The sequence below is a fragment of the Streptococcus sp. 339 genome, from assembly GCF_013277285.1.
Lineage (GTDB): Bacteria > Bacillota > Bacilli > Lactobacillales > Streptococcaceae > Streptococcus > Streptococcus pseudopneumoniae.
Genome location: NZ_VMMR01000005.1, coordinates 14248 through 55558, shown reverse-complemented (window position 1 = coordinate 55558; position 41311 = coordinate 14248). Strand labels below are relative to the sequence as shown.

Below are 41311 nucleotides of genomic sequence, written 5' to 3'. Positions count from 1 at the left end.
GCCTGCGGCTAGCTTCCTAATTTGCTCTTTGATTTTCATTGAGTATATAAAGTGAGAATCTGTTGAGTTGTTGAAACTCAGCAGATTTTTATATGTGAAAGAAATTTCAAATTTTTTCTAAAAATATCTTGACAGATTAAGTTTTTAGGAGTAGAATGTTTACTAGTTAATTAAACAGTTAAGGAGTTGTTCATGAAGAAACAAAATTTATTTTTAGTCTTGTTAAGTGTCTTTCTTTTATTGCTAGGAGCCTGTAGTCAAAAGGAAAGCCAGACAGGAAAGGGGATGAAAATTGTGACCAGTTTTTATCCTATCTACGCTATGGTTAAGGAAGTATCTGGTGACTTGAATGATGTTCGGATGATTCAGTCAAGTAGTGGGATTCACTCCTTTGAACCTTCGGCAAATGACATCGCGGCCATCTATGATGCAGATGTCTTTGTTTACCATTCACATACGCTCGAATCTTGGGCAGGAAGTTTAGATCCCAATCTAAAAAAATCCAAAGTGAAGGTTTTAGAGGCTTCAGAGGGAATGACTTTAGACCGCGTCCCAGGGCTAGAAGATGTGGAAGCAGGGGATGGAGTTGATGAAAAAACGCTCTACGATCCTCATACTTGGCTAGATCCTGAAAAAGCTGGTGAAGAAGCTCAGATTATCGCTGATAAGCTTTCGGAGGCGGATAGTGAGCATAAAGAAACTTACCAAAAAAATGCGCAAGCCTTTATCAAAAAAGCTCAAGAATTGACTAAGAAATTCCAGCCTAAATTTGAAAAAGCGACTCAGAAAACATTTGTAACACAACATACAGCCTTTTCTTATTTAGCTAAGCGATTTGGACTCAATCAACTTGGTATTGCAGGTATCTCTCCGGAACAAGAACCAAGTCCAAGACAACTAACAGAAATTCAGGAATTTGTGAAAACCTATAAGGTTAAAACGATTTTTACAGAAAGTAACGCTTCTTCAAAAGTAGCTGAAACTCTTGTCAAATCAACAGGTGTAGGTCTTAAAACTCTGAATCCTTTAGAGGCAGACCCACAAAATGACAAGACCTATTTAGAAAATCTTGAAGAAAATATAAGTGTTCTAGCAGAAGAATTAAAGTGAGGAAAAAATGAAAATCAATAAAAAATATCTAGCAGGTTCAGTGGCAGTTCTTGCCCTAAGTGTTTGTTCCTATGAACTTGGTCGTTACCAAGCTGGTCAGGCTAAGAAAGAGTCTAATCGAGTTGCTTATATAGATGGTAATCAGGCTGGTCAAAAGGCAGAGAACTTAACACCAGATGAAGTCAGTAAGAGAGAGGGAATCAATGCTGAACAAATTGTTATCAAGATTACGGATCAAGGTTATGTGACTTCTCATGGAGACCATTATCATTACTATAATGGCAAGGTTCCTTATGATGCCATCATCAGTGAAGAGCTCCTCATGAAAGATTCGAATTATCAGTTGAAGGATTCAGACATTGTCAATGAAATCAAGGGTGGTTATGTCATTAAGGTAAACAGTAAATACTATGTTTACCTTAAAGATGCGACCCATGCGGATAATATTCGGACAAAAGAAGAGATTAAACGTCAGAAGCAGGAACATAGTAGTAATCACGGTGGCGGTTCAAACAATCAGGCGGTAGTTGCAGCCAGAGCCCAAGGACGTTATACAACGGATGATGGTTATATCTTTAATGCCTCTGATATCATTGAAGATACAGGCGATGCCTATATTGTTCCTCATGGCAATCACTTCCACTATATTCCTAAGAGTGATTTGTCTGCCAGTGAATTAGCTGCTGCCCAAGCCTTCTTATCTGGAAAAGGCGGTCAATTAAGTACGGTTGAATATCGTTCTAGCAGGGGAGAAACAAGATCTAGTGTGAGAACGAGTCCATCTGAAACTCCTCAAAATCTTACAACAACTCCTGAGAGTCAAAATGAGGATTTAGCTAGTCTCCTTCAAGAATTGTACGCTTTGCCACTTAGCCAACGTCATGTGGAGTCTGATGGATTAGTATTTGACCCAGCACAGATTACAAAACGTACTGCAAATGGTGTGGCAGTACCTCACGGAGATCATTTCCATTTCATTCCTTATTCGCAAATGTCTGCCTTGGAAGAAAAATTGGCTCGAAATCTACCAATTGGAGGTCAGCCAGTTCAAAAGCATTCTGATAATACGAAACCAAGCAGTCCTGCGAAACCAAGTTCAGCCATTAAAGCAAACTTTAATCTCAATACGCAGGCACCGAATAGAGCAACTGGAGGAGCCTATACAACGGATGATGGGTATGTCTTTAGTCCAACAGATGTGATTGAAGATACAGGTGACGCTTTTGTTGTACCGCATGGAAATCATTTTCACTATATTCCTAAGAGTGATTTGTCTGCAGGAGAATTGGCTGCAGCCCAAGCCTATTGGAATGGGAAGCAGGGGTCTCGTCCTTCTTCAAGTTCTAGTCATAATGCAAATCCAGCTCAACCAAGCTTGTCAGAGAACCACAATTTGACTGTCAGCCCAACTTATCATCAAAATCAAGGGGAAGACATTCCAAGCCTTTTACGTGAATTGTATGCTAAACCCTTATCAGAACGCCATGTAGAATCGGATGGACTAGTATTTGACCCGGCACAAATAACAAATCGTACAGCTAATGGTGTTGCTGTACCGCACGGAGACCATTATCACTTTATCCCTTATTCACAAATGTCACCTTTGGAAGAAAAATTGGCTCGTATGATAGCTATTAAGGGACAAAATGGTGCAGTCTTGCCGGGAATGAATTATTTGAAACCAGCACCAAAACCGCAAGCTCAACCATCAACTGAGAAAAAACAAACTGATTTTGCAGTAGAACAGGTTGTTAGAAAAGTTGGGGAAGGATATGTTGTGGAAATTGCTGGGGTCAGTCACTATGTTTTTGCTAAAGACTTGGCTAAGGATAAGATTGATGCTATTGAAAATCTCTTGTCTAAGAAAACTCAAGAGACACATGCTCTAGTTGCTAAAAAAGAAAATGTCGCTTCTCGTGACCAAGAATTTTATGATAAAGCCTACAATCTGTTAACCCAGGCTCATAAAGCCTTGTCTGAAAATAAAGGTCGCGTTTCTGATTTCCAAACTTTAGACAAATTAGCAGAGCGCTTGAATGATGAATCTTCTAATAAAGTAAAATTGGTAGATGATTTATTGGCATTCCTAGCACCAATTACCCATCCAGAGCGACTTGGCAAACCAAATGCTCAAATTGCCTATACAGACGATGAAATTAAATTAGCGAAATTAGCAGGTAAATATACAACAGAGGATGGCTATATCTTTGATGAGCATGATATTGAAAGTGATGAAGGAAATGCCTACGTCACTCCACACTTGAACCATAGCCACTGGATTAAAAAAGACAGCTTATCTGAAGCTGAAAGAGCAGCAGCTCAGGCTTATGCTAAAGAAAAAGGCTTACAAGCTCCAAATTCTACTGAAGCAACAGAAGCAAAACCAGAGGCAACAGGGACAGAAGCTATCTATAACCGCGTAAAAGCTGAGAAAAAGGTACCATTAGAAAAAATACCGAATCATTTACAGTATACTGTAGCTGTACAAAATGGTCACTTTATAATTCCTCACTTTGATCACTATCATAATCTTAAGTTTGCATGGTTTGATGAAGGACTTTACTCAGCTCCTGAAGGCTATACCTTAGAAGATTTATTTGCGACAGTGAAATACTACGTTGAACATCCTGACCAACGTCCTCATTCAGATAATGGTTGGGGTAATGCTAGCGACCATGTTCGTAAAAATAAGGCAGACCAAAACGGTAAACCTGATGAAGATAAGGAACATGATGAAGTAAGTGAGCCAACTCATTCTGAATCTGATGAAAAAGAGAATCACGCTGGTTTAAATCCTTCAGCAGATAATCTTTATAGACCAAGCACTGATGCGGAAGAGACAGAGGAAGAAGCTGAAGATACTACAGATGAGGATGAAGTTCCACAAGTAGAGCGTTCTGTTATTGACGTTAAGATAGCAGAGGCGGAGACCTTGCTAGAAAAAGTAACAGATTCTCGTACTCGCCAAAATGCTATGGAGACATTGTCTGGTCTAAACAGCAGTCTTCTTTTCGGAACGAAAGACAGTAACACTATTTCAGCAGAATTAGATAGGCTCTTGGCTTTGTTAAAAGAGAGTCAACCGACTCCTATACAGTAGTAAAAAGAATGAAGCATATTTTATGGAGAAGTAACCTTTCGTGTTGCTTCTCTTTTTTGGAAAAAAGTAACAGAAACTTGACAGAAGTATAATAGATTGAATCTAGAATAGTACACCTTGACTTCTAAAATATTGTTAGAAATTGATTTGACTGTCCTGATCAATTTGTCCTATTCTTATTTCATTTCTCTATAATTTTAAATAGTAAACTATTTACTGGTTAATTAAATGGTTAAATAAGCGGTTTAGAAAAATTGTTTAACCGAGAAAAAAGAAGTTAAGAAAAAGCTTCATCATTTATTGAAATGAGGGATTTATGAAATTCAGTAAAAAATATATAGCAGCTGGATCAGCTGTTATCGTATCCTTGAGTCTATGTGCCTATGCACTAAACCAGCATCGTTCGCAGGAAAATAAGGACAATAATCGTGTCTCTTATGTGGATGGCAGCCAGTCAAGTCAGAAAAGTGAAAACTTGACACCAGACCAGGTTAGCCAGAAAGAAGGAATTCAGGCTGAGCAAATTGTAATCAAAATTACAGATCAGGGCTATGTAACGTCACACGGTGACCACTATCATTACTATAATGGGAAAGTTCCTTATGATGCCCTCTTTAGTGAAGAACTCTTGATGAAGGATCCAAACTATCAACTTAAAGACGCTGATATTGTCAATGAAGTCAAGGGTGGTTGTATCATCAAGGTCGATGGAAAATATTATGTCTACCTGAAAGATGTAGCTCATGCTGATAATGTTCGAACCAAAGATGAAATCAATCGTCAAAAACAAGAACATGTCAAAGATAATGAGAAGGTTAACTCTAATGTTGCTGTAGCAAGGTCTCAGGGACGATATACGACAAATGATGGCTATGTCTTTAATCCAGCTGATATTATCGAAGATACGGGTAATGCTTATATCGTTCCTCATGGAGGTCACTATCACTACATTCCCAAAAGCGATTTATCTGCTAGTGAATTAGCAGCAGCTAAAGCACATCTGGCTGGAAAAAATATGAACCGAGTCAGTTAAGCTATTCTTCAACAGCTAGTGACAATAACACGCAATCTGTAGTAAAAGGATCAACTAGCAAGCCAGCAAATAAATCTGAAAATCTCCAGAGTCTTTTGAAGGAACTCTATGATTCACCTAGCGCCCAACGTTACAGTGAATCAGATGGCTTGGTCTTTGACCCTGCTAAGATTATCAGTCTTACACCAAATGGAGTTGCGATTCCGCATGGCGACCATTACCACTTTATTCCTTACAGCAAGCTTTCTGCCTTAGAAGAAAAGATTGCCAGAATGGTGTCTATCAGTGGAACTGGTTCTACAGTTTCTACAAATGAAGTAGTGTCTAGTCTAGGCAGTCTTTCAAGCAATCCTTCTTCTTTAACGACAAGTAAGGAGCTCTCTTCAGTATCTGATGGTTATATTTTTAATCCAAAAGATATCATTGAAGAAACGGCTATAGTTTATATTGTAAGACATGGTGATCATTTCCATTACATTCCAAAATCAAATCAAATTGGGCAACCGACTCTTCCAAACAATAGTCTAGCAACACCTTCTCCATCTCTTCCAATCAATCCAGGAACTTCACATGAGAAACATGAAGAAGATGGATACGGATTTGATGCTAATCGTATTATCGCTGAAGATGAATCAGGTTTTGTCATGAGTCATGGAGACCACAATCACTACATCAAGGTTCAAACTAAGGGCTATGAAGTAGCCTTGAAAAACAAAATTCCAGCCCTGAAATCCAACTATCAGCCTGGGGCCTTTGATGAGAAAACAGTTTTAGCAAAAGTAGATCAACTTCTTGCTGAAAGTCGAAACGTCTATAAAGACGATCCAATCAAACAAAGACAGATTGAGTTAGTTTTAGGTCAGTTTACTGAAAATATGAAGAAACTAGCAACTAACTAACTCTACAGCAGGTTATCTAAAAACACTTGACCTCTTTGATAAGCAATATATCCATATTGATGAAAGTGTCAAACCTGTTGAAACAAGTGCTTTAGATAAGAAATATCAGGCCTTGATTGATAAAATCAATACGCTAGATACAGATACTTATGGACTTCCTAAGAAAGACCTTCTCGTTCGACTCCAGGAAGCTAAGTTGGCTAAAGATGAGGCTGCTTTAGCAGCGGTTGAATCACAACTTCAAGCTCTTCAAGACTTTAATGACCGTACTGGTGATACAACAGTGGAATACATCAAGTACTTCTATGAGCATGTAAACGATGGTCGTTTAAGTGATGAGCTTCGTAATAAAGTAGCTAATTTGACTTTTACTTTATATCAATCTCAATCCTTCCGTAAGGCTGTGGACTTGAATAAACTGTTCCCAAGCATTTACCAAACAAAACAAGAAGTAGAAGAGGCTTTGAAAAATCAGCCAGCTACTGCAAAAGTAAATGAAACAGTTTTAGATAAAGAAAAAGTTGATAACCAATCTGCTAAGCAAGCGATTTATGAATTTTTGAAAGATCTTTATCCTGATCTTAAAAAAGAAGAATATGTCAATCATGTCAGCAAGGAAGAAGTAGAAAGTCTTTTGAACAAGGCAAATCAACTCTTGGAACAAATCCATGAAGAAGGAATCAGACAATCCTTGGCAGAAGAAGTAGAAAATCTAAAAGCTGCCACAAACAAGGCTGATGCAGACTTGGATGAAGTAAACAGTCAGGTAAAAGATGTTTTGACTCGTATCGCTAGCGCCCTTCAACAAGAAAAGGAAAATGCTGAGCAAGATTCTCAGACACTTGTACTCTATCAAAAACTCTACGATATTCTCATGTCGCTTCACTCTTATTTAGAAAGTAATAATGGTTCTGATGAGGACTTTGATAAAGTGGATGCATTACTAGATCAACTTTCTGCTAAGAGTAAAGACAAAGCAGCTTTACTTGAATTGACAAAAGCTATTCTAGTTTTGAATCACCAAATCCAGTCAAAAGCTAGCGCAAGTGAAGAAACAAGTCCAGCAAGAAATGCTGAAGCAAATGGTGATAACACCAGTGCTGAGAACCAACCAAACGCAACTACAGAATCTAACAGCGAAACTGCTAGCGACGAAAACAAAGCAAGCAACACAAGAGATTCTAAACCTGCTGAATTAACTTCAGAAAAGGGATCAACTGAATCTACAACAAGCACTGGTAATCAAGAAAAAGCAGTAGAATAAACAGAAAGGCGAAGTAGCTGAGCCACCTCGTCTTTTTAGCCTTTATAAGCTACGATGCCAATGATGGTATCAACTGCACGTTCCATAGTCTGAAGGCTAACGTATTCAAAACGTCCGTGCATATTTTCGCCACCTGCAAAGATATTCGGAGTTGGGATTCCCATAAAGGAAATCTTAGAGCCGTCTGTTCCACCCCGGATTGGTTCGATAATAGGCGTGATACCTAGATCTTCCATAACGGCTTTAGCAACGGTAATTGGAGTCATATCTTTTTCAATGACTTCTTTCATATTGTAGTACTGGTCTGTCAAGTTGAGAGTGACACGGTTGCTCCCAAGTTCTTGATTCATCTTATCAGCGATAGATTGCATGGATGCTTTACGCGCTTCAAAGGCATCTTTTTCAAAATCACGAATGATGTAGCTTGCACGCGCCTCCTCAACACTACCTGTCACATCCATTAGATGGTAAAAACCTTGGTAACCTTCAGTTAACTCAGGTCGGTCATTTTCTGGAAGTTGATTATGAAAATCAATTGCTAGCTGAAGGGCATTGACCATCTGCCCTTTGGCAGTACCAGGGTGGACATTACGGCCTTGGAAATGCAATTCAGCACCAGCGGCTGAGAAAGTCTCGTACTGAAGTTCACCTAGTGGACCACCATCAACAGTGTAGGCAAAATCCACATCAAAATCTTCTGCATCAAATTTATTAGCACCAACACCGATTTCCTCATCTGGACCAAAACCAACACGAATCTCACAGTGTTTGATTTCAGGATGAGCAGTCAGATATTCAATAGCTGTCATAATCTCAGCAATACCAGACTTGTCATCAGCACCTAGCAAGGTTGTTCCATCAGTTGTAATGAGCGTTTGGCCTGGATATTTCTCAAGACTCTTGAAGTCGGCTGGATCCAGTTTAAAACCAGAATTTCCAAGTTCAATCACACCACCATCGTAGTTTTCAATTACCTGTGGATTGACTCCTTCAGCATTAAAATCAGCAGTATCCATGTGGGAGATGAAGCCAATCTTACGTGTTAAAGATGGATCATTGGCTGGCAAGGTTCCAATAGCAAAACCATTCGGTAGATAGTAAACATTTTGCAGTCCAACACGTTTCATTTCAGGAATTAGGACATTTGTTGCGAAGTCAACCTGACTCTGTGTACTTGGAGTAGTAGTAGAGTGTTCATCAGAGCGCGTGTTGACCTTAACGTAGGTTAAGAAGCGGTCCAAGAGATTTGGATAAGTCATAAAAAACTCCTTTTGAATTTATTTTTTCCATTGTATCATAGAAAGAAGAGAAAAACAAAAGACAGAAGTTAGGGCAATCTGCTATGTTAGCGTTTACTTATCAGTGGATTCATGATAAAATAAACTTGATAAAAACATCACAAGGAAGCGATTATGAAAAAAGCAATTTTAATGATGACCTTCGGTTCGCCAGAAGAGATTACCTTTGAAGGTGTAGCTGATTTTTTCACAAATATTCGTCGTGGAGTGAGACCTCAAGACCACGAGATTCAGACTCTCTATGATAATTATGTACGAATTGGAGGCACGCCTCTGCAAAAAATTACCCGTCAAGAGGTTGCCTTGGTAGAAGCTAGGCTGGGGAATGAATACAGTGTCTACTTTGCTAATAAGTTTTCCAGTCCCTTTATTCCAGATGTGATCGGTCAAATGGAAGCAGACGGAATTGAACAGTGTATTTGTTTGATTTTGGAGCCTCATTATTCTTTCTACTCTGTCATGGGCTATGAAAAATTTTTAGAAAGCAAACAAATTCAATTTTTGGTCATTAAGGACTGGTATCAGGAAGAAGCACTTTTAAACTATTGGGCAGATGAAATTGCTAAAATTTTAAAAGAAGAAGTAAAGCAGGATAGCTTTAAAGTCATCTTTTCAGCCCATAGTGTGCCCATTTTTGCCTTGGATTTTGGAGATCCTTATATCGATCAAATTTTCGAAAATAGCAAGTTAGTTGCTGAAAAACTAGGTTTGAGTTCCGATCAATATACAAATACCTGGCAAAGTGAGAGTGATATTGGGATTCCATGGATTAAGCCAGATGTTTTGGAGTATCTCAGAGAACAGACAGAACATCCAGACCATTATATTTTTGTTCCAATCAGCTTTATCAGTGAGCACATTGAAGTCTTGTTTGATAATGATGTGGAATGTTATGACTTGTGTCAGGAATTTGGGGTAAACTACCATCGTCCACCAATGCCAAATACAGATTCTCGCTTGATTGATGCCTTGGTCAATACAGTTAGAGCCAATGAACATCAAGAGTTTAAGGAATTTCTCCCAGAAGAAGAGACCTTTGATGAGTTAGTTCCTTCAGACGAGACGAAAAACATTTTGGCTGAATCTCAAGATTTACAAATGCCGGAATTTGTGAAAAAACTGATTGAGAAAAAAGGGCGGGAGAATGTTAAGATGCCTTATCTTATCAAGAAGATGCTAGAAAAAGCAGGCAAGTTGCCCAAAGAGTAAAGAAAAAGGATTTAGCTTTGTGCTAGATCCTTTTAATCGATTATTTTTTCTCAAGAAGGGCTTTGATTTCTTGAAGGACTTCCAATTCGGTTGGTTTTTTTTCGTCAGTTTTTTCTTCCTTTATACCAGTCAGTTTCTGTGCTTTTTCAATACCCTTGATAATAAAGAAGAGGGCGGTACCCACAAAGATAAAATTGATAATAGCACTTAAAAAGTTACCATAGCCGACTCCATGCCAAGAAAGTTGAGCGATACGTTCGACTTTAGCAGCTTTCAAAGCGGGATTTAAAATAAGAGGAGTGATAATGTCGTTTACAAGTGAAGTAACGATAGCACCAAAAGCAGAGGCAATGACAACACCGACAGCAAGGTCAATAACATTTCCTCGAAGCAAGAACGATTTTAGATTTTTTAACATACTGTTTTCCTTTCAATGTTTCGTGTTTCATTGTATCCTAAATCATTATAGAAGGCAATTAAAAGGCTCATAAATGGAGCATTATTTTCTAAAAATATAGATCTTGCTCAAGATATAATTGATGATAATAATGAGTATTTGTGCAATTATTGTTTCAATTGCATTTACCTTATCAGGATTTTCGTTTACAAATTGCCCTATGATATGAGGGAATTGAGTTACAAAGAGAAAAGTTAAAAACAAGTCTAACAGAAAAGTAGAAAGGCGGGCAAGAAAAAATTTCACTAAACGGATAAGCCGATTCTTCCTTGCTTGCTTAAATACAAGCCTATCATTTGTGATAAAGGCAAATAGGATACCAAATATATTTGCCAAGGCCGTAGCAAGAAGTTCCTGATGAGTTAGTTGATAAATGACCAATCGCGAGAGAATCGAAACTAGAGTTGTTGCAAGGCCAAAAAAGAGATAGGCTAAGATTTCATTGTTAAAAAATTTTTGAATAGGTTTTTTCATGCTTTAAGTATAGCATAAAGCAGGCTATTGTGCTATACTAGTAAGGTTGAATAAAGCAACCCTTGGTGCTTAGCTTCTTTCACCAAGCATATTACACGCGGATAACCGCCAAAGGAGAAAAAATGAAAAAATTAACTATTCGTGATGTTGCAGATATTGCAATCGTTGCTGCTATTTATGTCGTTTTGACTGTCACACCGCCCCTAAATGCCATCAGCTATGGTGCTTATCAGTTTCGTATTTCAGAAATGATGAACTTTATGGCTTTTTACAATCCCAAGTACATCATCGGAGTTACTATCGGTTGTATGATTGCTAATTTCTTTAGCTTCGGACTACTAGATGTCTTTGTTGGTGGCGGATCAACCTTGGTATTCCTCAGTTTAGGTGTTTGGCTTTTTGCAAAATATAGCAAGGATTACCTCTTTAACGGATTGATTCGAAAAGATCATTTCTTCTTTTCAATCCTCTTTTCAATTTCCATGTTTACCATCGCTGCAGAGTTAAATATTGTAGCAGAATTACCATTTTTCCTTACTTGGTTTACAACAGGAATTGGTGAATTTGCCTCATTGATTATTGGAGCGATTATCATTGGTAAAATTGGTCGTCGAATCGATTTAAGCAAATAGAACAGGACAAGCTAGGTAGCCTTTACCTGGCTTTTTCTTATGGAAAATTTCTAAGAAAACTTGACAAGTTTTTCTGATTATAGTATACTTACTTAAGTAAGCTGATTTAGCTCAGTTGGCAGAGCGCATCCATGGTAAGGATGAGGTCGCCGGTTCAATCCCGGCAATTAGCATGATATGTATAGGGAAACTCTTGAATACGAGAGTTTTTTGTTATACTCGATCGAAAAAATTTCTTATTGACAAAATCAAGTATCTCTAGTAATATAGAATATGCGATGAGTCGATAGGTAGTCTTCGGACTACTATTGAGCATAAGGAGGTCATAACGCAGGAGCGGACCTTGATGAGTTGTGTGAACCTGCTTATCACATGAAGATGCCTCTTAGTCCTTGGTCTAGCGACTGGGGATTTTTATTTTTCAAAAAATGATAAAAAAGCTTTGCAATTCATGGAAAAAGTAGTATAATACTTCTATTATAGAAATTTTTAGAAAATTCCGAAAGAGGTTATTTATGGGATATACAGTTGCTGTAGTCGGCGCGACAGGTGCTGTCGGTGCTCAGATGATAAAAATGTTGGAAGAATCAACACTTCCAATCGATAAAATTCGTTTACTTGCTTCTGCACGTTCAGCAGGCAAGACTTTGAAATTTAAAGACCAAGATATTACGATTGAAGAAACGACTGAGACAGCTTTTGAGGGAGTTGATATTGCTCTCTTTTCAGCAGGTGGTTCGACATCAGCTAAGTATGCACCATACGCAGTTAAAGCTGGAGCGGTAGTAGTAGATAATACATCTTACTTCCGTCAAAATCCAGACGTTCCTTTGGTTGTTCCAGAGGTCAATGCTCACGCACTTGATGCCCACAATGGGATCATTGCCTGCCCTAACTGTTCAACAATTCAAATGATGGTGGCTCTTGAGCCAGTTCGCCAAAAATGGGGCTTGGACCGTATCATTGTTTCAACCTACCAAGCAGTTTCAGGTGCTGGTATGGGAGCAATTCTTGAGACACAACGTGAACTTCGTGAAGTCTTGAATGATGGTGTAAACCCACGTGATTTGCATGCGGAAATCTTGCCTTCAGGTGGTGATAAGAAACATTATCCTATCGCTTTTAATGCTCTTCCACAAATCGATGTCTTCACTGACAATGATTACACTTACGAAGAGATGAAGATGACCAAGGAAACTAAGAAAATCATGGAAGATGATAGCATTGCAGTATCTGCAACATGTGTTCGTATTCCAGTCTTGTCAGCTCACTCTGAGTCAGTTTATATCGAAACAAAAGAAGTGGCTCCAATCGAAGAAGTAAAAGCAGCTATCGCAGCCTTCCCAGGCGCTGTTCTTGAAGATGATGTAGCTCATCAAATCTATCCTCAAGCTATCAATGCAGTTGGTTCACGTGATACCTTTGTTGGTCGTATCCGTAAAGACTTGGATGCTGAAAAAGGAATTCACATGTGGATTGTTTCAGACAACCTTCTCAAAGGTGCTGCTTGGAACTCAGTTCAGATTGCTGAAACTCTCCACGAACGTGGATTGGTTCGTCCAACTGCCGAATTGAAATTTGAATTAAAATAGTCATATCGTTTAGGAGTTCAGATGAACTCCTTCTTTGAAATAGAGAGGTGTTTTCATGTCTTATCAAGATTTAAAAGAGTGTAAAATCATCACAGCCTTTATTACTCCCTTCCACGAGGATGGTTCCATCAACTTTGATGCTATTCCAGCCTTGATTGAGCATTTATTGGCCCATCATACGGATGGAATTCTTCTCGCAGGGACCACTGCTGAGAGTCCAACCTTGACCCACGATGAGGAGTTGGAACTCTTTGCGGCTGTACAAAAGATTGTCAATGGACGCGTTCCTTTGATTGCGGGTGTAGGTACTAATGATACGCGTGACTCTATTGAGTTTGTCAAAGAAGTAGCGGAATTTGGCGGTTTTGCTGCTGGACTTGCTATTGTACCTTACTATAACAAACCTTCTCAAGAAGGGATGTATCAGCACTTTAAAGCCATTGCAGATGCTTCGGATCTACCAATTATCATCTATAACATTCCAGGTCGTGTGGTTGTCGAATTGACTCCAGAAACCATGCTTCGCTTGGCTGATCATCCAAATATTATCGGTGTCAAAGAATGTACTAGCTTGGCTAATATGGCTTACTTGATTGAGCACAAACCAGAAGAGTTCTTGGTCTATACTGGTGAGGATGGAGATGCTTTCCATGCCATGAATCTTGGTGCGGATGGGGTTATTTCTGTTGCCTCTCATACAAATGGAGATGAGATGCACGAGATGTTTACTGCTATTGCAGAAAGCGATATGAAGAAAGCTGCAGCTATTCAACGTAAATTCATTCCTAAGGTCAATGCCCTCTTCTCTTATCCAAGTCCTGCTCCTGTCAAGGCAGTTCTTAACTATATGGGATTTGCAGCTGGACCAACTCGTCTACCTCTTGTTCCAGCACCAGAAGAAGATGCCAAACGCATTATCAAGGTTGTTGTAGATGGCGACTACGAAGCGACTAAGGCAACTGTAACAGGTGTCTTAAGACCAGATTACTAATAAGACAATAAAATCCATGACCGCACGAACGATAATGGATTTTTCTTATTTTCCTAAACAGAATTGGCTAAAAAGTTGGGTAATGAGTTCATCTGGTGCAGCATCCCCAGTGATTTCTCCGAGGATTTCCCAAGTACGAGTCAAGTCAACTTGAAGCAAGTCAACTGGCATCCCCAGTTCAAGACCTTGGTTAACAGCTTGTAGGCTTTCAACTGCTTTTTCAATCAAGGAAATATGACGGGCGTTGGACAAGTAGGTTGCATCTTGCTCGACTAGACCAGCATTTTCAAAGAAGAGGTTGTTGATTCTCTCTTCGATTTTATCGATGTTTTGATTTTTAAGAACTGAAATGCGGATGACATCTTCAGGGAGTTCCGAAGTTTCAATTGTTTCTGGCAAGTCGGTTTTATTAAGTAGAATAATGCGATTGGTATCTTGGCTAATTTCAAGAAGTTGTCTGTCTTGCGCAGTCAGTGATTCACTGGCATTTAGCACCAGTAGAACCAAGTCAGCTTCTTTGAGGGCTTTTTTCGAACGCTCAACTCCGATTTGTTCCACGATGTCATCCGTTTCACGGATACCAGCTGTATCAATCAATTTGAGAGGGACACCGTTGATGTTGACGTATTCTTCGATGACATCTCGAGTAGTACCAGCAATATCTGTAACGATAGCCTTGTCCTCACGCAAGAGGTTGTTGAGGAGGCTAGATTTCCCAACGTTGGGGCGTCCGATGATGGCTGTGGAAATTCCTTCACGAAGGATTTTACCACGACGGGCTGTTCTAAGGAGATTGGTTAGTAATTGCTCAAACTCTATTGTCTTCTCACGGACAACAGCAGTAGTCGCTTCTTCAACATCGTCATACTCAGGATAGTCGATATTAACCTCAACTTGGGCAAGTGTGTTAAGGATTTCTTGACGGGTATTGTTAATGAGGTCAGAAAGGGAGCCGTCTAATTGCTTAACTGCAATGTTCATGGCCTTGTCAGTCTTTGCACGGATGATATCCATGACCGCCTCAGCCTGGGTCAAGTCCACACGTCCATTTAGGAAGGCACGTTTGGTAAATTCACCAGGTTCTGCCAATCGAGCTCCTTCACGGATAGCTAGCTGGAGAATCTCATTGGTCACCGCAATCCCACCGTGGGTGTTAATCTCGATAATATCCTCACGAGTGAAGGTCTTTGGAGACTTCATAGCTCCAACCATAACCTCGTCCATGACTTTTCCTGTCTGAGGGTCAACGATGTGACCGTAGTTGAGAGTGTGACTAGCAACCTGACTCAAGTCTTTCCCTTTGAAAATTTTTTGCGCAATTGCAAAACTTTCTGTTCCGCTCAAGCGGACAATACCAATAGCTCCTTCACCTAGTGGAGTAGAGATGGCAGCGATGGTATCAAATTCACGTGTAATCATAATATTTCCTTTAATTAATAGCTCTTTTCTTGGAAATTTTTCCAAGTCTCTTTTCAAATTGTAACAAATTTGAACTATTTCTTCAATGGATGCCACTTGGAGATTGAAAAAGCCTAAGCAATTCTGCTTAAGCTAGCTTATTTGGTGCGCATTTCTCCTTGTGGGAAGTAAGTTCCTTCTGGCATGTCGTTGATGATGACATGGACAGCAGATTGAGGGGCTCCAGTGTTGCGAACAACAGCTTCTGTTACTTCCTTAGCAAGAGCCTTCTTTTGCTCGAGCGTGCGTCCTTCAAATAAATCGATGCGTACAAATGGCATAATGGCTTCCTCCACTAGTTTTGATTTCTTCTATTTTACCACATTTTGCCGTTTAAAGCTTCAGAAAATTATGATATACTAGAATGTAGCAAAAATTTAGAAATGGACGTGAAGCAAGAAACATGGCACAGTTGTATTATCGTTATGGGACCATGAACTCTGGTAAGACGATTGAGATTCTCAAGGTGGCCTATAACTATGAGGAGCAAGGAAAAGGTGTTGTGATTATGACCTCAGCTCTTGATACTCGTGACGGTGTTGGCTATGTGTCGAGTCGTATTGGCATGAAACGCCCTGCCATTGCGATTGAGGAAACAACTGATATCTTCGGCTATATCCGAGACCTATCAGAAAAACCTTACTGTGTGTTGGTTGATGAGGCCCAGTTTCTTAAGTGTCATCATGTTTACGATCTAGCTCGTGTTGTTGATGAGTTAGACATACCTGTCATGGCTTTTGGTTTGAAAAATGACTTTCGCAATGAACTGTTCGAAGGTTCCAAGTATCTCCTGCTCTTAGCAGACAAGATTGACGAAATCAAGACCATCTGTCAGTATTGTAAGAAAAAGGCAACTATGGTTTTGCGTACACAGGATGGACTGCCCGTTTACGATGGAGAACAGATCCAGATTGGTGGTAATGAAACCTATATCTCGGTTTGCCGTAAACATTATTTTGCCCCTGAAATCAATAAGGAGAATGAAGAAAAATGAACATCTATGATCAACTACAAGCTGTAGAAGACCGTTATGAAGAACTAGGAGAGTTGCTCAGTGACCCAGATGTGGTTTCGGACACCAAGCGTTTCATGGAACTTTCGAAAGAAGAAGCTTCCACTCGTGACACCGTAACAGCCTACCGTGAGTACAAACAAGTCCTTCAAAACATCGTTGACGCTGAAGAAATGATTAAGGAATCAGGTGGAGATGCGGACTTGGAAGAAATGGCCAAGCAAGAGCTCAAAGATGCCAAGGCTGAAAAAGAAGAGTACGAAGAGAAATTGAAAATTTTGCTGCTTCCAAAGGATCCAAATGATGACAAGAATATCATCCTTGAAATCCGTGGAGCAGCTGGTGGAGACGAAGCAGCACTTTTCGCTGGAGATCTTTTAACCATGTACCAAAAGTATGCGGAAGCCCAAGGCTGGCGCTTTGAAGTCATGGAAGCTTCTATGAATGGTGTCGGTGGTTTCAAAGAAGTCGTTGCCATGGTTTCAGGTCAATCTGTTTACTCTAAACTCAAGTACGAATCTGGTGCTCACCGTGTGCAACGTGTCCCTGTGACAGAAAGCCAAGGTCGCGTACATACTTCGACAGCGACAGTTCTTGTCATGCCTGAAGTGGAAGAAGTTGAATACGATATTGATCCAAAAGACCTTCGTGTCGACATCTATCATGCATCAGGTGCTGGTGGACAGAACGTCAACAAGGTTGCGACTGCCGTTCGTATCGTTCACTTGCCAACCAATATCAAGGTTGAGATGCAGGAAGAACGTACCCAGCAGAAAAACCGTGAAAAAGCCATGAAAATCATCCGTGCACGTGTGGCTGACCACTTTGCTCAGATTGCTCAGGATGAACAAGACGCTGAGCGTAAGTCAACAATTGGTACTGGTGATCGTTCAGAGCGTATCCGTACTTATAACTTCCCACAAAACCGTGTCACAGACCACCGTATTGGATTGACCCTCCAAAAACTAGATACTATTTTATCTGGTAAATTGGACGAAGTTGTGGATGCCTTGGTGCTCTATGACCAAACACAAAAATTAGAAGAATTAAACAAATAATGAAATTAGCTCAATTATTTTCAGATTTTGAAGAAGAGTTGATAAGAAAAGGAGAGGAAGCAGAAAGCCTCTCTTTTGTCTATCGTAGTCTGAAAGACCTCACGTTTACAGACTTTGTTTTTGCCCTCCAGCAGGAAGTGACGGAAGAGGAAGAAGTATTTGTAAAAGGAATTTTTCAACAGTTAGCAGCTCATAAACCGGCACAGTATATCATTGGACAGGCAGATTTTTATGGAATGCAGCTAAAAGTGGATGAACGAGTATTGATCCCTCGTCCAGAGACAGAGGAATTGGTTGAGCTTATCCTAGCTGAAAATCCTGAGACGAATTTTTCAGTTCTGGATATTGGAACAGGTAGTGGAGCTATTGCTCTCGCCTTAGCAAAAAACAGACCAGATTGGTCAGTGACAGCAGCAGATATTTCCCAAGATGCTTTAGATGTATCCAGCGAAAATGCTAAAAATCAAAATCTTCAAATATTTTTAAAAAAATCTGACTGTTTTACAGAAATTTCTGAAAAATATGATATAATTGTTTCCAATCCACCCTATATCTCTCGTGAAGATGAGTCAGAGGTCGGCTTGAATGTTTTGCATTCGGAGCCTCATCTAGCTCTATTTGCAGATGAGGATGGCCTAGCTATTTACCGTAGAATTGCGGAAGATGCAAAAGACTATCTCAAAGATGGTGGTAAGATTTACCTTGAAATTGGATACAAGCAAGGTCAAAGTGTTCCTGAACTTTTTAGGAAACATCTTCCTGAAAAGCGAGTACGAACACTCAAGGACCAATTTGGTCAAGATAGGATGGTCGTGGTTGATGATGGACAGGATTAGACAAGAGTTGGAAAAGGGCGGAGCAGTCGTTCTGCCTACAGAGACGGTTTATGGTCTTTTTGCCAAGGCGCTAGACGAAAAAGCAGTTGACCATGTTTACCAGCTCAAACGTCGTCCTAGAGACAAGGCACTCAATCTCAATATTGCCTCTTTAGAGGATATCTTGCACTTTTCAAAGAATCAGCCAACTTATCTTCAAAAACTTGTAGAGACCTTTTTACCAGGTCCCTTGACCATTATTCTCGAAGCTAATGACCGAGTTCCTTATTGGGTCAATTCGGGTCTCGCAACGGTGGGATTTCGGATGCCTAGTCATCCCATCACGCTTGATTTGATTAGAGAGACGGGACCCTTGATTGGGCCGTCTGCCAATATTTCAGGTCAGTCAAGTGGTGTAACCTTTGAACAAATTCTGAAGGATTTTGACCAAGAGGTTTTGGGTCTAGAAGACGATGCTTTTCTAACTGGACAGGATTCGACTATTTTGGACTTGTCTGGAGACAAGGTGAAAATCTTACGCCAAGGGGCCATTAAGCGAGAAGATATTCTTGCTCAGTTGCCAGAGATTTCTTTTGAGGAGGAATGAGATGCTAAGAGATTTAAGAGAAACTGATGTGAACGCTATATGTGAGATCAACCAAGAGGCTTTGGGTTATTCTTTTAGTCCAGAGGACACGGCTAGTCAATTTGCTAGACTATCTCAGGATTCCCATCATTTCCTACTTGGCTATGAGAATGAAGCTAGTCATGCCTTGCTTGGATATGTCCACGCTGAGGTCTATGAATCACTTTATTCTAAAGCAGGATTTAATATTTTAGCTTTAGCAGTTTCACCTCAAGCGCAAGGTCAAGGTATTGGTAAAAGCTTATTACAAGGGTTGGAAGAAGAAGCAAAAAGACGTGGTTATGGGTTTATCCGCTTAAACTCTGCCGATCATCGTCTGGGTGCTCATGCATTTTATGAAAAAGTTGGTTATACTTGTGATAAAATGCAGAAACGGTTTATTTGCATCTTTTAGTTTGATTTTCTAATAAGAAAATTAAACTAATGGACTAGTCACACAATAAAAGGAGAAGACCTATGATTTTTGACAAAGATGATTTTAAAGCATACGATGCTGATCTCTGGAATGCTATTGCCAAAGAAGAAGAACGCCAACAGAATAATATCGAGTTGATTGCTTCGGAAAACGTAGTTTCCAAGGCTGTTATGGCAGCTCAAGGGTCTATCTTGACAAACAAATATGCCGAGGGTTACCCAGGCCGCCGTTATTATGGTGGAACGGATGTGGTAGACGTGGTAGAGACTCTTGCTATTGAACGCGCAAAAGAAATTTTCGGTGCAAAATTTGCTAATGTCCAACCTCACTCAGGAAGCCAAGCCAACTGTGCGGCTTACATGGCCTTGATTGGGCCAGGTGATACCGTTATGGGGATGGATTTAGCAGCAGGTGGACACTTGACCCACGGAGCTCCAGTTAGCTTCTCAGGTCAAACCTACAACTTTGTTTCTTATAGTGTAGATCCTGAAACGGAATTATTGGACTTTGATGCTATATTGAAGCAAGCCCAAGAAGTAAAACCAAAATTGATCGTAGCAGGTGCTTCAGCCTATTCTCAAATTATCGACTTTTCAAAATTCCGTGAAATTGCAGATGCCGTTGGTGCTAAGCTCATGGTAGATATGGCTCATATCGCTGGTTTGGTTGCGGCTGGCCTTCATCCAAGCCCAGTACCATACGCTCATATCACTACAACAACGACCCACAAAACCCTTCGTGGACCACGTGGTGGTTTGATTTTGACTAATGACGAAGAACTTGCTAAGAAAATCAATTCAGCTATTTTCCCTGGTATTCAGGGCGGCCCTTTGGAGCATGTTGTAGCAGCTAAAGCTGTTTCTTTCAAAGAAGTATTAGATCCAGCCTTCAAGGAATATGCTGCTAATGTTATCAAGAACAGCAAGGCTATGGCAGATGTTTTCTTGCAAGACACTGATTTCCGTATCATTTCTGGTGGGACTGAAAATCACCTCTTCCTAGTGGATGTGACTAAAGTTGTAGAAAACGGAAAAGTTGCCCAAAACTTGCTGGATGAAGTCAATATTACCCTAAATAAAAACTCAATCCCTTACGAAACCTTGTCACCATTCAAGACAAGTGGGATTCGTATCGGATCTGCAGCCATTACTGCGCGTGGATTTGGTGAAGAAGAGAGTCGCAAAGTGGCTGAACTCATCATTAAAACCCTTAAGAATGCAGAAAATGAAGCTGTCTTAGAAGAAGTGAGAAGTGAAGTCAAAGTGTTGACAGACGCCTTCCCATTATACGAGGACTAAAACTTTTATGGACATTTATATTAAGAAAGCCATTATTCACCAGTTCAGTCCGGCTGATACCGAGCTGTTCCTAGCGGATAAGCTTCTCAATATTACTCCAAAAATCGAAGAATACCTGCGTAAAAAAATTGAACGTGTGTATTCAGATGAAGCCAAGACTGGGATTTTCGAGGAAGAAAATCCCTTCTTCAATCACATCACAGACGATTTATTGGAGACATCAGTAACACTGGCTAATCTCTGGAAAGAGGAGTTTAGCATTTCTGAAAATCTCAAGACCAATGACTTGATTTTTGTGCAATTGTCTAAAGAAGGTGTGGAACATTTCGCTTTCTTGAGAATTGCCCTGCGTGAGACCTTGACTCACCTCGGAGGAGAAGTTGATAATCCAATCAAGCTGACTCAGAATAACCTGCCTGGATTTGGAACAGGGGCTGATGAGGCCTTGGTGGTTAATCTTCAGAGTCGCAAGTACCATCTGATTGAAAAACGAATCAAGTATAACGGGGCTTTCTTGAACTATTTTTCAGATAATCTTCTTGCTGTCGCTCCTAAGATTTCTCCTAAGAAATCTATCAAGGAATTGGAAAAAACAGCACAGCGCATTGCTGAGACTTTTAACACAGATGATTTTCAATTTCAATCCAAGGTCAAATCAGCGATTTTCAACAACCTAGAAGAAAGCAATGAATTGTCACCAGAGAAACTGGCCAATGACCTTTTTGACAACAATCTGACGGCTCGTTTGAGCTTTATTGACCAAGTCAAAGAAGCCGTACCAGAACCTGTTCAATTTGATGAAATTGATGCCAGTCGCCAATTAAAGAAATTTGAAAATCAAAAACTTTCCTTGTCAAATGGAATTGAGCTCATCGTTCCCAATAACGTCTATCAAGACGCCGAGTCTGTTGAGTTTATCCAAAACGACAATGGAACCTACTCTATCTTAATCAAAAATATCGAGGATATCCAAAGTAAATAATGTTTAAACGAATTCGAAGAGTGCTTGTACTAGCAGTCTTCCTTTTTGCTGGATATAAAGCTTACCGCATTCACCAAGATGTTAAGCAAGTTATGACCTATCAACCCATGGTGCGAGAAATCTTGAGTGAAAAAGACACCCCAGCAAACGAAGAGCTTGTGCTCGCTATGATTTATACCGAAACAAAAGGAAAAGAAGGCGACGTCATGCAGTCTAGTGAGTCTGCCAGTGGTTCCACCAACACCATAAATGATAACGCCTCTAGCATTCGGCAAGGCGTTCAAACTCTGACAGACAATCTCTATCTGGCCCAGAAGCAGGGTGTTGATGTCTGGACGGCTGTTCAAGCCTATAATTTTGGACCAGCCTATATCGATTTTATCGCCCAAAATGGCAAGGAAAATACCTTGGCTCTGGCCAAACAGTACTCTCGTGAGACTGTTGCTCCCTTGCTTGGTAATACCACTGGAAAGACTTATAGTTATATTCACCCTATTTCCATTTTTCACGGTGCTGAACTTTATGTAAATGGAGGAAACTATTACTATTCTAGGCAGGTTCATCTTAACCTTTACATCATCAAATGTTTCACTCTCTTTTCGACATCTGGCTAGCCCAGGTGTTTTTGTTATAAGTTTTCTTTAAGATAGATATATTACTCTAAAAAGGTAAAGGAGGGAATTCCCTATGAGAAAGAAACTCTTTCTGACCAGTGCTGCGGTCTTGTGGGCAGTAACAGCTATGAATAGCGCCCATGCAGCAACAGATGTTCAAAAAGTTATCGATGAAACCTATGTTCAACCTGAATATGTCCTAGGTTCATCATTGTCTGAAGATCAAAAAAATCAAACCCTTAAAAAACTAGGCTACAATGCCTCAACAGACACCAAAGAACTCAAGACCATGACACCTGATGTCTATTCTAAGATTATGAATGTGGCCAATGACTCTAGCTTACAATTGTATTCATCAGCCAAGATTCAAAAACTAGGTGACAAGTCGCCACTTGAGGTCAAGATTGAAACACCAGAGAACATCACTAAGGTGACTCAGGATATGTACCGAAATGCAGCAGTAACCTTGGGTGTGGAACATGCTAAAATCACTGTAGCAGCCCCTATTCCAGTTACAGGTGAGAGTGCTTTAGCAGGGATTTATTATTCTCTAGAAGCTAATGGAGCCAAGGTGCCACAAGCCAACAAAGATTTGGCTCAAGAAGAGCTAAAGGCTTTGTCCGATATCAATGCTGAAAACAAGGACAAAACAGGCTATGATGCTAATAAATTAAACGTTGCCTTAGCAGATATTAAGTCAGGACTCGCCAAAGCTAAAGAAAGTAAGGGAAATCTGACAGAGGAAGATGTCCGTAAAATTGTTGAAGATACCTTGAAAAATTACAAACTTGATCAGGTTATAACAGGAAACCAAATCAATATCATCATCAATTTTGCTTTGAATCTCTCAAAAAGTGATATTCTTAGCAATACAGACTTCACTAAAACTCTAAATGACCTTAAACAAAGTATTGTTTCACAAGCTGGCGACAGTTTTAAAAATATCAACCTTAACTTTGATGCTGATAAGGCGCTAGAGGACGGTGGGAACTTCTTAAGTTCCCTCTGGCAAGCCATTGTCAACTTCTTCAAGAGTTTTGGTTCTTAAGAAATTTCATGGTATAATAGATGGTAACCCTAACGTTGCCGTCTTTTTTGTCGGCCAATAGAAAGAGAAAATAATGTTAAAGAAAAATGATATTGTAGAAGTTGAGATTGTTGACTTGACCCATGAAGGGGCAGGAGTTGCCAAGGTGGATGGTTTGGTATTTTTTGTTGAGAATGCTTTACCGAGTGAAAAAATCCTTATGCGTGTCCTCAAGGTTAATAAAAAGATTGGTTTTGGGAAAGTTGAAGAATACCTTGTCCAATCACCACACCGTAATCAAGATTTAGATTTGGCTTACCTGCGTTCAGGAATCGCGGATTTAGGTCATCTTGCCTATCCAGAACAGCTCAAGTTTAAAACCAAGCAAGTCAAAGACAGTCTATATAAGATTGCTGGAATTGATGATATAGAGGTTGCTGAAACTTTAGGTATGGAAAATCCAGTCAAGTACCGTAACAAAGCACAGGTGCCTGTTCGTCGAGTGAATGGTGTTTTGGAAACAGGATTTTTCCGTAAGAATTCCCACGACCTCATGCCTTTGGAAGATTTCTTTATACAAGATTCTGTGATTGATGAGGTAGTAGTAGGTCTACGTGACTTGCTACGTCGTTATGATTTGAAACCTTATGATGAAAAGGAACAATCTGGCTTGATTCGAAATCTTGTGGTGCGTCGTGGGCACTATTCAGGGCAAATCATGGTCATTTTGGTGACAACTCGTCCCAAAGTTTTTCGTGTTGACCAATTGATTGAACAAGTCATCAAGCAGTTTCCAGAGATTGTGTCTGTTATGCAAAATATCAATGACCAGAACACTAATGCTATTTTTGGTAAGGAATGGCGTACGCTTTATGGACAAGATTTTATCACTGACCAGATGTTGGGAAATGACTACCAAATCGCTGGCCCTGCCTTTTATCAAGTCAATACTGAAATGGCTGAAAAACTTTATCAAACAGCTATTGACTTTGCTGAATTAAAAGAAGATGATGTGGTCATTGATGCCTATTCTGGTATCGGGACGATTGGTATTTCTGTTGCGAAACACGTCAAGGAAGTCTATGGTGTTGAAGTAATTCCAGAAGCGGTTGAGAATAGTAAGAAGAATGCTCAACTGAACAATATTTCAAATGCTAACTATGTCTGTGACACAGCTGAAAACGCCATGAAGAATTGGCTTAAAGATGGAATTCAACCAAGCCTTATCCTAGTTGATCCACCAAGAAAAGGACTCACCGAGAGTTTTATCAAAGCTAGTACCCAAACAGGAGCTAACCGCATCGCCTATATCTCATGTAATGTCGCAACCATGGCGCGTGATATCAAACTCTACCAAGAATTGGGATATGAATTGAAGAAAGTCCAGCCGGTTGATCTTTTTCCGCAGACGCACCATGTCGAATGTGTAAGCTTGTTGGAGAAACGTAGTTAATCCTTAAAAGGTTCCCCAAACCTTTTGAGTTCCGCAGACTTACCATGTTGAGGCAGTATCACTGCTTGTACAAGCTGAGGTATCAGCGAAGTAGAAGTAGATGCTCCATCTATGGGATAGGACTCGTAGAATGAAGAGGAAAACCGACGAAACGATAAGGTAAGTCCGAAACGCTCAGTGTGTAGCTTTGTTGCTAAAAGCGTAGAAACCTTTGAACGAAAGGAATAATAGACTTTCTGCGAAACAAAATATAATACAATAAAACTATGAATTCTGAAGCAAGTCAGCAATTAAGCGATAGCCGTTTCAAGAGCCTTGTAGGTGTTCAGCGCACGACTTTTGAAGAGATGTTAGCTGTGTTAAAAACAGCTTATCAACGTAAACGCGCAAAAGGTGGACGAAAACCCAAATTAAGCCTAGACGATCTCCTCATGGTAACTATTCAATACATGCGAGAATAGTGCACTTATGAACAAATTGCGGCTGATTTTGGCATTCACGAAAGCAACATAATTAGTCGGAGTCAATGGATTGAAGCAACTCTTATTCAAAATGGTTTTACGATTTCAAATTCTGCCTTAATTCTGTAAAAACAGTAAAATTCGAAGGATTGTAAGGTAAGAGTTTTTTTCTTTCTGAAAAAATGGTATAATAGCAATCAAAACTAGAAAATAAAACGGAATTTGGAACAGATTTGTCTGTATCCTAGTAGAGTGGTGATACTATGAAGATTAGTAAGAGGCACTTATTAAATTATTCCATCTTGATTCCTTACTTGCTTTTATCTATTTTGGGCTTGATTGTGGTCTATTCGACCACCAGCGCTATTTTAATTGAAGAAGGCAAGAGCGCCTTGCAATTGGTTCGAAACCAAGGAATCTTTTGGATTGTTAGTTTGATACTGATTGCCTTAATTTATAAATTGAGACTAGATTTTTTGAGAAATGAGCGACTAATCATTTTAGTTATATTGATAGAAATGCTTTTATTGTTCTTAGCTCGTTTTATTGGTATTTCCGTAAACGGGGCATACGGTTGGATTTCGGTTGCAGGAGTAACTATTCAGCCAGCTGAGTACTTAAAAATCATTATTATTTGGTATTTGGCTCACCGATTCTCCAAACAGCAAGAAGAAATAGCTATTTATGATTTTCAAGTTTTGACTCAAAATCAATGGCTTCCCCGTGCTTTTAATGATTGGCGATTCGTTCTCCTAGTTCTGATTGGAAGTTTGGGAATTTTCCCTGATTTAGGAAATGCGACTATTTTAGTCTTGGTTTCCTTGATTATGTATACAGTTAGTGGAATCGCTTATCGCTGGTTTTCAACCATTCTGGCCCTCGTATCTGCCGCTTCTGTCTTTTTCTTGACCACTATCAGCCTAATCGGTGTTGAGACCTTTTCAAAAATTCCAGTATTTGGCTATGTAGCCAAGCGCTTTAGTGCCTTTTTTAATCCTTTTGCCGATCGTGCGGATGCGGGTCACCAGTTAGCTAATTCTTATTTTGCCATGGTCAATGGCGGTTGGTTTGGTCTAGGTCTTGGGAATTCGATTGAAAAACGAGGTTATTTACCAGAAGCTCATACAGACTTTGTCTTTTCTATCGTGATTGAAGAATTTGGCTTTGTTGGTGCCAGTCTTATTTTAGCTCTCTTGTTTTTCATGATTTTGCGGATTATCTTGGTCGGTATCCGAGCGGAGAATCCTTTCAATGCCATGGTTGCACTCGGTGTCGGAGGGATGATGTTGGTTCAGGTATTTGTCAATATCGGAGGGATTTCGGGCTTGATTCCATCTACAGGAGTAACCTTCCCCTTCTTATCCCAGGGGGGGAATAGTCTTCTAGTCTTATCAGTGGCAGTGGCCTTTGTCTTAAATATTGATGCCAGTGAAAAACGCGCTAAGTTGTACCGAGAATTGGAAAATCAACCAATGAACCTTCTGTGAAGTAGAATAAAGAAAGGATAGTCTATGTCTCTTCAAAAATTAGAAAATTATAGTAATAAAAGTGTTGTGCAAGAAGAAGTATTGATTCTAACAGAATTGCTGGAAGATATTACTAAAAATATGCTTGCCCCAGAGACCTTTGAAAAAATCATGCAGTTGAAAGAATTATCAACGCAGGAAGATTATCAAGGTCTAAACCGTCTAGTGACTAGCTTATCAAATGATGAAATGGTCTATATTTCACGCTATTTTTCAATCTTACCTCTTTTGATTAATATTTCAGAGGATGTGGATTTAGCTTATGAAATCAATCATCAAAATAATATTGATCAGGACTATTTAGGTAAATTATCAACAACGATCAAAATGGTTGCTGAAAAAGAAAATGCCGCTGAAATTCTTGAACACTTGAATGTTGTCCCTGTTTTGACAGCCCATCCAACACAAGTGCAACGCAAAAGTATGTTGGATTTAACAAATCATATTCATAGTCTTTTGCGTAAATACCGTGATGTTAAGTTGGGGTTGATCAATAAAGAAAAATGGCACAATGATTTGCGTCGTTATATCGAAATTATCATGCAGACAGACATGATTCGTGAGAAAAAATTAAAAGTGACTAACGAAATCACGAATGCTATGGAATATTACAACAGCTCCTTTTTGAAAGCTGTACCTCATTTGACGACGGAGTATAAGCGCTTAGCGCAAGCGCATGGATTGAATTTAAAACAGGCTAAACCGATCACCATGGGAATGTGGATTGGTGGAGACCGTGATGGTAATCCCTTTGTTACAGCAGAGACCTTGAAACAGTCTGCACTTACTCAGTGTGAAGTCATCATGAACTATTATGATGAAAAGATTTACCAACTTTATCGTGAATTTTCTCTTTCAACTAGCATTGTCAACGTCAGCAAGCAAGTCAGAGAAATGGCTCGTCAATCCAAGGATAACTCGATTTACCGCGAAAAAGAGCTTTACCGTCGTGCCTTGTTTGATATTCAATCAAAAATCCAAGCAACAAAAACCTATCTGATTGAGGATAAGGAAGTTGGGACTCGCTATGAAACCGCCAATGATTTCTACAAGGATTTGATTGCCATTCGAGATTCTCTACTAGAAAATAAGGGCGAGTCCTTGATTTTAGGTGATTTTGTGGAATTATTGCAGGCAGTAGAGATATTTGGTTTTTACCTAGCATCAATTGATATGCGACAAGACTCTAGCGTCTATGAAGCCTGTGTGGCAGAACTCTTGAAATCAGCAGGAATTCATTCTCGCTATAGTGAGTTGAGTGAAGAAGAAAAGTGTGACCTTCTCTTGAAAGAATTAGAAGAAGATCCCCGAATTCTTTCTGCGACTCACGCAGAAAAATCAGAATTATTAGCAAAAGAACTAGCTATTTTTAAGACGGCTCGTGTTTTGAAAGATAAGTTGGGCGATGATGTCATCCGTCAGACCATCATTTCACATGCTACCAGCCTTTCTGATATGCTAGAATTAGCTATTCTATTAAAAGAAGTAGGATTGGTGGATACGGAAAGGGCGCGTGTTCAGATTGTTCCCCTTTTTGAAACAATTGAAGACTTGGATCATTCAGAGGAAACAATGAGAAAATATCTTTCTCTTAGCCTTGCCAAAAAATGGATTGCTTCACGCAATAACTACCAAGAAATCATGCTTGGTTACTCTGATAGTAATAAAGATGGCGGTTACTTATCATCATGTTGGACCCTTTACAAGGCTCAACAACAATTGACTGCTATTGGAGATGAATTTGGCGTTAAGGTTACCTTCTTCCATGGTCGTGGTGGGACTGTCGGTCGTGGTGGTGGGCCAACCTATGAGGCTATCACCTCTCAACCGCTCAAGTCTATCAAGGATCGTATCCGCTTGACGGAGCAAGGAGAAGTAATTGGCAATAAATACGGTAACAAAGATGCTGCCTACTATAACCTTGAAATGCTAGTATCGGCAGCTATTAACCGTATGATTACGCAGAAGAAGAGCGATACCAATACCTCAAATCGTTATGAAGCCATTATGGATCAAGTAGTGGACCGTAGTTACGATATCTACCGTGATTTGGTCTTTGGTAATGAGCATTTCTATGACTATTTCTTCGAGTCAAGTCCAATCAAGGCTATTTCAAGTTTTAATATCGGTTCTCGTCCAGCCGCTCGTAAGACGATTACTGAAATCGGTGGTTTGCGTGCCATCCCTTGGGTATTCTCATGGTCACAGAGTCGTGTTATGTTCCCTGGATGGTACGGAGTTGGTTCAAGTTTCAAGGAATTTATCGATAAAAATCCAGAGAATATTGCTATCTTACGAGATATGTACCAAAATTGGCCTTTCTTCCAATCGCTTCTTTCAAATGTTGATATGGTCTTGTCAAAATCAAATATGAATATTGCTTTTGAATATGCTAAACTTTGTGAAGACGAGCAAGTTAAGGCCATCTATGAGACTATTTTAAATGAATGGCAAGTTACTAAGAACGTTATCTTGGCTATTGAAGGACATGACGAACTCTTAGCTGACAATCCATATCTAAAAGCTAGTCTGGATTACCGTATGCCTTACTTTAATATTCTCAACTATATTCAGTTAGAGTTGATTAAACGCCAACGTCGTGGAGAATTGTCCAGTGATCAAGAACGATTGATTCATATCACCATCAACGGAATTGCAACAGGATTGCGTAATTCAGGCTAATCATTTTCAAAAGTGAAGATGAAAAAAATTCTAATAGACTATTGACAAGTAGTTTAAAAATGATATAATTTAACCATTCAGAAAAGTAATCGTACAAACTTTCAAGAGAGTCTGTGGTAGCTGAAAACAGATAAGTGGCGATGATGAAAATTGGGCTGAATGTTATTTAGAATTTGAAATCATAAAAATTCGGTGAGCACACCTTACAGTGCATCTCGTTATTGCGAGACAGAGCGATAGGGAAATTCCCTATAATTGAGGTGGTACCGCGCATCGACGTCCTCACACAAGTTTTTTGTGTGAGGATTTTTTTGATGGAGGTTAGTATGGAAAGAAAACGATGGCGTCGCTTGTTTATACTCAATGAAAATCAAAGTACAAACTAGGAAGCTAGCCGCANNGACGAAGTCAGTAACCATAGCTACGGCAAGGTGAAGCTGACGTGGTTTGAAGAGATTTTCGAAGAGTATTAGATAAGTGAAGTATTTTAAAGGAATTAAAAAGGAGAAATAGAATGAAAAATAAACGTTTAATTGGAATTATCGCTGCATTAGCAGTCTTAGTAGCAGGAAGCTTGATTTACTCTTCAATGAATAAATCAGAAGCTCAGAATAATAAGGATGAGAAGAAAATAGCCAAGATTGGTGTGCTTCAATTTGTGAGCCATCCATCCCTTGATTTGATTTATAAAGGGATTCAAGACGGACTTGCAGAAGAAGGATATAAAGATGATCAAGTTAAAATCGATTTTATGAACTCAGAAGGTGACCAAAGTAAGGTTGCGACAATGAGTAAACAATTGGTTGCAAATGGCAATGACCTTGTGGTTGGTATCGCAACACCAGCTGCTCAAGGTTTGGCTAGTGCCACAAAAGACCTACCGGTTATCATGGCTGCTATTACAGACCCAATTGGTGCTAACTTGGTTAAAGATTTGAAAAGACCAGGTGGCAACGTTACAGGGGTATCTGACCACAATCCAGCTCAACAACAAGTTGAACTCATCAAGACCCTGACACCGAATGTGAAAACAATCGGAGCTCTTTACTCAAGTAGCGAAGACAATTCAAAAACACAGGTCGAAGAATTTAAGGCTTATGCTGAAAAAGCAGGTCTGACAGTGGAAACATTTGCAGTTCCTTCAACAAATGAAATTGCCTCAACTGTCACTGTTATGACTAGCAAGGTAGATGCTATTTGGGTTCCAATTGATAACACCATTGCATCAGGATTTCCAACGGTTGTCTCTAGCAATCAAAGTTCTAAGAAACCAATTTATCCAAGTGCGGCAGCTATGGTAGAAGTAGGTGGTTTGGCATCCGTTGTAGTTGACCAACATGACCTTGGTGTGGCAACTGGAAAAATGATTGCGCAAGTTCTGAAAGGTGCAAAACCAGCTGATACCCCAGTCAATGTCTTTTCAACTGGTAAGTCAGTGATTAATAAAAAAATAGCACAAGAACTAGGTATTACTATTCCTGAGTCTGTTCTCAAAGAAGCAGGACAAGTCATCGAATAAATAAGGTAGGGAGGAGGAGACTCTTCCCATTTTTTAAAAAGATGAATATAGAAAGGATTAAATAAAATATGATTGTTTCCATTATTTCTCAAGGATTTGTTTGGGCTATTCTAGGTCTGGGAATCTTTATGACATTTAGGATTTTAAACTTTCCAGATATGACAACAGAAGGTTCCTTCCCTCTTGGGGGAGCTGTTGCTGTCACTCTGATAACCAAAGGCGTGAACCCTTTTTTAGCGACACTGCTTGCTGTAGGAGCAGGTTGTTTGGCTGGAATGGTGGCAGGACTTCTTTATACAAAAGGGAAGATTCCAACCTTGCTCTCAGGGATTTTGGTGATGACTTCCTGTCACTCTATCATGCTCTTGATTATGGGACGTGCAAATTTAGGCTTGCTTGGAACCAAGCAAATTCAGGATGTTTTGCCTTTTGATTCGGATTTGAATCAACTTTTGACAGGTCTTATCTTTGTCAGTCTTGTCATTGCTCTCATGCTCTTTTTCTTGGACACCAAACTCGGACAAGCCTATATTGCTACAGGTGACAATCCTGATATGGCTAGAAGTTTCGGGATTCATACTGGACGCATGGAGCTCATGGGCTTGGTCTTATCAAATGGTGTGATTGCCCTTGCAGGCGCTCTCATTGCCCAGCAAGAAGGGTATGCTGATGTATCTCGAGGAATCGGGGTTATCGTTGTGGGGCTTGCAAGTTTGATTATTGGAGAAGTTATTTTCAAGAGTTTGAGTTTGGCAGAACGTCTGGTTACCATCGTTGTAGGTTCTATCGCTTATCAATTCTTAGTGTGGGCGGTTATTGCGCTTGGCTTTAATACAAGTTACCTTCGTTTGTACAGCGCCGTGATTTTAGCAGTCTGCCTCATGATTCCAACATTTAAGCAAACCATCTTGAAAGGAGCCAAGTTAAGCAAATGACAGCAATTGTAGAATTAAAAAATGCAACCAAAATCGTTAAAAATGGCTTTGATGAAGAAAAGATTATTTTAAATGATGTTTCCTTAGAAATTTTTGAACGGGACTTTATCACGATTTTGGGCGGAAATGGTGCTGGGAAATCAACCCTTTTTAACACCATTGCAGGAACCTTGTCCTTAATCAGTGGAACCATCCGTATTTTAGGTGAGGATGTTACCAAGTTTTCACCAGAGAAGCGCGCTAAGTATCTGTCTCGAGTCTTCCAAGATCCAAAGATGGGAACAGCTCCTCGTATGACAGTGGCAGAGAATCTCTTGATTGCCAAGTTTCGTGGTGAAAAGCGTGGATTGTTACCAAGACGTCTGGCTAGCTATAAGGATGAGTTTCAGGCTACAATTGAAAAAGTAGGAAATGGTCTTGAGAAGCATTTGAATACACCGATTGAGTTTTTATCAGGTGGTCAAAGACAAGCCTTGAGTCTCTTGATGGCAACCTTGAAGCGTCCTGAATTACTCTTGTTAGACGAGCATACTGCAGCTCTTGATCCAAAGACCAGTGTTTCCCTTATGGAATTGACAGATGAATTTGTTAAGAATGACCAGCTGACAGCGCTTATGATTACTCATCATATGGAAGATGCTCTTAAGTATGGCAATCGATTAATTGTCATGAAAGAAGGACGGATTATACAAGATTTGAACCAAGAAGATAAAGCAAAAATGAAAATCTCTGATTATTATCAGCTCTTTGAATAAAGTAAGGAAAATGAGTGAAATGGTTTACTTTTTTTCTGAAATAAAGTATACTATATAAAGTAAGCTATGATAACATGGAGGTATTGTGTATGGTTGACAAACAAGTCATTGAAGAAATCAAAAACAATGCCAACATTGTGGAAGTCATAGGAGATGTGATTTCTTTACAAAAGGCAGGACGGAACTATCTAGGGCTCTGTCCTTTTCATGGTGAAAAAACACCTTCTTTCAACGTTGTAGAGGACAAGCAGTTTTACCACTGTTTTGGTTGTGGTCGCTCAGGTGATGTCTTTAAATTCATCGAGGAGTACCAAGGGGTTCCCTTTATGGAGGCTGTCCAAATCTTAGGTCAGCGTGTTGGGATAGAGGTGGAAAAACCGCTTTATAGTGAGCAGAAGCCAGCCTCACCTCACCAAGCTCTTTATGATATGCACGAAGATGCAGCCAAATTTTATCATGCTATTCTCATGACAACGACTATGGGAGAAGAGGCCAGAAACTACCTTTATCAGCGTGGTTTGACAGATGAAGTGCTCAAGCATTTTCGGATTGGTTTAGCACCTCCAGAACGAAATTATCTCTATCAACGTTTGTCTGGTCAGTATCGTGATGAGGATTTCCTAGATTCGGGACTGTTTTATCTCTCGGATGCTAATCAATTTGTAGATACCTTTCACAATCGGATTATGTTTCCCCTGACAAATGACCAAGGAAAGGTTATTGCCTTCTCAGGTCGTATCTGGCAGAAAACGGATTCACAAACTTCTAAGTATAAAAATAGCCGATCGACTGCAATTTTTAACAAAAGTTACGAATTATATCATATGGATAGGGCAAAAAAATCTTCTGGAAAAGCCAGTGAGATTTATCTGATGGAAGGATTCATGGATGTCATTGCAGCCTATCGGGCTGGAATAGAAAATGCTGTCGCATCTATGGGAACAGCCTTGAGTCGTGAGCATGTTGAGCATCTGAAAAGGTTAACCAAGAAGTTAGTTCTGGTATACGATGGTGATAAGGCTGGGCAAGCTGCGACATTGAAAGCGCTGGACGAAATTGGTGATATACCTGTGCAAATCGTCAGCATGCCTGATAACTTGGATCCAGATGAGTATCTACAAAAAAATGGACCAGAAGACTTGGCCTATCTATTAACAAAAACTCGTATTAGTCCGATTGAGTTTTACATTCACCAGTACAAGCCTGAAAACAGTGAAAATCTGCAGGCCCAGATTGAGTTTATTGAAAAAATAGCTCCCTTGATTGTTCAAGAAAAGTCTATCACTGCTCAAAACAGCTATATTCATATTTTAGCTGACAGTCTGGCATCCTTTGATTATGCCCAGATTGAGCAGATTGTTAATGAAAGCCGTCAGGCACAAAGGCAGAATCGCATGGAAGGGGTTTCCAGACCGACGCAAATCACTATGCCTGTCACCAAGCAGTTATCGGCTATTATGAGGGCAGAAGCTCATCTACTTTATCGAATGATGGACTCCCCTCTTGTTTTAAACGATTACCGTTTGCGAGAAGACTTTTCATTTAACACACCTGAATTTCAGGTCTTATATGACTTGCTTGGCCAGTATGGCAATCTTCCTCCAGAAGTTTTAGCAGAGCAGACAGAGGAAGTTGAAAGAGCTTGGTACCAAGTTTTAGCTCAGGATTTGCCTGCTGAGATATCGCCGCAGGAACTTAGTGAAGTAGAGATGACTCGAAACAAGGCTCTCTTGAATCAGGACAATATGAGAATCAAAAAGAAGGTGCAGGAAGCTAGCCATGTAGGAGATACAGATACAGCCCTAGAAGAATTGGAACGTTTAATTTCCCAAAAGAGAAGAATGGAGTAATAATGGCAACAAAACAAAAAGAAGTAACAACATTTGACGTACAGGTAGCAGAATTTATCCGTAATCATAAGCAAAAAGGGACAGCAACAGATGATGAAATCAATGCAAGTCTGGTTATTCCTTTTACCTTGGACGCTGATGGGATTGAAGATCTCTTGCAACGGATTCAGGATGCAGGGATTTCTATCACAGATAACGAAGGAAATCCAAGTGCGCGTGTTCTTAGCAATGAAGAAGAACCAGAACTCAGCGATGAGGACTTGATTGGGTCAACTTCTGCTAAGGTCAATGACCCTGTCCGTATGTACTTGAAAGAAATAGGGGTCGTTCCTCTCTTGACCAATGAAGAGGAGAAAGAGTTGGCACTGGCTGTTGAAGCTGGTGATATCGAAGCCAAACAACGTCTTGCGGAAGCCAATCTTCGTTTGGTTGTTTCCATTGCCAAACGCTATGTCGGTCGTGGTATGCAGTTCCTTGACTTGATTCAAGAAGGAAATATGGGCTTGATGAAGGCGGTTGACAAGTTTGACTATTCTAAAGGATTCAAGTTCTCAACTTACGCAACTTGGTGGATTCGTCAAGCAATCACTCGTGCTATTGCGGATCAAGCTCGTACTATTCGTATCCCAGTTCACATGGTTGAAACGATTAACAAGCTTGTTCGTGAACAGCGTAATCTCCTTCAAGAATTGGGACAGGATCCAACGCCAGAACAAATCGCTGAACGTATGGATATGACACCTGATAAGGTTCGTGAAATCTTGAAGATTGCTCAAGAACCGGTATCCCTTGAAACACCGATCGGTGAAGAGGATGATAGCCACCTTGGGGATTTTATCGAAGATGAAGTGATTGAAAATCCAGTGGACTATACAACTCGTATCGTCTTGCGTGAGCAGTTGGATGAGGTCTTGGATACTCTTACAGACCGTGAAGAAAATGTTCTGCGTCTACGTTTTGGACTAGATGATGGAAAAATGCGCACCCTTGAAGATGTGGGTAAAGTCTTTAATGTCACTCGTGAGCGTATCCGTCAGATTGAAGCCAAGGCTTTGAGAAAACTACGCCAACCAAGTCGTAGCAAACCGCTTCGTGATTTTATTGAAGACTAAGAGTGAGGAAAATATGGCTTATACAGAAGAGCAAATTGAAAATATCAAAACACGAATTTTATCAGCCTTGGAAGAAGTTATCGACCCTGAGTTGGGAATCGATATTGTCAATCTTGGTTTGATTTATGAGATTCGTTTTGACGGCGACACAGGGCAAACAGAGATTGATATGACGTTGACAACTATGGGATGTCCTCTAGCAGACCTTTTGACGGATCAGATTTATGATGCTATGACAGAGGTGCCAGAAGTAACGGATACTGAGGTCAAATTAGTCTGGTATCCGGCCTGGACAGTTGAAAAAATGAGTCGCTATGCACGCATTGCCCTAGGCATTAAGTAAACATATAAAAGCATGTGAGAGACCGTTGGAAAAGTGAGGAAATTTCCCCCTCTTTTCCTCTAGTCTCTCCTTTCTTTTGCTGATTTTATTCAAAGAAAATGATATAATAGTAGTTATGGAAAAAAAGAAATTACGCATCAATATGTTGAGTTCAAGTGAGAAAGTAGCAGGACAAGGAGTTTCAGGTGCTTACCGTGAATTAGTTCGTCTTCTTCACCGAGATGCAAAGGACCAATTGATTGTTACAGAAAATCTTCCAATAGAGGCAGATGTGACTCACTTTCATACAATTGATTTCCCCTATTATTTATCAACATTCCAAAAGAAACGCTCAGGGAGAAAGATTGGCTATGTGCATTTCTTGCCTGATACACTTGAGGGAAGTTTGAAAATTCCATTTTTCTTAAAGGGAATTGTGAAACGCTATGTATTTTCTTTTTACAACCGGATGGAGCACTTGGTGGTGGTCAATCCGATGTTTATCGAGGATTTGGTGGCAGCTGGTATTCCACGTGAAAAAGTGACTTATATTCCTAACTTTGTAAACAAGGAAAAATGGCATCCACTTCCACAAGAAGAGGTAGTCAGACTGCGAACAGAGCTAGGTCTTAGTGACAATCAGTTTATCGTAGTAGGTGCTGGTCAAGTTCAGAAACGCAAAGGGATTGATGATTTTATCCGTCTGGCTGAGGAATTGCCACAGATTACCTTTATCTGGGCTGGCGGTTTCTCTTTTGGTGGCATGACAGATGGTTATGAACGCTACAAGAAAATCATGGAAAATCCACCTGAAAATTTGATGTTTCCAGGCATTGTATCGCCAGAGCGGATGCGCGAATTGTATGCTCTAGCGGATCTTTTCTTGTTGCCTAGTTACAATGAGCTCTTTCCTATGACTATTTTAGAAGCTGCGAGTTGTGAGGCTCCTATTATGTTGCGTGATTTAGATCTCTATAAGGTGATTTTGGAGGGAAATTATCGGGCGACAGCGGGTAGAGAAGAGATGAAAGAGGCTATTTTGGAATATCAAGCAAATCCTGCTGCCTTAAAAGATCTCAAAGAAAAGGCTAAGAATATTTCCAGAGAGTATTCTGAAGAGCATCTGTTACAAATCTGGTTGAACTTTTATGAGAAACAAGCCGCTTTAGGGAGAAAGTAAAAAGTGAGGTAATCTATGCGAATTGGTTTATTTACAGATACCTATTTTCCTCAGGTTTCTGGTGTTGCGACCAGTATTCGAACCTTGAAAACAGAACTTGAAAAGCAGGGACATGCTGTTTTTATCTTTACGACGACAGATAAGGATGTCAATCGCTACGAAGATTGGCAAATTATCCGCATCCCAAGTGTTCCCTTCTTTGCTTTTAAGGACCGCCGCTTTGCCTATCGAGGTTTTAGCAAGGCACTGGAAATTGCCAAACAGTACCAGTTAGATATTATCCATACCCAGACAGAATTTTCTCTTGGCTTGTTGGGGATTTGGATTGCGCGTGAATTGAAGATTCCAGTTATCCATACCTATCATACCCAGTACGAAGACTATGTGCATTATATTGCTAAGGGAATGCTGATTCGTCCGAGTATGGTCAAGTATCTGGTCAGAGGTTTCCTTCATGACGTGGATGGGGTTATTTGCCCGAGTGAGATTGTTCGTGATTTACTATCTGACTATAAGGTCAAGGTTGAAAAACGGGTCATTCCAACTGGGATTGAATTAGCCAAGTTTGAACGTCCAGAAATCAAGCAAGAAAATTTGAAAGAACTGCGTAGTAAACTAGGGATTCAAGATGATGAAAAGATGTTGCTGAGTCTTTCGAGAATTTCCTATGAAAAAAATATTCAAGCAGTTTTAGCAGCCTTTGCTGATGTTCTGAAAGAGGAAGACAAGGTTAAACTGGTAGTAACTGGGGATGGCCCTTATCTGAATGACCTCAAAGAGCAAGCCCAGAACCTAGAGATTCAAGACTCAGTCATCTTTACAGGGATGATTGCTCCTAGTGAGACGGCTCTTTACTATAAAGCGGCGGATTTCTTCATTTCGGCATCGACAAGCGAAACGCAAGGTTTGACCTACTTGGAAAGCTTAGCTAGTGGGACGCCTGTCATTGCTCATGGAAATCCTTATCTGGACAATCTGATCAGTGATAAAATGTTTGGAACCTTGTACTATGGAGAACATGATTTGGCTGGAGCTATTCTGGAGGCCCTGATTGCAACACCAGACATGAATGAGCATACCTTATCAACGAAATTATACGAGATTTCAGCTGAGAACTTTGGAAAACGAGTGCATGAATTTTATTTGGATGCCATTATTTCAAATAATTTCCAGAAAGATTTAGCTAAAGATGATACGGTCAGTCAGCGAATCTTTAAGACAGTTTTGTATCTTCCGCAACAGGTGGTTGCTGTACCGGTAAAAGGATCAAGACGAATGCTAAAGGCATCAAAAACACAGCTGATTAGCATGAGAGATTATTGGAAAGACCGTGAAGAATAGAAAGAGGACAAGCTATGAATAAACGATTAATGAGAAGTGGTCGTGACAAAAAGATTGCTGGTGTTTGTGCCGGGGTGGCCCATTATCTAGATATGGATCCAACTATTGTTCGAATCATTTGGGGTGTCCTTGCTTGCTGTTACGGAGCTGGAATTGTAGCTTATATCATTTTATGGATTATTGCACCAGTAGCAACTGACTATTGAAAACTAGCTGAATTCATGCTAAGATAATAGAAAATAGAATGTAACGAAGGAGATAAAAATGGCATTTGGAGATAATGGAAAACGTAAAAAAACGATGTTTGAGAAATTAACCTTGCTTATCGTGCTTATCATGTTAGTAGCAAGTATTTTGGGTATTTTTGCAACTGCAATTGGTGCCCTCAGTAATCTATAAAAAGATTCAAGAAAATTTTGTGACTGGGATTTCCCAGCCCTTTTTTAAAGTGAGAAGAAAAAATGAGTATGTTTTTAGATACAGCCAAGATTAAGGTCAAGGCTGGTAATGGTGGTGATGGCATGGTTGCCTTTCGCCGTGAAAAATATGTCCCTAATGGCGGTCCTTGGGGTGGTGATGGTGGACGTGGAGGTAATGTGGTTTTCGTTGTAGACGAAGGACTACGTACCCTCATGGATTTCCGCTACAATCGTCATTTCAAGGCTGATTCTGGTGAAAAAGGAATGACCAAAGGAATGCATGGACGTGGTGCTGAGGACCTTATAGTTCGAGTACCACAAGGTACGACTGTTCGTGATGCAGAGACTGGCAAGGTCTTGACAGATTTGATTGAACATGGACAAGAATTTATCGTTGCCCACGGAGGTCGTGGTGGTCGTGGAAATATCCGCTTTGCAACACCAAAAAATCCTGCACCTGAAATCTCTGAAAATGGGGAACCAGGTCAGGAACGTGAGTTACAATTGGAACTAAAAATCTTGGCAGATGTTGGTTTAGTAGGATTCCCATCTGTAGGGAAATCAACACTTTTAAGTGTTATCACATCGGCTAAACCTAAAATTGGTGCCTACCACTTTACGACCATTGTGCCAAATCTAGGTATGGTTCGCACCCAATCAGGTGAATCCTTTGCAGTAGCCGATTTGCCAGGTTTGATTGAAGGGGCTAGTCAAGGTGTTGGTTTGGGAACTCAGTTCCTCCGTCACATTGAGCGTACCCGTGTCATCCTTCATATTATTGATATGTCAGCTAGCGAAGGACGTGATCCTTATGAGGATTATCTTGCCATTAACAAGGAGTTAGAGTCATACAATCTTCGTCTCATGGAGCGTCCACAGATTATTGTAGCTAACAAAATGGACATGCCTGAGAGTCAAGAAAATCTTAAAGAATTTAAGAAAAAATTGGCTGAAAACTACGATGAATTTGAAGAGTTACCAGCTATCTTCCCAATATCTGGTTTGACCAAGCAAGGTCTGGCTACGCTTTTGGATGCTACAGCTGAATTGTTAGACAAGACACCAGAATTCTTGCTTTACGACGAGTCCGATATGGAAGAAGAAGCTTACTATGGATTTGACGAGGAAGAGAAAGCCTTTGAAATTAGCCGTGATGACGATGCGACATGGGTACTTTCTGGTGAAAAACTGATGAAACTCTTTAATATGACCAACTTTGATCGTGACGAATCAGTCATGAAATTTGCCCGCCAACTTCGTGGTATGGGAGTTGATGAAGCCCTTCGTGCGCGTGGTGCTAAGGATGGGGATTTAGTCCGCATTGGTAAATTTGAGTTTGAATTTGTAGACTAGGAGATTGATATGGGAGATAAACCGATATCTTTCCGAGATGCGGATGGCAACTTTGTTTCCGCTGCAGACGTTTGGAATGAAAAGAAATTGGAAGAACTGTTTAATCGTCTCAATCCAAATCGTGCCTTGAGGTTGGCACGAACTAAAAAAGACAATTCATCTCAGTAAAGAAGATAAAAAAATCCCGTGTCTGATCAGACACGGGATTTTGTGGTACGACGGGCATGTATAGCAAACTGAATCTGGAATAGCACAGCATATCTTCTAAAATATTGTTATCAATTGATTTGAATTTTAAAATTAAATTGTTTGATTCTTATTTCACTTTGTTATAGTATATCTGATGTCAAAGTTCTCGGCGAGTCAAATAGCGATTCCCAAGCCTGACTATCGTGAGGTAGCGGGTTAAAACGGTCTGGGGATAGACCGTTTTAAGTCTGTCGCTGGAAATAAGAATCGTCAGAGGAAGGGATAGCGAAATCGTGGCTCTACGAACAGGAACGTGATAGTAAGGTGTATATAGTGGATAAGGGGGCTCAGAACTCTAAATTCCAAAAAGGTAGTACATAAAGCACGAGAGTAATTGAATTCGTACTAAGATTTCCTATTTTCACTGTAACCTTTTAACGTCCTCATATCTTGTATAAACGAGGATAGATGTACGACTTATCCCGTGAGGTCTATCACTATAAAGAGAAAACGACAGATAGAAGTGATCCTGAGTCACGGTTATCTTTAAAATAGATTGTCTGATAGGATGCTAGCCTGAAAACGTCTTGTTCATGAAATATAGGACGGTATGTATAAAACGCTTCTGTGAACTGAGAGAAGGGGGAGAAGTTCTTTCTAAAGTTTAGTTGAACAGCCGTATTCCGATACTTAGATAAGGGAGCTAGTCTTAGCTCCTACTCGATTTCAGGGGACAAAAAAGGGGTAATAGCGCTTCGAGAAAGATTATACTCAAAATCTCTTCAAACCACGTCAGCGTCGCCTTGCCGTATATATATGTTACTGACTTC

General features: G+C 40.0%; 36 protein-coding genes, 1 tRNA gene, 2 pseudogenes, 1 riboswitch and 1 other annotated feature. Of the genes and pseudogenes, 34 read left to right on the top strand and 5 right to left on the bottom strand.

Annotated features, from left to right (window positions below; genetic code table 11):
• The first annotated feature begins 192 nt into the window (after nt 1–192).
• The 4 genes and pseudogenes from adcAII (at nt 193) to HT736_RS11525 (ending at nt 7406) form a co-directional block, all read left to right on the top strand.
• Nucleotides 193–1110 (top strand): zinc-binding lipoprotein AdcAII, encoded by a 918-nt coding sequence (adcAII, locus tag HT736_RS00925; protein ID WP_000744536.1) that lies wholly within the window; start codon nt 193–195, stop codon nt 1108–1110.
• 7 nt (nt 1111–1117) lie between these two features.
• Nucleotides 1118–4210, top strand: coding sequence for a pneumococcal-type histidine triad protein (locus HT736_RS00920; protein WP_172930657.1), 3093 nt, complete (start codon nt 1118–1120; stop codon nt 4208–4210).
• Nucleotides 4211–4526: 316 nt separating this feature from the next.
• Nucleotides 4527–5914: pseudogene (phtE, locus tag HT736_RS11530) on the top strand (pneumococcal histidine triad protein PhtE); the annotation flags it as partial.
• A 340-nt stretch (nt 5915–6254) separates the two neighbouring features.
• Nucleotides 6255–7406: a hypothetical protein gene (locus tag HT736_RS11525; protein WP_007284789.1), complete on the top strand. Its 1152-nt coding sequence runs from the start codon at nt 6255–6257 to the stop codon at nt 7404–7406.
• A 35-nt stretch (nt 7407–7441) separates the two neighbouring features.
• On the opposite strand, the gene pepT is transcribed toward HT736_RS11525, so the two are convergent.
• A complete protein-coding gene (gene pepT, locus HT736_RS00910; RefSeq protein WP_000222060.1) occupies nt 7442–8665 on the bottom strand; it encodes a peptidase T in 1224 nt (407 codons plus the stop codon).
• Nucleotides 8666–8818: 153 nt separating this feature from the next.
• Here pepT and hemH point away from each other — a divergent pair, with 153 nt between their 5' ends.
• Nucleotides 8819–9913 carry a ferrochelatase gene (gene hemH / locus HT736_RS00905; protein ID WP_050222852.1) on the top strand — a complete coding sequence of 365 codons (1095 nt, stop codon included), beginning with the start codon at nt 8819–8821 and terminating at the stop codon, nt 9911–9913.
• Nucleotides 9914–9953: 40 nt separating this feature from the next.
• On the opposite strand, the gene mscL is transcribed toward hemH, so the two are convergent.
• Together mscL and HT736_RS00895 are read right to left on the bottom strand one after the other, a co-directional pair.
• Complete coding sequence (gene mscL, locus HT736_RS00900) at nt 9954–10331, bottom strand: large conductance mechanosensitive channel protein MscL (protein WP_000916792.1); 378 nt, start codon at nt 10329–10331, stop codon at nt 9954–9956.
• 81 nt (nt 10332–10412) lie between these two features.
• The gene (locus HT736_RS00895; protein WP_000743002.1) at nt 10413–10844 is read right to left on the bottom strand and encodes a GtrA family protein; all 432 of its coding nucleotides are present in this window, start codon (nt 10842–10844) and stop codon (nt 10413–10415) included.
• A gap of 28 nt (nt 10845–10872) precedes the next feature.
• Nucleotides 10873–10969: riboswitch (PreQ1 riboswitch) on the top strand.
• On the opposite strand from HT736_RS00895, the gene HT736_RS00890 reads away from it, so the two are divergent.
• The 4 genes from HT736_RS00890 (at nt 10967) to dapA (ending at nt 14059) form a co-directional block, all read left to right on the top strand.
• Nucleotides 10967–11476, top strand: a complete 510-nt coding sequence (locus tag HT736_RS00890) for a QueT transporter family protein (RefSeq protein WP_000737071.1) — start codon at nt 10967–10969, stop codon at nt 11474–11476. Its footprint overlaps the riboswitch before it by 3 nt.
• 100 nt (nt 11477–11576) lie before the next feature.
• Nucleotides 11577–11649 (top strand) — tRNA-Thr (locus tag HT736_RS00885).
• Nucleotides 11650–11991: 342 nt separating this feature from the next.
• The gene (locus HT736_RS00880) at nt 11992–13068 is read left to right on the top strand and encodes an aspartate-semialdehyde dehydrogenase (protein WP_054392865.1); all 1077 of its coding nucleotides are present in this window, start codon (nt 11992–11994) and stop codon (nt 13066–13068) included.
• Nucleotides 13069–13123: 55 nt separating this feature from the next.
• Nucleotides 13124–14059 carry a 4-hydroxy-tetrahydrodipicolinate synthase gene (gene dapA, locus HT736_RS00875; protein WP_000121607.1) on the top strand — a complete coding sequence of 312 codons (936 nt, stop codon included), beginning with the start codon at nt 13124–13126 and terminating at the stop codon, nt 14057–14059.
• Between the two features lie 45 nt (nt 14060–14104).
• Here the strand turns inward: dapA and mnmE are convergent, their stop codons facing one another.
• On the bottom strand, nt 14105–15478 hold the full coding sequence (gene mnmE, locus HT736_RS00870) for a tRNA uridine-5-carboxymethylaminomethyl(34) synthesis GTPase MnmE (protein ID WP_054392866.1): 1374 nt from the start codon (nt 15476–15478) through the stop codon (nt 14105–14107).
• Nucleotides 15479–15615: 137 nt separating this feature from the next.
• Nucleotides 15616–15798, bottom strand: coding sequence for a 4-oxalocrotonate tautomerase (locus tag HT736_RS00865; RefSeq protein ID WP_001117401.1), 183 nt, complete (start codon nt 15796–15798; stop codon nt 15616–15618).
• Nucleotides 15799–15920: 122 nt separating this feature from the next.
• On the opposite strand from HT736_RS00865, the gene HT736_RS00860 reads away from it, so the two are divergent.
• From HT736_RS00860 to HT736_RS00740, 25 genes and pseudogenes are all read left to right on the top strand, one after another.
• On the top strand, nt 15921–16511 hold the full coding sequence (locus HT736_RS00860; protein ID WP_054392867.1) for a thymidine kinase: 591 nt from the start codon (nt 15921–15923) through the stop codon (nt 16509–16511).
• Nucleotides 16508–17587: a peptide chain release factor 1 gene (gene prfA, locus HT736_RS00855; RefSeq protein ID WP_001028815.1), complete on the top strand. Its 1080-nt coding sequence runs from the start codon at nt 16508–16510 to the stop codon at nt 17585–17587. Before HT736_RS00860 ends, prfA begins: the two co-directional genes overlap by 4 nt.
• Nucleotides 17587–18423, top strand: coding sequence for a peptide chain release factor N(5)-glutamine methyltransferase (gene prmC, locus HT736_RS00850; RefSeq protein ID WP_054392868.1), 837 nt, complete (start codon nt 17587–17589; stop codon nt 18421–18423). Before prfA ends, prmC begins: the two co-directional genes overlap by 1 nt.
• Nucleotides 18407–19009 (top strand): L-threonylcarbamoyladenylate synthase, encoded by a 603-nt coding sequence (locus HT736_RS00845; RefSeq protein WP_054392869.1) that lies wholly within the window; start codon nt 18407–18409, stop codon nt 19007–19009. Before prmC ends, HT736_RS00845 begins: the two co-directional genes overlap by 17 nt.
• Nucleotide 19010: 1 nt before the next feature.
• Entirely contained in the window at nt 19011–19442 is a 432-nt protein-coding gene (locus tag HT736_RS00840) for a GNAT family N-acetyltransferase (protein WP_023932691.1), read from the top strand.
• Between the two features lie 62 nt (nt 19443–19504).
• Nucleotides 19505–20761: a serine hydroxymethyltransferase gene (gene glyA, locus HT736_RS00835; RefSeq protein ID WP_023932689.1), complete on the top strand. Its 1257-nt coding sequence runs from the start codon at nt 19505–19507 to the stop codon at nt 20759–20761.
• A gap of 7 nt (nt 20762–20768) precedes the next feature.
• Nucleotides 20769–21743 (top strand): nucleoid-associated protein, encoded by a 975-nt coding sequence (locus HT736_RS00830; RefSeq protein ID WP_000356087.1) that lies wholly within the window; start codon nt 20769–20771, stop codon nt 21741–21743.
• Nucleotides 21743–22357, top strand: coding sequence for a cell wall hydrolase Pmp23 (gene pmp23, locus HT736_RS00825; RefSeq protein ID WP_000476369.1), 615 nt, complete (start codon nt 21743–21745; stop codon nt 22355–22357). The genes HT736_RS00830 and pmp23 overlap by 1 nt, the downstream gene beginning before the upstream one ends.
• Nucleotides 22358–22430: 73 nt before the next feature.
• Nucleotides 22431–23405 (top strand): DUF1002 domain-containing protein, encoded by a 975-nt coding sequence (locus HT736_RS00820; protein ID WP_001227752.1) that lies wholly within the window; start codon nt 22431–22433, stop codon nt 23403–23405.
• A 73-nt stretch (nt 23406–23478) separates the two neighbouring features.
• The gene (rlmD, locus tag HT736_RS00815) at nt 23479–24837 is read left to right on the top strand and encodes a 23S rRNA (uracil(1939)-C(5))-methyltransferase RlmD (protein WP_172930656.1); all 1359 of its coding nucleotides are present in this window, start codon (nt 23479–23481) and stop codon (nt 24835–24837) included.
• 266 nt (nt 24838–25103) lie between these two features.
• A pseudogene (locus HT736_RS00810) lies at nt 25104–25418 on the top strand (transposase family protein); the annotation flags it as partial.
• Nucleotides 25419–25561: 143 nt separating this feature from the next.
• Complete coding sequence (locus tag HT736_RS00805) at nt 25562–26785, top strand: FtsW/RodA/SpoVE family cell cycle protein (RefSeq protein ID WP_000703355.1); 1224 nt, start codon at nt 25562–25564, stop codon at nt 26783–26785.
• Between the two features lie 24 nt (nt 26786–26809).
• Nucleotides 26810–29506, top strand: coding sequence for a phosphoenolpyruvate carboxylase (gene ppc, locus HT736_RS00800; RefSeq protein WP_172930655.1), 2697 nt, complete (start codon nt 26810–26812; stop codon nt 29504–29506).
• 69 nt (nt 29507–29575) lie between these two features.
• Nucleotides 29576–29793, top strand: a binding site (T-box leader).
• A 227-nt stretch (nt 29794–30020) separates the two neighbouring features.
• Nucleotides 30021–31025 (top strand): tryptophan ABC transporter substrate-binding protein, encoded by a 1005-nt coding sequence (gene trpX, locus HT736_RS00795; protein ID WP_054388335.1) that lies wholly within the window; start codon nt 30021–30023, stop codon nt 31023–31025.
• A 68-nt stretch (nt 31026–31093) separates the two neighbouring features.
• Nucleotides 31094–31960 (top strand): ABC transporter permease, encoded by an 867-nt coding sequence (locus HT736_RS00790; protein ID WP_000637230.1) that lies wholly within the window; start codon nt 31094–31096, stop codon nt 31958–31960.
• A complete protein-coding gene (locus HT736_RS00785; RefSeq protein ID WP_172930654.1) occupies nt 31957–32715 on the top strand; it encodes an ABC transporter ATP-binding protein in 759 nt (252 codons plus the stop codon). Before HT736_RS00790 ends, HT736_RS00785 begins: the two co-directional genes overlap by 4 nt.
• Nucleotides 32716–32804: 89 nt before the next feature.
• Nucleotides 32805–34565, top strand: coding sequence for a DNA primase (gene dnaG / locus HT736_RS00780; RefSeq protein ID WP_138700466.1), 1761 nt, complete (start codon nt 32805–32807; stop codon nt 34563–34565).
• A gap of 2 nt (nt 34566–34567) precedes the next feature.
• Nucleotides 34568–35677 carry an RNA polymerase sigma factor RpoD gene (gene rpoD / locus HT736_RS00775; protein WP_000201900.1) on the top strand — a complete coding sequence of 370 codons (1110 nt, stop codon included), beginning with the start codon at nt 34568–34570 and terminating at the stop codon, nt 35675–35677.
• Nucleotides 35678–35690: 13 nt separating this feature from the next.
• The gene (locus tag HT736_RS00770; protein WP_000331925.1) at nt 35691–36020 is read left to right on the top strand and encodes a metal-sulfur cluster assembly factor; all 330 of its coding nucleotides are present in this window, start codon (nt 35691–35693) and stop codon (nt 36018–36020) included.
• A gap of 115 nt (nt 36021–36135) precedes the next feature.
• Entirely contained in the window at nt 36136–37179 is a 1044-nt protein-coding gene (cpoA, locus tag HT736_RS00765; RefSeq protein ID WP_166727866.1) for an alpha-galactosylglucosyldiacylglycerol synthase, read from the top strand.
• Between the two features lie 15 nt (nt 37180–37194).
• A complete protein-coding gene (locus HT736_RS00760) occupies nt 37195–38520 on the top strand; it encodes a glycosyltransferase family 4 protein (RefSeq protein WP_172930653.1) in 1326 nt (441 codons plus the stop codon).
• A gap of 29 nt (nt 38521–38549) precedes the next feature.
• Nucleotides 38550–38726, top strand: coding sequence for a PspC domain-containing protein (locus HT736_RS00755; RefSeq protein WP_031233512.1), 177 nt, complete (start codon nt 38550–38552; stop codon nt 38724–38726).
• Nucleotides 38727–38784: 58 nt separating this feature from the next.
• The gene (locus HT736_RS00750) at nt 38785–38919 is read left to right on the top strand and encodes a DUF4044 domain-containing protein (protein ID WP_000863852.1); all 135 of its coding nucleotides are present in this window, start codon (nt 38785–38787) and stop codon (nt 38917–38919) included.
• A gap of 62 nt (nt 38920–38981) precedes the next feature.
• Nucleotides 38982–40292, top strand: a complete 1311-nt coding sequence (gene obgE, locus HT736_RS00745) for a GTPase ObgE (RefSeq protein ID WP_054388343.1) — start codon at nt 38982–38984, stop codon at nt 40290–40292.
• A gap of 9 nt (nt 40293–40301) precedes the next feature.
• Complete coding sequence (locus HT736_RS00740) at nt 40302–40460, top strand: hypothetical protein (protein ID WP_050314293.1); 159 nt, start codon at nt 40302–40304, stop codon at nt 40458–40460.
• Nucleotides 40461–41311: the final 851 nt, after the last annotated feature.

Coding starts and splice junctions, on each gene's coding strand:
- adcAII (WP_000744536.1), top strand. CDS start 193: ATGAAGAAACAAAATTTATTTTTAGTCTTGTTAAGTGTCTTTCTTTTA.
- HT736_RS00920 (WP_172930657.1), top strand. CDS start 1,118: ATGAAAATCAATAAAAAATATCTAGCAGGTTCAGTGGCAGTTCTTGCC.
- pepT (WP_000222060.1), bottom strand. CDS start 8,665: ATGACTTATCCAAATCTCTTGGACCGCTTCTTAACCTACGTTAAGGTC.
- hemH (WP_050222852.1), top strand. CDS start 8,819: ATGAAAAAAGCAATTTTAATGATGACCTTCGGTTCGCCAGAAGAGATT.
- mscL (WP_000916792.1), bottom strand. CDS start 10,331: ATGTTAAAAAATCTAAAATCGTTCTTGCTTCGAGGAAATGTTATTGAC.
- HT736_RS00895 (WP_000743002.1), bottom strand. CDS start 10,844: ATGAAAAAACCTATTCAAAAATTTTTTAACAATGAAATCTTAGCCTAT.
- HT736_RS00890 (WP_000737071.1), top strand. CDS start 10,967: ATGAAAAAATTAACTATTCGTGATGTTGCAGATATTGCAATCGTTGCT.
- HT736_RS00880 (WP_054392865.1), top strand. CDS start 11,992: ATGGGATATACAGTTGCTGTAGTCGGCGCGACAGGTGCTGTCGGTGCT.
- dapA (WP_000121607.1), top strand. CDS start 13,124: ATGTCTTATCAAGATTTAAAAGAGTGTAAAATCATCACAGCCTTTATT.
- mnmE (WP_054392866.1), bottom strand. CDS start 15,478: ATGATTACACGTGAATTTGATACCATCGCTGCCATCTCTACTCCACTA.
- HT736_RS00865 (WP_001117401.1), bottom strand. CDS start 15,798: ATGCCATTTGTACGCATCGATTTATTTGAAGGACGCACGCTCGAGCAA.
- HT736_RS00860 (WP_054392867.1), top strand. CDS start 15,921: ATGGCACAGTTGTATTATCGTTATGGGACCATGAACTCTGGTAAGACG.
- prfA (WP_001028815.1), top strand. CDS start 16,508: ATGAACATCTATGATCAACTACAAGCTGTAGAAGACCGTTATGAAGAA.
- prmC (WP_054392868.1), top strand. CDS start 17,587: ATGAAATTAGCTCAATTATTTTCAGATTTTGAAGAAGAGTTGATAAGA.
- HT736_RS00845 (WP_054392869.1), top strand. CDS start 18,407: ATGATGGACAGGATTAGACAAGAGTTGGAAAAGGGCGGAGCAGTCGTT.
- HT736_RS00840 (WP_023932691.1), top strand. CDS start 19,011: ATGCTAAGAGATTTAAGAGAAACTGATGTGAACGCTATATGTGAGATC.
- glyA (WP_023932689.1), top strand. CDS start 19,505: ATGATTTTTGACAAAGATGATTTTAAAGCATACGATGCTGATCTCTGG.
- HT736_RS00830 (WP_000356087.1), top strand. CDS start 20,769: ATGGACATTTATATTAAGAAAGCCATTATTCACCAGTTCAGTCCGGCT.
- pmp23 (WP_000476369.1), top strand. CDS start 21,743: ATGTTTAAACGAATTCGAAGAGTGCTTGTACTAGCAGTCTTCCTTTTT.
- HT736_RS00820 (WP_001227752.1), top strand. CDS start 22,431: ATGAGAAAGAAACTCTTTCTGACCAGTGCTGCGGTCTTGTGGGCAGTA.
- rlmD (WP_172930656.1), top strand. CDS start 23,479: ATGTTAAAGAAAAATGATATTGTAGAAGTTGAGATTGTTGACTTGACC.
- HT736_RS00805 (WP_000703355.1), top strand. CDS start 25,562: ATGAAGATTAGTAAGAGGCACTTATTAAATTATTCCATCTTGATTCCT.
- ppc (WP_172930655.1), top strand. CDS start 26,810: ATGTCTCTTCAAAAATTAGAAAATTATAGTAATAAAAGTGTTGTGCAA.
- trpX (WP_054388335.1), top strand. CDS start 30,021: ATGAAAAATAAACGTTTAATTGGAATTATCGCTGCATTAGCAGTCTTA.
- HT736_RS00790 (WP_000637230.1), top strand. CDS start 31,094: ATGATTGTTTCCATTATTTCTCAAGGATTTGTTTGGGCTATTCTAGGT.
- HT736_RS00785 (WP_172930654.1), top strand. CDS start 31,957: ATGACAGCAATTGTAGAATTAAAAAATGCAACCAAAATCGTTAAAAAT.
- dnaG (WP_138700466.1), top strand. CDS start 32,805: ATGGTTGACAAACAAGTCATTGAAGAAATCAAAAACAATGCCAACATT.
- rpoD (WP_000201900.1), top strand. CDS start 34,568: ATGGCAACAAAACAAAAAGAAGTAACAACATTTGACGTACAGGTAGCA.
- HT736_RS00770 (WP_000331925.1), top strand. CDS start 35,691: ATGGCTTATACAGAAGAGCAAATTGAAAATATCAAAACACGAATTTTA.
- cpoA (WP_166727866.1), top strand. CDS start 36,136: ATGGAAAAAAAGAAATTACGCATCAATATGTTGAGTTCAAGTGAGAAA.
- HT736_RS00760 (WP_172930653.1), top strand. CDS start 37,195: ATGCGAATTGGTTTATTTACAGATACCTATTTTCCTCAGGTTTCTGGT.
- HT736_RS00755 (WP_031233512.1), top strand. CDS start 38,550: ATGAGAAGTGGTCGTGACAAAAAGATTGCTGGTGTTTGTGCCGGGGTG.
- HT736_RS00750 (WP_000863852.1), top strand. CDS start 38,785: ATGGCATTTGGAGATAATGGAAAACGTAAAAAAACGATGTTTGAGAAA.
- obgE (WP_054388343.1), top strand. CDS start 38,982: ATGAGTATGTTTTTAGATACAGCCAAGATTAAGGTCAAGGCTGGTAAT.
- HT736_RS00740 (WP_050314293.1), top strand. CDS start 40,302: ATGGGAGATAAACCGATATCTTTCCGAGATGCGGATGGCAACTTTGTT.